This is a genomic window from Deinococcus sp. Leaf326, assembly GCF_001424185.1.
GTDB lineage: Bacteria > Deinococcota > Deinococci > Deinococcales > Deinococcaceae > Deinococcus.
This window is the reverse complement of the sequence record NZ_LMOM01000015.1, coordinates 1-51,238: the sequence shown is the minus strand read 5'-3', so window position 1 is coordinate 51,238 and position 51,238 is coordinate 1. Positions and strand designations below refer to the sequence as shown.

The following is a 51,238-nucleotide window of genomic DNA, read 5'->3' as shown; positions in this document are numbered from 1 at the left end:
CACTTTGCTGCCTGTGATTGAGCAGGCCATCCAGTGGACCTATAGTCAACAAAACTCATTAGCAGACCAAAGTTGACGCTCCACTAGAACATGCAGGGGGAAGTGGAGGGGAAAGGGATGGGGGGAGGTCCGGCGTGGCGCAGGGCGGCGGCCACGCCGCCGGGCTTGATGGGTCTCCGGGGTCCAGAGCTTGAGGAGCAGGGGCCAGAGCGGGTCCGCATGACCGGCAGTGAGGAGTGGAGCCGCCGTGTCCAGGGCGAAGGCGGACGCGAGGACGGCCGGCAGCAGGACGGCTCGATGCTCGGGGTGGGCCTCCTGTAACACGGCCAGGGGTTGCATCAGATTGGCGAGTTCCAACATGCTTCAATGATCCCCTCGGTTCTGGTTGGCCGAGGCGGCCCCTGCGGCCCTGATGGCTTCAAGGGTGAGCGCTTCCCGAAAGTGATCCACAGAGACCATGGGTCTTGAAGGGACCGGACCTGAAGGGTTCTTCGTGCGTTCGGTGATCCAGGCCCGCGCCTGGTCGTAGACGATCTGGGGCTGCCCACTGAAGCCTGAGAAGCGGGCCACACTCTTGCCACGCTTGACCCCCTGGCCCGTCTTGGGGAGCCACTGGAAGACGCCAACGCTGAAGAGGGCCGTGCCCGCAGGACGGGGGTGGGCCGGGTCATAGGCACCGTACCAATCCCAGGTGCCTGCAGGCTTGGGTTGCCCGTTGCCCAGGATGACGGAAGGTGCTGCAGTTTCAGGACTGTGCGTCATCGTGCCCCTCAAGGTGAGTTGGGCCTCGAGCTCGGTGATTCGGGCTTGTGCCTGCGCGAGCTCGGCGCGCAGGAGACCGATGGGGCTGTCGTCGAACCAGACCAGTCCCTGTTCGTCGACCGCCCTGTACTCGCCTGCTCCCGAGGTCTCACCGACGGTGGAGGTGCACTGCCAGCACAGCACCCTACCCCCTTGATCCTGGTGGATCGCGTCCTCGATCGCCTGCGTCACCCCCTCCGGGGCGAGCTGGTCTGGCAAAGACAGGACGGTGACTGGGCGACTGAGACTGTCGACGGCCGTCAGGGTGAGCTTCATGACGACTTCCGTGGGCGGTGTGCCCGGTCTCGGCTGAGCTCCTGGAGGTAGCTCAGGTGGGCCGCCAGTGCCGGGTTCAGGACAGCAGAACTGGGGGCAGGCGGCGGGGTGATGTCGAGAAGCAGGTCCAGGTGTTTCACGGCTTCCTCCGCCTGATGCTGTGGGGGCAGGGTTGCGATTAAAGCGACCGATTCTGGCCAGTCCCGCTGCACGGCACTCAGGGCGCGGTACTGCGGCTCGCCCAGACCGGAGGTGCCCACTTGTTCCTGGGCTTCTTCTGCCCGGGTTTGGAGTTGGGCAATTTTCGGGAGCAACTCCAGACGCTCTTCCGTCGTCAGACTCAGTGGGTACAGGGCGGAAGATTCTGGCGTGACCATTGGAAGAAGCTGAAGGTCCTCGGCGAGGCCTCGACCCTGCTGCTCGGCCTGCAGGTGGAAGAAGCGGATGAGCAGCCAGGCCACGAAGAGGCTGAGGGCCTGCACGAGACTCCCCGCAAGCAGGTGGTGTGAGCCCGAGAGGATCAGAGCAAGGAACACGAGCCCCCCCAGGAGTTGCCGGTTCACGAGGGCAGGCAGAGTCGGCGTGGGCTGTCCCTGGAATCGTCTCAAGAGGGTGCGGCTGAAGCCCTCGAGCTGCTGGCGCTGGGGCCGAAAGCCCCACCCCAGCATCAGAGGCGGCACGATGACCCCCAGGAACGTGGTGCACACGAGGAGAACGTGCTGTGCCAGGACTGTCCCAGAAAAGGTCAGGGCATTGTTCATGGCAAGCAGCGCGACGAGCAGCGCAGGGGCCAGCCATACCTGCCGGCTCTGAAGTGCGCGCGCGACCCGATCGCTGAGCCCGAACCGCGGGCCGTACACGAGTTGCGTCTGGGCGACCCCTTTGAGGTGGAAGCCCTGCTTGTCCTTGAGGGCGTGCAGACTCAGGGCCTCCGGTTCGCTGAGATAGAGCTCCTCGCGCGTGACCGGGTCGAGGAAGGTCAGCGATCGCGGGTCTCCATCGGGGACTTCGGCGATGAGCTGGAGCCCGGTGGCATCCTCGATCAGGACCTCCCAGCGGGGGGACAGGAGGCGGCGCGGCGTCTCGTCACTGTACCGGCGGTACTGCACGGCCTGTCCCGTGGCGCCGGCGCGGCCCGTCTGCTGCTCGTAGTTCAGCAGCGCCTGGGTGGTCAGCGTGATCAGTCGCTGGCGCAGCTGCGCCTGGCGTTCGGTCTGGATCTTCGACCCCTGGCACTGCAGCGTCGGCAGATCGGTGGTGGGTGTGGGAACCATGGTTGGACCTCGGGGCAAGGCGACCCCCTAGGTAGAACAGAGCGCCCAGTTCTATCTAGGGGGGGTAGGGGGTCGTTCGCGGGTCAGCTGCCCGCCTTGATGACGATGTTCAGCAGGATGAGCAGCCCCAGCAGCACGCCCCAGATCAGGAAGGTGTGCTTCATGGCCGCGAGCATGTCCGTCCCATTGGCCAGACTCAGGGCGTAGATGAAGACCACCGTGCTCAGCAGGCCGCCCAGCAGCGTGATGGGCCCGAAGCCGCTCACGGCCGCGAGCAGCGTCGTGATGAGCGTGGGGATCATGGCCAGCGCCGTGACGCTGCGGATCTGGGGCACGTCGCTCTCCTCGCCGACCCCGCCGAGCTTGCGGCTCAGGAAGGTGAACACCAGGGGATAGAGACCCAGCACCAGCGCCCCCGCGAGCAGACCGGAGAGCGTCGAGAGGGTAAGCAGGCCGAGGCGGAGGTTCGGGGCCAACCCCCCGGACTGCACGAGGGCAGTGATCAGGGCCGTGAGGCCGTAGGCGGCGAAGACGCCCCAGAGGAGCCGGCGGGGCGTGCGCCGAATGAGGTCGAGGTGGGCGGAGGAATCGATGAGGGTGGCCGTGAGGGTCATGATTCAATTCCCTTTCTCCTGAAGACTGTCGGGAGGCAGGTGGAAGTGCTGCTCGAGGGCGTGACGCTCGTCCTTCGTCCGGGGGATCAGACAGAGGCGCAGCTGCGCGAATCTTTCCGGGGTCAAGCCGAGGCGGGTCTGGTCATGGGGCAGGAGCCGAGAGCCGAGGAAGGGGTACTGGGTGGTGCGTTCGGCGAGGCGGGTCCAGAAGTCGGTGGGATCGGCACTGTCCAGAGGCATCTGGGGGGGAGGGGGAAGGAAGAGGGTCATGGGGTGGGTCCAGTCCCGCGTGAGCGGGGAGGGTGATGACGTGGGGGGTCATGTCCTCAGCGTGCGGCCGGTTCTGGTTGTCCACCCGGCAGGGCGGACCTCGCACTGTTCCGGGCGGCGCTGTTTCCAGGGGCCCTCGAGCGCTGACTTCTTCCGGAAAGGTGTGGCCGTGCGAGAACGAGCAGGAGGATGGACAGGACGACCGGCCAGGCGGGGGCGGTCCAGGCATAGAGGGTGGGACGGCCAGGGGAGATTGGCGCGCGGATGACTTGCGGCTGTCCCCAGGCGGCCCGGCTCAGGACGTGGCCGTGCGGGTCGACGATGACGCTGCCCCCGGCTTCAGAGGCGAGCACGAGCGGCAGTCCGGCACTGCTGGCGGCCGCACGTGCCGCGATGTCCTGAAAGCGCGCGGCGTGGAAGGCCTTGGTGGAGGCGGGAACGACGAGGATCTCCGCGCCTTGCCGGGCGAGTTGAGCGGCAGCAGGGGCGAATAGGCCTTCGACACAGATCAGGACACCCAACTGGTGCCCGGCGAGCTGTACAGGACGAAGTGGGTTCTGGTCGGCGGTCAACCAGGGGCGTTCGGTGAGGGGGACCAGCTCCCGTTTGCTGCGCAGGACTCGGCCACCCGCGAGGACACTGTTGTAAGCGGCGAGTGCGGTGTAGGAGACGCCCCCGTAAAGGACGTTCGGTGGAAAGGGTCGGTGCACCTGAGCGAGGGTTTGCCGGACGGCCGTCGCGTTTTCCGGGAGGATGACGAGGGCCGCGTCAACGTCCTGGATCAGGGGGAGCCACTGGGCTTCCTCGGACCGCGCGAGTGTTGGCAGCATGTCGCTGATCTCCCGGACTCGTGTATCGCCCCGTTGGGCAGCGGCCACCAGAATCGGAGAGGTGGGCGAGTTGGGTCTCCATGCCCAGGCCAGCCCCAAAACGGCCAGGGGCAGGAGGGCCCAGCGTGGGGCGGCCACGAGTGCTGCACCGGTCAGGAGGAGGAGCATCGTTCCGGTTCCCGGCCCGAGGAGCCACATGGGGGCCGTCATGAAGACGCTCGGTGTGGCTGGGTCCCCCAGGAGCCCCAGCATGGGCAGCATGAGCAGCTGGTCGAGGGCAATCGCGGCGAGCGCCCACCGCCAGGGATTCCGGCTGCCCTGCAAGAGCCACGCGATCGGGAAGGCGAACAGGAGGTGCAGCACCACCGGGGCGATGATCACGAGTCCGATCCCCAGCAGGCCTGCGGGGAGCAGGGGAAGGGCGGTCGCGTACACCCCGACCATCAGGGGCGCGTGCAGGCCCGTCAACGCCAGAGTGCTCTGGAGGGGTGAAAGGCCCCGGAGCAACCCTGGGGCGGCGAGCAGGGGCAGCACGCACAAGAGAGGCCAGGGGCTGAAGGCCAGCAGGGCGATGACCACCCCCAGGCCCCAGACCCCGAGGGTGCGCCGGTCAGCGGAGGCGTTCACCGGCCTGGCTGTAGACAATGACCTGAGACGCTTCCTCGCTCGGTACGCTCATTGCGCTGACCGTCTCGACGGGCATCGTGCTCGGCCCGCCTGCAGGCGTGTAGGTACGGCGGATATAGGGCAGCTTGCCGTCCTCGCCGACATACCGGTAAGCCGGAGGGAAGTACCCGCCACCGAGGTTGGTGTTCAGGCGGATGTTCTCGATCTGCTGGCCGGTCACGTCCACGGTGACGGTCGCCACCCAGGCGGTCTTCTGCGGGTCGTCCTGCGCGACCGTGGCGATGACGAACAGGCCGTCGAGGTTGCTCGTCACGCTGCCCGCTTCATTCAAGCCGATGAGCTGGCTACTCTCGGCGAGCCAGGCCGGCTGGTCGATGAGGTTGGGGAAGCGCTCGAGGGCCTGCTGACGGAGACTTTCGAGCTTGGCGCGGTTGCTGCTGCTGAGGTCGAGGGCCTTGAGGCTCTGGCTGGTGGTGCCGGGCTGAAGGGCGGCCTGCACGCCGGCGACGAGGGCCGCGGAGGTGTCGGCGTAGGCCTGGAGCTGCTGGGCGATCTCAGCGGGGGTGGCTGCGCGGGAGGTGCGGGCGGGGGACTGCTGCTGCTGGCTGCAGGCGCTGAGGAGGAGGGTGGTGATCAGGCAGAGGGACAGGGACTGGCGCATGGTGGACTCCTGAGAGAAAAGAAGGGTGGAAGGGGGGCGGCTCAGGGTGTTCAGTTCAGTTGCCAGGGCTGTTGAGGGGGAAGAGCCCGGTCTGCTGTTGGGTGTCCGTCCACGGCACAAAGCAATAGGCTTTTTCCCAGGCGCTGGTCGGCAGGGAGGGGTCGAAGGTACCGACGACGCTGATGTGCCCGAGGACCTCGTTGCGTTCGTTCAGGAGAATGCCGCCGCTATCCCCACCCTGGGGCTGGCGGTTGACCTGATTCGGGCTGCCCGCCTGGGCGTAGGAGGCCACGATGCAATATTCGGTCGCGTCGACCGTGAAGCCGGAGGGGGTCTCGACCACCTGGCGCTGGACGGCGATGCGGTTGAAGTGCGAGAACCACTGCCATTCCCGGCGGTAACTCGTGGCGCCGGCGAGCGTGATCTTCTGGGCACCCGTGAAACTGTTGGCCGGGCCGTTCTGGGGGAGACGCTTGAGGATGTGCCCGTTCCAGTCATCCGCGTACAGGACGTTGGGGTTGTAGTTGAGGTTGTTCAAGCGGATGGCGATGGCGTCGATGCCCCGACGGTGCGTGGTGCTCGTGGTCCCGATGAAGTCCTGGGTCTGGAAGAACTGGGTGGTCTTGCGGGGGTCGACGCAGTGGGCGGCCGTGACGAGCATGATCTCGCCCTGTGGAGTGCGGCCGAACCAGCCCGCAGAACACTCGAGGCTGCCGGAGATGATGCGGGCGCCGGCGCCGTAAGGACGGTTGCGGTCCTGGATGTACTGGCTGGTGGTGGCGCTGCCGTCTCCGGAGACGGGCCGGAGCTGGGGGGCCTGGCCGAGTCGGAGGGCGGCTTCAGGGATGCGGTCGCCGAGCAGGGCGCGCAGGGCAGCGTGGTGGGTCTTGTCGAGGTTGACGACGACCTGAGCACGCTGGAAGTCCGCGTGGATGGTGTAGGTCCAGCGCTGATCGTCGAGAAGGTCGACGGCCCGGCCGGCGTAGGTGGCGATCTGCTGGGCGGTGTAGGGCACGGTGATGACGTTCAGGCTCTGGAGGCTGGCGGTGTTGGGAAACCCGGTGGTCTTCAACTGCTGTTGCACGCGTTGGAGGGTGAGCGGGGCAGTGGCCTGAGCAGCAACGCCCGTACGGGTGCCGGTGAGGGCGGTGCCGTTGGGGGTGAGCGAGTTCAGGCCGAGCGTGCGGGCGAGCTGGACTTCGGGGGTGTCCAGGACCTGGCGGGCGAAGTCGGTCCCAGAACTGGCGCTGGCCGTGCCGAGGGTGAGGAGGAGACAGAAGGGCCGGAGGAGGGAAGGGGTCATACCTCTTCCATGGTGTGGGCGGTTCTGGTTGTCCGGGGCAGTGAGAGCCTCGCACCGACCCCGGCCCCACTCCCTCCGGGGCCACTCGAATCCTGACTCCTTCCGGATTCTTTTTGCCGTGCAGGCGGTCGCGCTGACCCCCCGATCGGTCAGCGTCCCGTCCAGCCGCGTTACCTGGCGATCACCACTCAGCAGGACTTTTGATCTCGAGGTGAGTGGTGATCGCCCATAGCGTCATCAACTCCTCCCATCCGCACAGGAACTCCTGTCGGAGAGAGCACGTAAGGTGAAAGCATGACGGCAAAAGCAAAACCCGCAGTGTCCCCATTGCGGGCCAACATCAGCTGCGGAGTAGCTTTCGCCCTGATCGCCTTTGGTGCTGCGGTCTACTTGTCGCCGCGTGGGATTCCTGAGAGCCAAGTGCGAGATCTCTGCCAAGGCCGTGCTGAACGACTGGTTCAGCAGGTGGAACTGATCGAAGTGCGAGGCTTTGAGCAGTCCGGCTCTACGGTGAAATTTAAGGTGGTCTCGCTTCCTGGGGCTGAACAGGTCAACAGAGCCCTTGTCTGCACCGTGACTGGGGATGCCCGTAGGCCGCGAGTACGCATAAACGACGAGAAATAGAAGAGTTCGCGCTGTGGGGGCTTTTGCCTGCCCTATGGAAAGCCCCAGTAGCGTAACCGCTCAGCACTGGCCGTGCCTAGGGTGAGGCGCAGACAGAAGGGCCGGAAGAAGGAGGGGTCATACGTCTTCCATGGTGTGGGCGGTTCTGGTTGTCTGGGGCAGTGAGGGCCTCGCACCGACCCCGGCCCCACTCCCTCCGGGGCCACTCGAATCCTGACTCCTTCCGGATTCTTTTTGCCGTGCAGCAGGTCGCGCTGACCCCCCGATCGGTCAGTGTCCCGTCCAGCCGCGTTGCCTGGCGTAGCCTTGAATCGCGGCCAGGACGTGTTCGCCGTGGCAGGGGTCGGGGGAGCACCAGCAGCAGATGACGAGCCGGTCCCCCTCTGCGAGGCGCCGGGCGAGATCGAGGATGGTCGCCCGTTCCGGCCCGTGGGCTCTGACCTGGCGGCGCAGGTGGTCCAGATAAGCGGCCGCCGCCTCGCCCTGGGCGTACCCGTCGCTCACCCGGAAGGGGTTGCCCAGGTGCGCGTGCTCCATGTCATTCGGCGCCCGGCCCCGGCCGATGTAGATGGCCTGCTCGCCGGCCTCCAGATGGAGGGTCTTGACATTCGCCAAACGAATCCGGCCGATCCGGGGGGTCACGGCGCCACCAGAGCGGCTGGGGGGCCGCCGATCTGCGGGCAGTTCGTGGGTGTAGGTGATGCGGCCGAGCACGGGGAAGTTGGGGCGCGGGTCGAGGGGCAGCATGCTTTGGGGACTGTCCGGTGCCGTTCCGGGCGAGGGGACTGGGAGCCAGCGATGAGGCCAGCCTCCCCGTTCAGGGACCTCAAGGGGTACGACTGAGCTTCCCGCGCTCGTAGTGATACCGCAGGGTCAGCGGCTCCCCCTCCTCAACAGGAGGCACAAGGCACAGACTGAGGTCATGAAGGACGAGGCCTTGCGCCGTGCGTTGCAGCAGATGCCACGCCGTACGCCCCACAAGGACGCCGGAATACTGTTGGCCCTCCCGCGCATCTGCGGTGGGCAAGCGAGGGGTGCCGGCAAGCTCCTGAAGCGTTCGTCGCGAGGCCTGCCGGGCAGCCCAGGGCTGATCCAGTCGCTGCGTGACCCAGGCGGGGATGGGCGCAAGAAGTTCAAGCTGCTCGTCGAACTTCTGAGCCACCCGCTGTGGTTCCGTCCCAGAGTTGTCGATGACGACGGCCTGGTCGGCATGTTCGACGGCGGCGGCGAGCAGCGTCATCGCGCCTTCGTACCGTCGCCGAATTGTGTCCGGTTCGACATCGTGCCCCCCAAGGATGACCCGTTGCTGGACGCGGCGGACGTTGAAGGCCGCATCGGAGGTGGTGACGAAAATCAACGTGGTCTGATAGCCAAGGGCCTTGGCCTGGGTGAGCAGGGCGACTTTTTCCGGCGTACTCATGACGGTTTCGAAGACCAGGGATCGACCCTCGCGTAAGGCGAGCTGCCGTTGCCGATCGGCCAGACGCGCGGCCTGACGATTGCGCTCCAGGGGATCTGGAATCTCGTCTCTCCAGGCGCGGGCGATGTCGTCGGCGTTGATGTACTCCCCAGGGAGATCGGCCAGCATGGGGGTCGTGATGGTGGATTTCCCTGACCCGTTGGGGCCAGCGAACATAAAAAGCTGGGGCTGTTCAGCCCCAGTGGTGTTCGTGCTCGTCATGCGCTTTTTTGTGGTTTGGACGGCTGTTCAGGGGGAACGGCCTGCTGGGTGGGATGAGCGTGCCCCGTGTTGGTATAGCCGTCGACAGGAAGGCCGTGCTGTTCAGCGTGGGTGGTCGCCTGTCTGACGCCTTGCCGGGCCTTCTGATCGAAGGTGCCCTGCTGCACGTAGGCTTTGAAATCGAATGGGCTCATACATCCTCCTCGTCGTGTCCGAAGTGTAGGGGAAGGGGGGCGGCAGGTGCTGATAGGAGTCTGAAGGTCAGGCAGCGGGCCGCTTGCGGACCGCGGGGGACCGCCCCACTGGCGCACGGTGCGGGTCTGGCGTGGAGAGGGTGCGGCCCGCAGGGGGGCCGCGCCCGCGCCCGCAGGGCGCGAGGCACCGGAGGCCAGCTCTCGCCGCCCCCGGTCCCGCCCCACGCCTGCCGGCTTCAACGCCGGGTGCCGAGCCGGGCGAGCAGCGTGGTGAGCCGCTCGGGCGTCACTTCGTCCGGATAGGGCAGGGGGTCGGTCGTCTCACCTGCGCCGGGCCACCCCAAGACGTCGAGGCGTTGGCCGTAGCGCTCCAGGTAGAGCAGGGCATAGGTGTCCGCAAAGCCTTCCGCCGACTCGCACGCGTAGGGCCGGATGACGCAACCCGCCTCGCCGAACGCCTGACTGCGGCCGCCGTCCAGGCAGTGCCCAACCTCGTGCGCGATCGTCAAGGCGTTCTCGCTGCCTGCCTGGATCTGCACGAAGCACACGCCGCCGAACGTCCGACTCGCTCCAGTCATCCCTGGCGGCAGGGTCTCCTGGGGCACGACGGCGTACACGATCCTGGGGGAGGTCGAGGTACTCCGGGCCGTGACGAACACAGGGAGCGCTGGGGCGCAGCTGGTCAGGAGGGCCAGCAGGGTCAACAACAGACGGGTCATGCCTCGGGGGCTGCCCGGTGCCCTGCCGGGCGAGGGCAGGCAAACAGGCCCACCCCGGGTGGGATGGGCCTGGACGGGTGAGATTCAGGGGGTGCGGTCGAGGGCGTCCGCGACGGTCTGCAGCTCAGCCGCCATGTCACGTAACCACTGGATGGTGTTCGCCCGAGCGGCTTCCGGGGTCTTCTGGTCGCGGTAGGAGGTCTCGATGACCTCGCCGATGAGGTTCTGAACGATCCCGTGCCCCTGCCGGCGATATTCCCCGGTCTCGGCGTCGTAGTGCTCTTCGAGAGGCTCAGCAGTGGCCGTGTTGCGCAGGGCCTCGTCGGCGAGTTGCATCGTATGGAGTTGAGTGGGCATGACAAGGCCTCCGAGGAAGGGCTGGGGCTGAACGGTGGCTCGGGGCATGGTGCACTCTACCCACGCCCGAGGCAGGGCGGGGGCAGAGATGCAGCCAGGCTGGGCTTTAGTTCAAGGGAGAACGGGAGCAGGGCGTGCGCGTGCGCTGATGACTGTGGCCCTGGGTGACGATGGTCACGTCGAAGGCCTCGGCCACCGCTTGAGCCGCAGCGCGCTGGGCGGCCACCATCTCCAGACCCTGCTGGAGGAACGCGGACGTCCGGACCCGAAACCACACCTGCATGAGCAGGAACTCGGTGAGGCCGCTGTCCTCGATCAGGGCACAGACGTCCCGCTTCCCCAGACCCGCCAGGAAGACCCGCCACCGCCGGGTGAGTCCCACCGTGGGCGCGTCTACTTCCTGGAGGAGCAGGTTCCGGATGAGATGATCCAGGGGCGTGGTCGCGTGCACTCCCGGTGCGGATTTGCCCGCCAGGAGTTCAGGCAGAGCGCCCGGCCGGTCCACGAGCGTGATGGGCGTGCCCGACCGGTGCTGCACGGTCTCGCACAGCACGGCGAGGCGCAGCAACAGGTCTGCTCCGTAAGCGCAGGCCGTCTCGGGTGGCAGGGGTTGGCCCGTAGCTTCGCGGTGGACCTGGATGAGGTAGGCCGCCACCTGGGGCAGATGGGGGTCAGGGGCGCAGGAGGTCATCTTCGGTGATCTCGCCGGTTTCCAGGCAGAACTCACGCCAGTTGGCGCGGAAGAGTTCGCCTTCACTGCCGTACTCGTTGCCGCAGGAGCACGCCGTACCCTGCCAGTTCTGCGTGAGTTCGACCTTGTGCCCGCAGCTGCACTTGATGGCGCCAGGATCGTGCTCGGTGCGGCCCTGCACGATCTTGCGATTGGGCGGGCGAATCCAGGTGGGCATGTTCAGCCTCCTCTGGGCGTGAGCGGGGAAGGTGACGGGCGGAGCAGGGCGTCCAGGTGCGCTTCGAGGTCGGTGAAGTCGGCGGTTTCGAGGCAGTCGCCGCACTCGCCTGTGTCGTCGAGAGCGGCGTTGCACGTGACGCACGTATCGAGAGGTGGACTCATGCCTCGGGACTGCCCGGTGTTCTGCCGGGCGAGGGGGCCTCACTCCAGGGGTTGGAGGGCGCCGAGGGGCACGCGCAGTTCGATGGCTTCGCGCTGGCCGTTACTGCCCCAGATCGGGTCACCGCGCAGGAGGGGGCGGTAGATGGTGTAGCTCTCGACGTGGAACTGCCAGTAGCCGAGCGTGGGGCCGCCGGCGGCCTGTTTCCAGTGGACGGGGCCGAGCGTGAGAATGCGGGGGAGGTGGGTCCCGCGTCCCTGGTCGGCGCAGACCAGGACGCCATTGCCGGAGCCGCCGTTGGTCAAGGTCTGGTAGGTGACGGGCCACGCCTGCCCGCTGGCGTCGATGGCGGTGGCGAAGGTGCCGGAGAGGAGGGTAGGCGTGTCGAGGTCCTGCATGTTCACTCTCCCCCGAAGTAGGCTTCGAGCGACCGGCCCAGGCCGGCCAGGAACGGGGCGATGGCGTCCTGGTAGGTGCCCTCCTCATCCGCCAGCCGCAGCTGTGCACTGAGACGCTCGGAGTCGTCTTCAAACACAATGGGCTCGACGCTGCGGACCAGGTAGTCCCGATGCTCGCCCACGTGCAGGCGAATGATGTGCAGGGACCAGCCGGTCCGGAGGGCACAGTGGGCGTCCTCCAGGGCGAGTATCCGGCTCCCTCGGACCGCCTGGCGCTTGCCTTTCTTCAGCAGGGCCAGGTGGAGGTGGCCGTCGGCATCCACGCGGCTGAGGCGGCACTCCTTCTTGAAGAACTCGGTGGGAGTGAAGGGGCAGACCTCGATGTCGTCGGGGAGAGTCACGCTGTAGGGCATACGTTCAGCGTGGGGGGGATTCTGGTTGGCCGGCCCGTTCTGGAGCGCGTTCATGCTTCCGGGGGTGCCCGGCGCCGTTCCGGGCGAGGGTTGCCCAGCGGGCCTGCCGCACGAATCAAGGAGCAGCCCCGAGGTCGGGTGCTGCTCCGTGCAGAGACGAGGTCAGGCTTCCGTGGGAAGAAGCGCGCGGGCCTGTTGCACGATCTCAGGCAGGATGGCCTCGGGCGGGGTGGGGAGGTGTTCAGTGAAGAACACGGTGTTCGCGCGCGCGGCATCGAAGGCGCTGGGGTAACGGATGCCCTGGAGCCCCAGTTCGAAGGCGGCCGCCCCGATCTCGTGCGTTTCCACGCGCTCCTGGGGAACCCGGCTGTTGAGGAGCGTGGCGCCACGCCAGTCGCCGGTCAAGGTCATGAGACTCACGCCGAGCAGCGCCCGAATGCCAGGGTCGGTGAGATCCAGGACGCGGGTCGCTCGAATGTGGACGGGGTAGACCGCGTGGGCCGGCATTTCCGGCTGATGGAATTCGGCCTGGAAGCTCTGGGTGGCCTCACGGAGGGCAAGATCCATACCATCGGCTGTGTAGAGCGCCCGGGAGAGCCCCGCCGGCGTGAACCGGTTATCGGCGCCCCAAGCGCCTACGGTACTTTCCAGGGTGCGGAAGTAGGCCAGGGCAGTCGCGCGGTACTGAGCCACATGGTTGCCAATAAAAGGGGCGGCCTCGATGGCCGCCCGGAGTGCTTGACCTGCCAGAGACATCAGAAGGCCTGGAGAATGCCGACCGCTCTCTGCCCTTGACCGGCACGCACGGCTTCCCGGGGGGTCTGTCCACGAAGCGTCACGTTCGGCCGGTCCATCCAGGCGTGGGCGCTCTGGGCACTGCCAGTCAGGGTCAGGGCCAGCTGCTCCACTTCGGCTTCCGTGACGGGGGTCGTGCGTTCTTCCTGCGGGTAGATCGGGACGCCGTTGACCAGCATGATGGGTTTACTGCCAGGAATAGTCGTCATCATCGCCTCCTTACCATCTCCAGCATAGAGGGACTGGGATGGACGCATTGTGGGCTGCCCGGCGCCGTTCCGGGCGAGGGTTGCCCTGAACCGTCCCCCGACAAAAAAAGGGGGGATGACCCGAGTGGTGGGCATCCCCTGGCAGAGTGAGCGGCGAAGTGGGCGGGTCAGAGGCCGGGTCAGAGGCCGGTGAGCGCGTGAACCTGCCGGCGGGCGACGGGGCCCCAGGGCAGGGCATCGAAGACGGCCTGCCAGGCGACCTCGTGCTCCCCGGAGTAGCCGATGATGCTGCGGGGTTGGTCAGGGGCACGCTGGTCGTCCAGGCGGGTGAAGTCGGCGAGGAAGGCCTGCATCGTGGAATAGCAGTGCAGGTTCAGTGCCCTCTCGCCGTAAGAGGTGTTCATGAGCAGCACGGCAGAGTTGTTGGCGAGAAACTGCCCACCGCGGCCGGCCTTGGCGGCCTGCCAGGCCGCTTCGCCCGCGCCCATTCGCCGGAAGAGGTCGAGGGCTTCTCTGAGGTGCCGGGGGGTCTCGTAGTTATCGGTGTCGACGAAGGGGCCGCCCTCGTCCTGGACCCAGTGGGTGGCGTACACCGAGAAGCCGTCCGCGGGCGTGAAGGTGAGGTGCAGGGTGCGTCGGTCTTCGCCCGTGAGCAGCTGCTCGACGTGGAAGGCGGGGGTGCAGAAGAGGGAGAGGACCTGGTGGAGGCGCTGGAGGAGGGAGAGGATGCGGTGGAGGTTGGTCATAGGTCGGGGGGTGCCCGGTGCTGTGACCGGGCGAGGGTCTCCTTTCCGGGACTGTGCGCAGTACCCGTCCTTCCAGGGTGGGGGGGATTCTGGTTGTCTCAGTTCCCCTGGGCGCGCCGGTTGAGCAGGGGCAGGGCCTGGATGATGGCCGGCCCCCAGTACAGGTGCTCGAAGGCGCGCTCCCAGGGGACGGTGTGCTCGCCGGACTTCCCGAGCAAGAGGAAGCGGAACCCTGGGGGGCACTGCTGTTTGAGTCGGGCGACGTCCTGGAGGAAGGCGCCCGCGTTCGGGTAGTGGTCGGGGGTGAGGGTCACGATGCCGGTGCACGTGCCGAGTTGGAACTGCGGGGGGAGCACGGTGAGGATCTGGGCGGTGCGACCGAGCCGGGCGGCGGTGATGGCCACTGGGGTGGCGCCGAGCTCGGCGAAGACCACGAACGCCGCGTCCGCTGCTAGACCAGTGTGGCGGGGCAAAGGCTCGCCGGTACTGCGCTTGGCACGCTGCGGCCAGCGGGTGAGGTGGACGGCGTATCCGGTGGTGGGGTGGAAGGTGAGCACGGCGCTCGGACGATCCTCGCCGGGAAGCAGTTGCTCTATCTGGAAGGGCGCGAAGGGTCGAGGCGTGGACGGGCGGCCGAACAGCCGGTCGAGGAAGGACCGCATCAGGCGAACACCGAGACGGTGCGGGCTTCGAGCTCGGTGAAGTAGCGCCGTTCGCCCGTGTCGTCGTTCGTGTTGGTCTTGATGAGGACTTCGCAGATGACGCGCTTGCCGGTCGGTGCGTCCTCGAAGGGGAAGCCGAGCTCGCGCCAGGCGTTGACCTTGAAGTAGTGCACCCGCTTGGTGTCATCGTCCGGCTCACTGCTGTTGCGCAAGTTGGCCGCGAGCGTGACCTCGGTGACCCGACCCGCACGGGTCTCCCGGCTGAGGGGCAACTTGGCGATGCGCACGTTCAGGGTGAAGGCGTTCGCAGCGTATTCCATGATGAGGTCGTTGCCCTGCAGGCGGGTGCGGTTGTTCTTGATACGGGTGAACGCGCTCGCACGCACGATGAGCTTGGCCCGGGGTGCTTGGGTGTGCGGGTCATTCCAGATGAGTTGCTCGATTGAGGCTTGATCGAAGAGCACGCACTCGCCCCGCTGAAGGGTCAGGGCGTTCTCGGCGACTTTGCCCTGAAGGCGGACCTGCTCGAAGAAGATCAGAGGCGTGCCGTTGCGCAACGTTTCGCCGGCGATGGTGACGATGACCTGGAGTCTGCCGGCCACCTTCGCCTGGGGTCTGGTGTGGTCTTCGACCCGGATCACGCAGCCGCTGATCATGCCATTGGTGCTCGTGCCGTCCACGGTGAGCTTCGCGTTCATGCTTCCGGGGGTGCCGCGCAGCGGCGAGGGATTCTCCGGGGGCACTCGGGGTGGAGGGGAGAAAAAAAAGGGGAGGAGGTCCGTACGCTTGCGCGCCGGTTCCTCCTCCCCGATCCCGCCGGAAAGGTTCGTTGCTCTACTTCATGGTCGCACCTCTGTCTCTCGGAGATGCGCTCTGGGTTGCCCGGTGTCCTGACCGGGCGAGGGCATCACTGCACGACCAGGCCGCCCCGGAGGTCGACCGCGCTGTAGGTGATGGAGCGGGTCATGGCTGCCTGCACCTGCGCGCGGTAGGCGGGCCGCACCGACTTGACCAGTGCGGTGCCGTCCCCGATGGTCGCAGGGGAAACGATGCAGCGTCCTACGGTCAGGCGGTTGAGGCGCTGGACCTCGGCGGCAGGGCACAGGCTGAGGGTGAGTTCGCCGGACGGAAGCGCGACGAGCGTGCGCTTCGGCACCAGGGCGTCGTAGGCGTACACCTCGCCGGCAACCTTCACGTCGCTCGGGCTCAGGGCCCAGGCGGCGGTGCCAGCAAGCAGAAGCAGGAGGACGAACGCGGTCAGGGTGGGAAGGATCTTCATGCCTCCGGGGGTGCCCGGGGCCTTCCCGGGCGAGGGTTGTGCCGAGCCCCGTCCTATGAAGAAAGGGGAGCGCAGCCGGTGTGGCCACGCTCCCCTCGAGATGTCGGGAAGGCTTAGAAAGGCAGGTCGGCTTCTTCGGGCGGGAGGTCCGCGCCGCCCACCTGGGGCGTCGGGGCACGCTCGTGGGTCGCAGCCCGCGGCGCGCGACTCGGGGCCGGGCGGGGGGTGGTGCTCGCCGGTTGCCCCTGCGTTCTCGCCGGTTGACCCTGCGTTCTGGCCGCACCGCTGAAGGGCGCGATGGCGTACACGACCTGAGCTTCGATGGTCTTGCCCTTGCGCTCGTGGCCCTCCCGATCCGTCCACTTCTCGTCGCTCAGCGCCCCTTCGACGTAGATGGCCGTGCCCTTCGTCAGCCCGCGCATGGCTTCGGCCTGCTCGCGCCACACCGAGACCCGGAACCAGTGGGTCTTCTCTTTGGACTGACCGTCGCGGGTGGTGTAGCGCTCGTTGACGGCCAGGCGGAGGGTGGCCGCGGGACCACTCGTCGTGTCGTTGACCTCCACGTCGGCGACCAGGTTGCCCAGAAGCTGCAGCTGGTTGGTGCCGCCCATCAGTCGGGTGAAGCCGCCGCCATCCTGCGTGAACTGGAAGTCGCCGTCGAGTTTGCGCACGTACCCGGTGGGCTTGAGACGTACGGTGGTGTCCTTCGCGCCTTCGACGGTCCGGCTGTTCCACTCGTCGTACTCAGCCGAGCCCTCGATCAAGAGCACGTCACCCTGCTTGTACTGACGGGAATCCAACTGCTTGGCGGTGTCGCCCAGGGCTTCGCTGCGGATGTAGAAGGGGAGGGTGCGGGGGGTGCCGTCATGGCCGACGATGTGACGCTCGCCGGCGAGGAGGATCTCGAGGACCGCCATGCCGGTGGGGGTGTGGCGGAGTTCGGGGGTGGTGCCGAGGGCTGCAATGACGAGGAACTTGTTCATGGTGACTCCTGGGGATCGTCAGGCCGGTCTGGTCCTGAGCGTTTGAGATGCTGTGGGGTTGCCCGGCGCTGTTCCGGGCGAGGGATGCCTGCGGTGGGCGGAGGTGAAGAGGTCAACTGCTGAGACTGTGAGTGGGGTACGTCGCCAGGCGGCTGATGCCGTGGCGGAGTTCGCGGGTCAGGGCGGTCAGAGGTGCGCTGACAATGTCGTGCGCCTCCTGGAGGAGTTGCAGGCCCAGATCCATGACGTCATCGGTCGTGACGGGACCCAGGAGGATGAGGTCGACCATGAAGTGGCGCAGGAGATTCGGGCGGTGCTGGTCGAGGAGATCGGAGACCATAAGCAGGTGTTTTAGGACGGCGCCGCCGACGACCGGAGCGTCGAGGACGACGGGGGTCAGGTCCGGGTCGAGGTTCATAGGCGGCTCCAGGTGCGGTACTTGCGGGCGTGCTTTTCGGCACGGGTGGGTGGACGGGGGGGGGTCTTGGGCTTGTCGCTGTGTTGGATGCGCTTGCCGGTGATGACGTTGTTGGACTTCATACGCTCAGGCCTCCCCACGCGAAGTTGAGTGGGGGAGGGAGTGCCGCAGGCTGGAGAACGTGCTGGAGTTCAGCGATCGCCGGGACGGGCCCGCTGGTCTTGTGGTGGGGCGTGTACGTGATGAGATGCGGGATGCGTGGGAGCAGTGGCCGGACCAGGTGCCGTCGCCGCAGACCTGAACGCGAGAAAAAAAAGGGGGTGCGCGTCAGGAGAAATCCTGAAGGGCACCCGAGGAAGGAAGATGAATGAGGGGGTCGTACGCGGGCGTCTCGATCTGGGAATCTTCCGGCTCAGGGGGGCAGGGCCGTGTCCTTCCGGGCACTTTGGCGGCGGGCGACGTGCACCCACCGCTGGGCGCCCGTGTTAGCAGCTGGGGAAGTTCATGGCGCGCGGCCCGTGCTCCGTGAGCACGACTTCTGCACTGACTCCTGGGGTGAGGTGCACGCCGGCCGTGCCGCTGATGCGGATGCAGGTCGCGGTCTTGAGGGGGAAGCGCAGCTCCTCGCCGGCGCGTAAGGACAAGCTGGCTGCCATGAGCTCGGTCGTCTCCTCGATCTCGACCTGGAGGCTGATACCGGACGCATTGCGTAGGTGAAGTTCAGCCGGGGCCGGGGTCGCCGTGGTGACGCGGGCTCCACAGGCGGAGAGGAGAGTCACCAGGGAGAGGAGCAGGAAGCGTTGCATGTCCCCGGGTCTGCCCCGGTGCTTTTCCCGGGGCGAGGGGGCAGGCAGCGCGCGTCGGCTTACCGGAGGGGCATCTCGAAGCTGCCCCAGAGTGCCGCGCCCGACCAGATGAGCAGGAGGATCAGACTCCAGGTGACGAAGCGCCACACCCGCAGGCCGTCGATCGGGTCACGCTGTGGAAGACGCAGCAGGACTTTCGCATGGCGCTGGACGAGGACGTTGACGGCGATGACGATGGCGAAGACCAGAGTCCACATGGGCCGGGTGTCGAAGTGGAAGTTGTCGTGCGAGAGGTGTCCGGTCTCGCGGCTGAGGTGCACGAAGAGCAGCGCGAAGAGTGCAGCGAGGACCCAGCTCAGGGGACGGCGGGCGATCCAGAGAAGGTAAAGGGGGGAGAGAGGGAGGAGGATCATGCGCTTCTGTACCGCCTGGTCTTGGGCCTTGGCGCGTGCGCGGCGCTCCTGCACTTCGAGGCAGCGTTCGCAGAGATCGGGGTAGCTGGTGCGGGTTCCGCAGGACTTGCAGCGATCGTCGTTCATGCGTCCGGGGCTGCCCGGTGCTCTGCCGGGCGAGGGCTGTTGTTCTTCCCGGCCATGGGAAAAGGGGCGAGAGACGACCGCACGCGCGGTCGCTCTCGCCCCTGAGGGTTACCAATATTTCTGATCGTTCCCTCGCTCCAACTCGCCGTCCTCCAACAGGCGTTCCCGCAACCCTTCCGGAAGCGTGATCTGTTGCTCGGCCAAGCACATCTCCAACTCTTCGAACGTTGCTCCCCCGAACGCCGCGCCCGTCCGGCTGCGGTCCAGGAAGCGGGGATCGTAGGACGAGAAGTACACCAGCTGATCGTCCTCCGGCAGCGTCGGGTCCGTGACCTGCAGGAAGAAGTGCCCGCACATCCGGTCGTACCCAGCGGCCACGTTGCGAGTCTCGCCGGACGGGGTGGTCATCGTGAACATGTGTCTCGTCATACGACCGTGGGTTGCCCGGTGCCGTTCCGGGCGAGGGTGCGCCTGGGCCACCAGAACAAAAGGGGAGACCCGGAGGCCTCCCGCACGTCAGCTCTGCAAGTACGCGACGTCCCTCTGGTGGAAGAGTTCGTCGACCTGCACCTGGGTCAAGCCGACGAACTCCCCCGCGCTGAAGTGCAACTCGTCGTCGTAGTAACTCAGCACCTTGACCTCCTCGCCGGTGGTGAAGGTGGCGTGCACCTCCGCCTGGTATTGGCCGGCGGCGAGATTGCTGGGAACGATCCGGGCGGACGTGATGGTGGTCATGCGTCCGGGGGTGCCCGGTGCGTTGCCGGGCGAGGGCTTGAGGGGGAGTGACCCGAGGGAGGAGCATCCCTGGGTGCAGGGGCCCCTCGGACCGGACGCGATAAAAAAAAGGGGAGACCCAGGTGGGGCCTCCGTGCGTTCACTCTTCTTCAGGGGTGTAGGGACTGCGGCGCTCGTGGCGGTTGGCGACGAGGAAGATGACGAGGCACCAGGGGAAGGTGAGGGCGGCGATGAGGCCGCGGTGCTGCTCGATGTCCTGGGAGAGAGTCTGCAGGATCAGGCTGAAGACGTCGGTCATGCTTCCGGGGTTGCCCGGTGCCGTTCCGGGCGAGGGTGCCTCCCGGCCATGCGGTACTGCTGGACTTCCTGAAAGCGGCGGGCGCAGTGACGGATGAGTTGAGACCGGACCAGGCGTTCGCAGGGGAGCGTGGGTTCGTAAGCTGCGAGGAGGCAGAAGGCGGTGGGCAACCAGGCGAGGTCGGCGGGGCATTCGATGAGGAAGTCGCGCGCCTGGAGTTGCACGTAGCCGTCCTCGTGTCGGAGGTAAAGGGGCCCTCGCTGCCTCGTGTGGAGGGTGAGGGCGTCGCCGGGTTGGAGTTGGGCGAACAGGGCATTGAGGGTGTCGAGTTCGGGGAAGGTGAGCTCGATCGTCTCGTAGCGGTTGTGGAGTTGCAGGCCGCCGAGGGTGGGGGTAACTCCCAGGGAGGGGGTGACGATGTGGGTGAAGGGGTCAGTCGGCATCTGGGGTCCGCTCGTGGGCAGAGGCGCGGGCTTCGTCGGCGGCTTCGGTGCAGTGGTCACAGCCGTGCTCTTCTTCTGGGGCACAGGGGAGGCCGCAGGTGAGGCAATGACCAGCGAGTAGAGGGGTGGGCGCACACAGGAGCAGGGGCATGAGAAGGGGGCTGCCCGGTGGGGTGACCGGGCGAGGGCCGCGTCGGGAAAGCGCTGGCGGGGGCGGTGGGTTCAGCGCAAACGCTCGAAGCCGATCATGGCCACGCCGTACACTTCGCCCTCGCAGATCAGGACATCGCCGGCCATCGTGCTTCGGGGATCGGGGGTGTAGAGCAGGGTGACGGCTGGGTCCTGATCCCAGAGTTGCGTGATGTGCTGGGTATGGGCGAAGGTCTGACGCAGGGCGCCGAGCATGCTGTCGGCCGTGACCTGGAGGTCGGCGACGTGGACGAAGTGGGCGCTGGGGAAGCCTTGGAATTGTCGACCGAGGAAGTCGGGGTGGTTGGCGTGCCAGACCTGGAAGTGGTAGGTGCGAGTGGCCTGGAGGACGGTGGCGGGGGTCATGCTTCGGGGGTTCCCCGCTTGCGGGGGAGGGTGCGTCCGGGCCATTCGGGGAAGTGGAATCGGGCCTCGAGAGGGCGGGTCACGGGGGGGAGGGTGCGGGATCTTCTTGCGGGGCCTCTGTGAGGTGGTGAGGCGCTTGGGCAGGCAAGGAGGGATGCGGGTGCCAAGGCCTTGAAAAGCCGTGAGTATCTGATGAGTGTTTCTGGTTTACATTCCAGAGTGATTGAAGTTCTGAGGTTGCTTTTGGGGTGGAGTCCCGGGGTTTTGGTGCGCTGGGCCGAGGCGGAAGGGCATCGAAAAGTGGACGGGACTCCTGGGTGATGTCGCGTAAAGGCAAATGGAGTCCCGCCCTTTTCCCGGTCCTGGCCATCCAAAGTGGGAAAATATGAGAGCCAGCATGAGATAGCAGTGTGTAAAGGTCTCTCTTTCTAAAGCTCGCCGCATCAACGAGGTGTCATGTTGCTCGCTGTGGCCGCGCTGGCGAACCGCTATCGCCTCGCTGTGTCGCTCGCTATCGGTTCGTTGTATCGCTCGTTATGCGTTCGTTGATACGCGCTATGGCCTCGCTGTTACCGCGTTGATACCTCGCGGTAGCGCTATGGTGAGCGTATGACGCTTTTCCCTACTCAAAACACCTGGTCGGAACTCCAAGACCTCCTCCAAGAGCTGGGTCCACGCGACCTGTACACCATCGGTGATCTGGAAAACGCGGGGCAGTTTTTGTTTCAGCACACCTACTCTCGCCGCTACCTGCAGGAGACGGCGCGGTTGTACGCCCTGGTGTTGGGACAGACCTTGGAGTCCCGGGCCCGCCGAAATTTCAACGAGCTCTTGCTCACGCCCGCGCAGTTCACGGGTCTCTTGAGCCTCTTTCGTGAGGCCCGCGCCACGTCGTTCAGCATCACCGATCTCCTGACGCAGTGGCGCCAGCAGGAGGTCCGCTCCCCTCGAGATGAGCCGTCCGCAGAGGGCGCCGGGATGACCATGGCGGAGCTGGGAGACAACGTGAACCGGTTGATCATCGAAACGATGGAGTGCAAAGAGCGCGCCTCCGGAGCAGAAGACACGGCCATGATCCTGCGCAAGGAGTTGACCCAGGTGCGCACGGAACTGGCTCAGGTCAACGCGAAGTTCGACGAGTTGCTCTCCCTCTTGCGCCGCTGAGGGGCACGCGTCTTGCGTTCATCCGCCAGACTCTGCGTCTCGTGATGCTCGCCCCTCCCCTCCGTTTCTCGTCCTCACTTCGGGAGTGCCGCTGATGTTCATTGACCTGAATGTGCTGTTCCGTCGCCACTACCGGACGGCCTTCGTCCTGGGCATGGCCTGGGATGGAGAGGCGTTGCAGTTCGTCACGCGCCCGGCCCGTCGCGTGCTGGTGATCGCTTCGCCGGGCAGTGGAGTCGAGGCGTTGGTCGGGGCGAACCTGCGGGTCCTAGGGTCTCGTGGGGCGCTGCTGGGGCCGGATGAATCGCCGGACGCGGAGGTGCAGCAGCTGTTTGTGAATGACGTCCAACCCTGGACGGCCGCTGCACTGACGACCCTGCTGGTGGAGGAACCGTGTGCGGTCTGGCTTCAGTGCGCGAGTCTGGAGGAGCTGTCCTCTCGGACGGAATCCCCCCTGACGCCGGCGGCTTTGGTGAAGTGGGCACGGGTGCACTTCGACGTGTGCGTGATCTTCGAGACGCCGGAGGAGGAGCAGCAGCAGCCACTGGTGTCGTTCTGTCCGGAGGTGCAGCGTGCGCCGGACTGGTGGCGGGATGACCAGACTCAGGGCGTGCGTGGGGTGATGATCAGTGATGAAGCACCGACCTTTCTGCTGGGACTTCCGCCGACTCATCAGGTCCTTGTGCAAGGTCGGCGGGTGAAAGCGCCAGGTCTTCAGCCGCGGCGTTGAGGTGATCTCCTTCGATACATGCACCGTGTCCGAGCTGATCGCGCGACTGCGGGTGCACTATCAGATGTGGGGTGAGCAGCGGGTGACGTTGGAGGAGGATGTCGCCCGTGGGCACCTCGCGGACTACCTCGGGTGTCATCCGGACGTGGCGTCCGAGGTGTGGGCGGTCTGAGAAACGGAGCTGGCGTTGACGGGGGAGGATGTGGATGCCGCTGGCGCATGGTTGCACTTTTTCTTCTGGGACCCTCGTCCGGAAGACCACTGACCACCCTCAATCTTCTGCTGCTGTTGCCCGGACTTCTTCACCCAGGCACCCGCCTGCTCTTGGTGGAGCACTCGTTCGCTCGGGTGCTGTCAGGCCAATCAGCGTGGGTGCGTGGGCGTGGTGCTTGCCTGGAGCTGGAGCCCCGAGACTCCTGATCTCAGAAGCTGGTGGTCGTCGCGTGACCTCGTTGGAAGCGGAGGTGATTGAGCTCCTCCAACCCGATGCCGGGGTACTTCAGGTGCGCCCGCTCAAGCGACTGGCGGATGGTGAGGTCGTTGGCGAAGACGGTGTGGTTCCGGGTGCCCTGCCATTTTGGGGAGGCGAGCTTGCGTTCCTCTGCACCCATCCAGCGGTCGAGCGCGGCCGGCTCCTGCAACTCCAGGCGGAGCAAATCATGGGCCGATGCGAACGGGCATGAGCGACTTATATGTACTACTTGATTGGAGTCAAACGCTCTACTGCTTCGTCATGAATAGGGCTGACACATCAGCGCCAAAGTCCAGATTATTCCCCCTTGTCGATCTGCGCGAGGCGCGCCTATCGTCGGCGAACTCCATATAGGGTCAAGTCCTGCGGCCTGTAGACCGATAGGAGCAGAATCACCAGCACGACCAAGTCCGCAGCGGGATGCAGTCGCCTGTGCAGATCTGCGGACCTGGTCGGCAACCGCCCACTGTGCCTATGCCCGTATCTCCGGCACGGTCAAGAGCAGTCCGGCAGTCACCATGGCTATGCGTCAGAGCTGCACGCCCACCCAGTCGTGCCGGACCAATGACACGCCAGGCGTGGAGTGACCCTGAGCCTATGAACCGTATCTCAAGCCACTCCTACGACTGAATACCTGAACATATGAATGTCCACTCAGGTATACTGGAGGTATGACCTCCCGCCCTCAGGCTGACCTGCCCGACATCCCCCAGCCACTCACGTACTTCGTGGACGGCATGGACTGCGCCAGTTGCGTCGTCAAAGTCGAGCGCATGGTCGACACGCTTCCCGGCACCGAGGGCGTGAAAACCAGTTTCACCAAGCAAACCTTGACCCTGCACCTCGACGAGCACCAGACCTCCCGAGCCACCCTGGAAAAAAATCTGAAAGCCCTCGGCTATACGCCCTCGCTGCTGCGCCAATCCCCTCCAGCAGTCACCACTCCCCCCGAAGCACACGATCACGCGGGACATGACCACACGGGACATGACCACGCCGAGCACGAGCACGCTGGTCACACCCATGAGGTCGCCCCTGCCGGTACTCCCTGGTACCGGACCGGACAAGGGCGTCTGGTCGTCACCTCCGGCATTCTCCTCCTGGCCGCCTGGCTGTTCGGTTTTATCGAACCCCGCTTCGCCACCGCTGGCTATATTGCCGCGACCCTGCTCGGCGTCTGGCCACTCGCCAAGAAAGCCGTCGCCAGTGCCCGCCTCGGTGATCCCTTCAGTATCAACATGCTCGTCAGTCTCGCGGCCATCGGCGCCGTCGCCATCGGTGAAGCGCCCGAAGGCGCCGTCGTGGTGTTCTTCTTCGCCATCGGCGAACTCCTTGAAGGCGTCGCTGCTGGCCGAGCCCGCGCAGGCATCCAGGCCCTCGCCGCCCTGGCGCCCAAAACGGCACTCCTCGTCGAAGGCACCGGCACCCGGGAAGTACCCGCCGACCAACTCCAGGTAGGTCAGACCGTACAGGTCAACCCCGGCGCTCGTGTACCCGCAGACGGTACGATCTTGCGCGGGACCTCCAGCCTCGACGACAGCCCCGTGACCGGGGAGAGCGTCCCCGTGACGAAAAGTGCCGGCGACATGGTCTTCGCCGGGAGCATCAACACCGACGGCACACTGACCATTCAGGTGGAGAAAGCGGCGAACGACAACACCATCGCGCGCATCATCCATCTGGTCGAGGAGGCCGAGAGCAACAAAGCGCCGACCGCCCGCTTCATCGACCGCTTCAGCCGCTGGTACACCCCAGGCGTGGTCCTGGTGTCCGCACTGGTCATCCTGGTCCCGCCCCTCGCGTTCGGTGGCGCATGGCATGACTGGCTGTACAAGGGCATCAGCCTTCTGCTGATCGGTTGCCCTTGCGCACTGGTGCTCAGCGTTCCCGCGTCCATCACCAGCGCCATCAGTGCCGGTACCCGCCGGGGCCTCCTCATCAAAGGCGGCGGCGCCCTGGAAACCATCGGAAGCGTCAAGACCATCGCCTTCGACAAGACCGGTACCCTCACCGCCGGGAAGCCCAAAGTCACCGACGTTCTCGGACAGGGCCTGGACCGTGCCGAAGTGCTGCGCCTCGCGGCGGCCGTCGAGTCCGGCAGCAGTCATCCCCTCGCCAAGGCCATCACCCAGGCCGCGCAGGAAAGCCAGATCACCGTGCCACCCGCGACGGACGCCCAGGCCCTTCCGGGGAGAGGCGCGACCGCTACGGTGGAAGGCCGGGCCCTCAGTGTGACCTCGCCTCGCCACGCGGCGACCCTGGCCCCCTTGAGTGCGGCGCTCAGCGGCGCTGTCACCTCCTTCGAGGAACAGGGCCGGACCGCTGTCGTGCTCCTGGAGGGCCAGACGCCGCTCGGCGTCATCGCCATCCGTGACGAGCCCCGACCGGACGCGCGCGCCGCCCTGGCTCAGTTGCACGGCCTGGGCGTGAAGACGGTCATGTTGACCGGAGACAATGCTCGTACCGGTCAGGCCATCGCCCGCGACCTGGGCCTGGACGTGCAGGCCGAACTGCTTCCCGAAGATAAACTGCGTCTCATCGGTGAACTGAAGGCCCAGGGTGGCGTGGCCATGGTCGGGGACGGCATCAACGACGCGCCGGCGCTGGCGCAGAGTGACGTGGGCATCGCCATGGGTGGCGGCACCGATGTCGCCCTGGAAACTGCAGATGCCGCGCTGCTTCAGGAACGCGTCACCGGCGTGGCTGATCTGGTGGCCCTCTCCCGCGCCACGATGGGAAACATCAAGGTCAACATCGCCTTCGCCCTGGGCCTCAAGGCCATCTTCCTCGTCACCACCCTGCTGGGCTACACCAATCTCTGGATGGCCATCCTGGCGGACACCGGAGCTACCGCACTGGTTACCGCAAACGCCCTGCGACTGCTGCGCTGGAAGAGTCAAGCGACGACCAAGACCCCGCCCATCGCCCCTGCGCCCCACACCGCATAAGGTCCAGCATGCCGGATATCACGCTCTACACGGTTCCGCAGTGCGCAGATTGCGAGGCGATCAAACGCCTTCTCCAGCATGAGGATGCTCCGTTCACGGAGAAGAATGTGCGCGGTGACCCGCAGGCCCTGGCCGAGATGCAACGCCGCGCGGACGTGCGGATTGCGCCGGTGACGATCATCGATGACCAGGTCTTCTACGGCCCCTTCAGCGACCAGCGCCACCGGATTCTGGCGGCATTAGGGAAGCGCACGTGAGTGTTCCCATCTCTCAGATCTTGACCCTGACGATGATTCCGGTGGCGGCCACGGTCGTGGGAGGGGTGGCGGCCGCATTCCGCGCCCCTGCAGAACGGACGCGCAGTTTTGTGCAACATTTCGCGGCAGGGGTCGTGTTCGCGGTGGTGGCTGGAGAACTCCTGCCGGAAATCACGGCGGGGCACCAACCTCTAGGTGTCGTGATCGGCTTCGCCCTGGGCGTGGCCGTCATGTTGCTGGTGCGGCAGTGGGCCGAGCGCCTGGAGAACACGAACACCGCGCAGGGGCGCTCCGCCTCCACCGGGAACCTGGGCTTGCTCGTCGCGGTCGGCATCGATGTGCTGCTCGACGGGCTTCTGATCGGGGTGGGCTTTGCTGCTGGCGCACGGGTCGGTACCCTCTTGATCGTGGCACTGACGCTGGAACTCTTGTTCCTGGGTGTCTCTGTCGCGTCCAGTCTCGTTCAGGATGGGGCGTCCCGGGGGCGCGTGATCGGTACGGTCAGTGGCCTCAGTCTTCTGGTGGTCGTGGGCGCCCTCCTGGGGGGCACCCTCCTGCAGGGCCTCACCGGTCTGGCGCTGGAGATCGTCCTGTCATTCGGCGCGGCAGCCCTCTTGTTTCTCGTGACTGAGGAACTGCTCACTGAGGCGCACGAGGTGAAGGAAACGCCGCTGATCACGTCTGCCTTCTTCGCCGGGTTCGTGGCGCTCTACCTGCTGGAGTTGCTGACCTGAGCGTCTGGCTCCACCGACAGGGGGGGCTGTTCTGGTTGGTCTGTGGGGTTGCGCTCGGGGCGCTCTCTCCACCGTCCGCCCTGGGATGGCTGGCGCCCCTGCCGTTAGGCCTACTCTTCCGGGCAGTGGCCCATGCCTCACCTCGCCAGGCATTCTGGATGACCTGGATCGTCACCACCGCCATGTTTGGGGTCATGTTGATCTGGCTCCCTCAAAGTCTTGGAGAAACATTGGGGTGGGGGCTCAGTCTCCTCTTCCCCGTGCTCGTGGGCCTGCTGGGTTTAACCTGCGCGGCCACGGTTGCCCTGACGCGTTGGGCAGCGGGTTCATGGACGTTAGGAGCTTTGCCACTGGCCTGGGTGTTGTTAGACGCGGTGCGGGAGATGGGTCCCTTAGCCTTTCCCTGGGGGGGATTGGGGTATTTCCTGAGTGAGACATCGCTGGTGCAGGTGGCAGAGTGGGGTGGCGTTGAGCTGCTTGGACTGTTGGTCGGCGGAGCGGCGAGCGCTTTGGCGGCGTGGTCTTGGCGTGGCGTGTGGGTCGCGCTGCTGTGGGCAGGCGCCTTGACGTACGGGGTGACACGGCCGCCCGAGGTGCCAGGAACTCGCCCGGCGCTACTGGTGCAGGGCGCGGTCGATCCACGGGCAAAGGTGCAGGCCGATGCCGTACGGGAGTGGCAGCGGTACTGGTCATTGACGAAAGAGGCACAGGTGGGCGCACAGACGTTGGTGGTCTGGCCAGAAGCGGCTGTGTCCTGGCCGCCCCCAGCAGGCCTCCAGATGCCGGTGAAGGGCGCAGTGCTGCTTGGGGCTTCAGCGGGCGGAACAACGCCCAGGAACTCCGTCTTTCTGATGCAAGGGAATGCAGTGGCAGGGCGGCAGGACAAGGTTCACCTGGTCCCGTTTGGAGAGTTCTTCCCCGGTCAGGCGAGCTGGCCAGGGGCGTACCGCACGGTCTTCCGCTGGCTGGGTTTGCCTGACCTGCTGGGTCGAGTCCCGGGTCACGCAGCTCGCCCGTTACAGCTGGGTGATCTCCGGGCTGGAGTGTTGATCTGCTATGAGTCGGTATTTGCTTCGCAAGCGCGTGAACTGGTCGCACAGGGCGCGAATGTGCTGGTGACACCGTCGAATGATGCCTGGTTCGGATCGTCACGAGGCGCAGAACAGCACTTCCGGATGGGGCGGGTGCGGGCGGTGGAGACGCGCCGGTGGTGGTTGCGCGTAGGGAACGATGGCATTACGGCCGTGGTAGATCCGCAGGGGCAGGTCAGAAGGCGACTGGTCCGGTTCACACCAGGGACCTTACCCGTGATGTTCGATGTGCGCGAGGACCGCACGCTGAGTGTGCAGTGGCCGGGGTGGGTCGTGTGGGGCGCCGCGCTGGGATGGGTCCTGATCTGCCTGCATATGAGAACAGTTGCTCACATATGCAGGCAAAGTCGCTGCTAGGGTGGGCCCCCGATGAACGTAGGTTTTATCCGAGCGACGTTGCTTGTCGTCTTCTTCTGCACCTCGGTCCTGGCAGCCACCGTACAGGTCAAGCGGGGTGACACAGTGTCAGGGATAGCCAAACAGCACAGGACCACAGTCCAGGCCATCCTAAACGCCAATCCTGGTCTCACACCTCAACGCCTGATCGTCGGCCGGACGATCACCATCCCGCCCGCCCGCACTCAAGCCCTGCTACGGCCCACAGGCATCCGGGTGACGGCGGTCCTCCCCGTACAGGGGCGGATCACCACCCCCCCGAGCACGGCACATATGGGACTGGACTTGGCGGCTCGCCAAGGCACCGTGATCCGGGCAGCGCTGAGTGGCACAGTGCGGACGTCCACGTTCGATGTCCGCGGCGGCTGGGGCTGGACGGTGGTGGTGGACCATGGCAATGGTGACATGACGCGCTACAGTCACAACCGCATAAATTTGGTGCGGGTGGGGCAGCGGGTCACGACAGGTCAGCCCATCGCGCAGGTCGGGAGCTCGGGCAACAGCACGGGACCACACCTGGACTTCCGGATGTACCAGGCAGGGGTCATGGTCAACCCGTATCTGCTTTTCAACTGAATCACAACGTCCACGGACTTTGGAAGGATCAGCGGCAGGGCAAACGCCCTGCATATCTGCTTAGTTACTCAGATATAGTCATGAAATGCTGCGGGTTTCCCGTTCAATCTGGCTGCTCATCTTGACTGGCGCCCTCCTCAGTGCGGACCTCCTCGTCAAGAGCTGGGCGACGCAGACCTTGCCGGGCCAAACCCCGCAGCCCATCGTGCCCGGTCTGCTGAGCCTGACATACACCCTGAACCAGGGGATGGCATGGGGGCTGTTTGACCAGCTCACCCTCCCCCTGGCGCTCTTACGCCTTCTTGTGGGCATCGCGTTGGTGGTCAGTCTCCTATGGGGCATCCATCCACTCCCGCGCGCGCTTGCCCTGAGTTGTATTGCCGCAGGCGCGCTCAGCAACGCCACGGATGGCCTCACCCAGGGCGCTGTCGTGGACTATCTCCGTTCTCCCTTGCTCGACACGTTCCACCGCGGCCTGAATGGCCAGAACTTTCCCATTTTCAATGGCGCAGACGTGCTGGTCCTGACCGGCATCGTCCTCTTGTTGCTCACCCTTCCCCGCACGCGTCCCCGTGGGACGCCTCAGGAGACCCTATGAAACGATGGTTGCTAATTCCCCTGTTCCTCACCGCCTGCGGCGCCACCCCCAATACGATCGACGGCGTCAAGACCTACGCCTACGAGGGCGGTGATCATCAGGAGGGCCGGATCGCGTACAAGGAGGCTCATCCCGTCGGTGGCGCCCACAACGCCCAGTGGCAGAACTGTGGCACGTATACCCAGGATCTGTATCCGGAATATGCCGTGCATAGTCTGGAACACGGCGCGGTCTGGGTGACCTACCGTCCCGACCTTCCGCAGTCTGAAGTGCTGGCGCTTCAAGACGCCCTGGACGGGCGCACGCATACCCTGCTCTCGCCTCGTCGGGAACAGACCGCCCCGATCGTCATGACCGCCTGGAATGCCCAGCTCGAACTGGAGCGCACGAGCGATCCCCGCGTGACCGCCTTCATTCAGAAGTACGAGCAGGCCGGCACGGCGCCTGAGGCGGGCGCGTCCTGTAGTGGGGCGTACCGCGAAACACAATGAGAGGCGCGGGCCTCCTCGGGGCGGCAGTGCTCGGGAGTGCCGTCACGGCAGGCATCTTTCTCCTCAGCACCCCCAGGCCTCCCACGGAAGACAGCGCCGACGTCCGGTTCCTCCGGAACATGCGCGCACACCACGACCAGGCCGTCGAGATGAGTGTCACGCTGCTCAAGCGCGCCACGGACGCGGACGTGCGGTTGCTCGCGCAGGACATCACCCTCACCCAGCAAGCCCAGATCGGACAGATGAGTGGCTGGCTGAGTGCCTGGGGCCACCCGGTGGCGGGCGCACGACCGCCCATGCAGGGCATGAACCGCGCAGCGATGGGTCTGGCCAGCGCCCGTGAGCTGCGTGGCCTGGAAGAGCGCCCCATCACGGAGGCGACGCGGCAGTATCTCCTGCTGATGCGCGCCCATCATGTCGGGGGCGTGGCCATGGCGAACACCGCCCTCAACGAGGCACAAAACCCGCTCGTGCGGACGTTCGCCCGCAATGTGGTCACCTCTCAGACCGCCGAAGTGCGCGCGATCGACATGCTCCTGACGGCCCGGAACGTCGTCCCACCCGCCACCCCAGCCGAGCCGGCCGACATGGGAGAGATGAACCATGGCTGACGGGTCGGGCGGCGTGGTCGTCACCGGCATAAATCGCCCATCCCGGCGGCGCTGGACACGCGGGGTGGCTTTGGCGGCGAGCGTCGTCAGTGTGGGGCTCGCTGGACTGCTGCTGTACCACCAACTGAACCCTCCCGTCTCGCTGTATGGCAGTACGTACCCCGCTGGGACAGCGGCACTCGACCTGCGGGGGACAGGGGAGGACGGACAGCCCCTTGCGTTGGCGGATCTGAAAGGCAAGACGGTCGCCGTGTTCTTCGGGTTTCTACATTGCCCCAACTACTGTCCAGCGACCCTGGCAGCGCTGGAACGGGTGCGCCAGGCGCTGCCGGAGCAACAACGGGAACAGTTCGTAACGTTGCTGGTTTCTGTGGATCCAAGAAGGGATACGCCAGCGCTGATGAAGAAGTACGTGAAGTACTTCAACGCGAGCGCTCGGGGATTGATCATCCCGGAGGCCCAGTTGCGCGAGGCGGCCGCCGGGTGGGGCGTGGGCTATGAGTATGTGGACGAGAAGGATGGGGAGTATCAGGTGAATCACACGACGGGCACGTATCTCGTGGATCGTGCTGGGAACCGGCGTGTGGTGTGGGATTACCTGCAGTTGACGACGAATCCGCAGCGGGTCGCGCAGGACGTTCAGGGGGTGCTGGAGTGACGGTAGGGATCACTCGATACAATGCGGGGATGGCCGCCGTTTGCGCTGAGGATACCTGTGAGACGAGGTGCGTCCATCCGCAGGCGGTCGCTGCAGCACGGGCGGCCCTGCCGGACGAGACCTCCGTTGCGCGCGCGACGATCCTACTGAAACTCATGGGGGATGCCCATCGGCTGAAGATCCTGAGCGCTCTGACCCAAGGTGAACTCTGCGTGTGCGACCTGGCGGCCGTGATTCGGCTGAGCGAGAGCGCCACCAGTCACCAGTTGCGCTTGCTGCGAACAGGCCGGGTCGTCACCTCACGGAAGGAGGGCCGGGCCGTGTATTACCGGTTGCTGGATCAGCATGTGACGACGTTGATCGCCAATGCCCTTGACCATGCTCGGGAGTAAGTGGCGGGTCTGGAGTGTGGTCGCTTTGGTGCTGGGGTTGGGCATAGCCGCCTTGACCTGGCGGCCTATGCCGGACGTGCTGTATTGCATCCGGCAGCCGGGCACGCTCTGGAATGGGCTCATGCCCTTGCCGGAAGGGTTGGAGCCGCGCTGCCCCACATCTAGGACATACCGGCAGGAAGTGCAGGATGGGCTGTCTCGCGTAGAGCAGTATGTGGCCCTGGGGTGGCAACCTCAGGTATTGATGGGGCCGCTCAAGCGCGCCGGGTACGTCCTGCTGGAAGATGAAACCAGTGGACCACAGCATTACTCGGTCTTCATGGGCCGCGTAGCGCCGGCAGAACTGTATTACACCGCAGTGCCGGATGGCCCGAATACCCTCATTACAGTCAGTGGGAATTAGGGTCGTGGACCCAGTTGAGATTGCCAGGAGCTCGTGTGTGGAGCCGTATCAGCGAAAGAGTTCCTCATGATGCGGTCCTTCTGAATGGAGATCAGCAAACTAAAAAATTGATCCGTGTCCGAGCTCATCGGGCGCACAGTCAGGCGCACAGATAGAAGGTAACGACTAGACTAGATGGGTGATCACGCTGACCGCGCCCTCCGTCCTCGACCAGCTCAAGGCGCTCGCGCAAGACACGCGCTACGACCTCGTCCGCCATCTCGCTCAGGGCGAGCACTGCGTCTGCGACCTAGAAGCCCTCCTAAATCTGCCCCAGTCAAAGGTTTCCTACCACCTCAATATCCTTAAAGAAGCGGGTCTGGTGACGTCCGAGCAGCGCGGCAAGAACATGTATTACGCCCTGAGCCGGGAGCCCTTCTTCCGCCTCGGGGGTCAATTGCTACTTGATCTTTTCCCCGAGCTCCCACCCCTGACACATCAATCTAAATCGGTGTGTTAGCTTGCGCGCATGCCGCGCGTCCTGATTCTCTGTACCCACAACTCCGCCCGCTCCCAGATGGCCGAAGCCCTCACGCGTGACGCCGCCCGTCGCCTGGGCATCGACCTGGACGTTCACTCCGCCGGCACAGAAGCTACCCGGGTCAAGCCCGATGCCATCACCGTCATGAATGAACTGGGGTTGGATCTCTCCGCCCACACCAGCAAAACCCTCCACGATGTCCCCGATGCGCAGAACTTCGACTACGTCATCACAGTCTGCGACAGCGCCGCCGAAGCCTGCCCCATCTACCCCAGCCACACCCTCCGGCGGCACTATCCCTTCGTCGATCCGAGTGGCGGCAGCCTCGACCGCTGGCGGACCGTCCGCGACCAACTCAAGATCCAGTTCGATGCTTTTGTCCAGGCCCTCAAAGAAGACCGTGACGTCCCGCCCACCTACGAGGAGAGTCCCGCGGTCGAGACTAAGTAAGTCACGCTGCTCGCTGCACTGATCTTCCTCCTGACCCTCGTGCTCATCATCTGGCAGCCCAGGCTGAAATGGCAGCCGGAAGATCTAGACATCAATTACTTTTTATTGCTGATACTTTACTTTTTTTCTTCTAATCTATTCTCTTCAAAGAATTTTACGCGTTTCTCTTTGCTTGGAATATAATCAGCCGTATGGCCGTAAAATAAAGTATGTTCGATACTATAAATCTCCTTGGTTGGATCAAGAATCTTACCGTTTGGAGTAGACTCTATGTAGAGTATAGGGAGAGGATGTCCAATATCCCCCTCCTCATCTATTCCCAACACGCGGCTAAGTGGAACAATATTGAATGCAATGAGATCTGCCCTTCGCTCTGCTGGAACAAGCTGCTGCCACTCTGCGTAATAGCCTGCGTAGGCCGAATCAGAGGGTTGCTGTCGACCGTACAAGTCATGTGATGCCCGTTGCCAGAAATGAGTAAGGGCATCCCACTCCCCTGTTTCCGGATCAAGATAGGCAAGGTGGCGCCGCAGCTCCAGAACTAGATTATTCCGCATACTCAAGCAATCCACTCGGTAAATAGCCCACCGGGGATTGGTATCAAAGTCAGGAATGGAAGCAATATCTGGATAGCGCTCGTCGCCCGCAATTCGGAAGAGCACATCCTTATCTGCGGAGTTGGTGGTGCCACCGAGAATGCGTCCCACGCGTTTACGCAGCGCCAACGTAGCTCTCAATTCACTCTGTACAGAGCGCTTCCTGGTCTGCAGGCTGATTCCAAAATAGGCGAAGAGCAGATGATCATTCTTCGGCTGGAAAAGCATATCTTCTAACTCAGCTTATATGTACTATCCAATCAGAGTCAAGCGTTTTGCTGCTTCGACATGATCAACGCTGACGCATCAGTGTCAGATCATGGGTTATTCCTCTCGTCGACCCGGGCGAGGCGCACCTCTCGTCGTCGCCCCCCATATGGCGTCAAGCCCCGCGGCTTGTACACCGATAGCGCCAGAATCACCAGCAGCACCACCAGGCCAGCAACGGGATGCACTATCTGCCCGTGCAGATCCGGGGGGACTTGGTCACCGGCCGCCCACTGCGCCCAGGCCCGCACCTCCGGCAGGGTCAAGAGCAGCACGGTGGTCGCCATGGCCGTGAGCACGAGCTTGACCATCACCCAGTAGTGCCAGACCAACCCCCATGGCGTGATGAGTCCCTGTACCACCCCACTCACCAGCGCGGCCACACTCAACGGCGCCAGCACCCGCGTCAGCTGATCCAACCCCCACCACGCCGAGCGCACCGCCTGCGGGTCACTGCTGTCCAACCCCGCCCACACCAAACCCAGATACGCGACCACCGCACCCAGCCACCCCACCGAGGCCGCCACATGCACAGTCAATCCCAGCTTCCTCCACCCTGGACCCCCCATCATCTATCCCGCAGAAGTAATCCAGACACCACGGTCCCCGCCGGCAGGTGCCGACCCGGCCCATGCTGTCCACCCCCGAACACCTTCAGCACCAGGACCAGGAGCAACAGCGCCACCCCCACCCAGAGGAACCCCTTCACCCAGCCGGGCATCCCAGTCGGGGGAGGTGAGGTGTGGTCCGCGTCAGTGGCGGTATGGTCCGTCCTTCTCTTGTTCGTCACCTTGATCTCCCGGAACTTACGTCAGCCCTGTAAAGCTCGTGTAAAGCCGAAACCCGGAACGTTGGCTTTACACGAGCTTTACAGGGCACACCTACCTTGGGCCGACGCCAACGTCCACCCCTTCTGCCCGGAGGTCCCTATGCTTCACATCCGCTCTGCCCTGCTGCTGGCCCTGCTCGGCCCGATGACCGCCGCCCAGGGCACCGATCATCCCCTGTCCATCGAGCGCATGCGCGCCCGAACGTACCCCGGCAGCACCCTCACCACCCAGCAGACCCTGAGTCCCGGCGTGAACTACACCCGGCGCGTCGTGTCCTACCAGTCCGACGGCCTGCGCATCCACGCCCTCCTTACCGTCCCGAACGGTATACCCCCCAAAGGTGGCTGGCCCGCCATCGTGTTCAATCACGGCTATATCCCCCCCAACCTGTACCGCACCACCGAGCGCTACGTCGCGTACGTGGACGCCTTCGCCCGTGCGGGCTTCGTGGTCCTCAAGCCCGACTACCGTGGACACGGCCGCTCCCAGGGCCGACCGACCGGCACCTCCTACTGGTCACCCGAATACACCACCGATGTCCTGAATGCCGTGTCCTCCCTCCACACCCTTCCCAGCGTCAACCGGGCGCGCCTAGGCATGTGGGGCCACTCCATGGGCGGCCACATTACCCTGCGGGCCATGGTGGTGAGCCCCGACATCAAGGCCGGCGTGATCTGGGCCGGCGTGGTCGGCCCCTACGAACTGCTCTTCAACGCGCTCCCTCAATGGGGCCGCAGCGACCCGAACGATTCGCGCGCCCAACTGCTCGCCGACCTCGGCCGCCCCGAGCGCAACCCGGCTGCATACCAGGCTATCTCCCCGAACGCCTCCCTGGCCGACCTCAGAGGCCGCCCCCTTCAGCTGCACCACGCCACCGGGGACACGCACGTGCCCTATAGCCTCTCGCAGGCACTCGCCAATGGGCTCAAGGCCGCTGGGCAACCCGTGACCTTCTACACGTACACCAATGACAACCACGATCTCAGCCGCAACCTGAAGACCGCCCTCGAGCGTTCCGTGGCGTTCTTCAAAAAGAATCTGTAATGCCCGATGAGGCCCCTATGACCCTAACGCCGCTGCACCGCACCTTGCTCCTCACCGCCGCCCTGCTCACCAACGTGGCTGGCGCGTACACCGTGAAAACGGGCGACACCCTCTTCAGCCTCGCGCGGACCTCCGGCACGACCGTGGCAGAACTCATGCGGCTCAACAGCCTGACCACCACCACCCTAGAGGTCGGACAGACCCTGCGTCTTCCAGGGGAGCCGGGGGCGTCCGCTGCTGCGCCCACTTCGCCTGCGCCGCTTCCCTCCATACCGGCCCTCCCAGGCGTCAACGTCACCGCACCGCCCACCCTGCGCATGGGAGAAGCGTTCGCACTGCGCTTTACAGGTCCACGTGCCGCAGAGGTCCGCGTGCGCTTTCCCAGTGAAGTGGGCGAGAACGTCCGCATGCCCGCCGAAGCCCTTACGCCCGTCCCTGCGGGGAACGGAACCCTCCTGGTGCTGGGACGGGTCCTCCTGGGAAAAACCACGCCCCTGGTCTACGAGATCGAGCTGGACGGACAGGTGCTGCGCCGTACCCTCCCCGTGACCCGCCTGTCCCAGCCTGTCCAACGCTTGAACCTCCCGCCCAGCATCAGCAGCAAACTCCAGGATCCTGCGCGCGCTGCGGAGGACGCGGCCGTGGAACGCGCGTACGCCCTGCGGTCCCCACCCATCTGGACCCGGCCCTTTCAGGACGCAGTCAAGGTTCGCGCCCAGAGCAGCGCCTTCGGGCAGCCGCGCACGTACACAGCCGGCGGGCCCGTGCAGTACCACTACGGCACCGACTACCGCGCCCCAGCCGGCACCACGGTCAGTGCCGTCAATGACGGCACGGTGGTGATGGCCGGCATGTACACGGTGCGCGGCGGCCTGGTCATCATTGACCATGGCGCAGGCCTGACCAGCCTGTACTTTCACCAACGCCAGATCATGGTGAAGGTCGGCCAACAGGTGAAACGCGGCGACAAGATCGGGGAGGTGGGGAGCACCGGACTGAGCACCGGCCCACACCTGCATCTGGAAATGCGGGTGCGCGGTGAGGGTACGGACCCCGCTGGGTGGATCAACCGTCTCTGGCCAAAATAGACGGGCCAGGCACCAGCAGCGCCGCACAAGCATGTGCGGCGCTGCTGGCCCACCGACTCATGGACAGGTCTGCACCCTGCCGAGCGGGGTTCATCCCTCAAGACCCTGAAGACGAACCTGGGCCCGTCCCGCACGGAGCGTGACGGACATGGTCCGGGCCAGTGAGAAGAGGGACAGGGAAGCTGGGGATCGGGGCGGGTTTCTCCCCATCGCTGCGCGGCCCTGTGCCTTAGGGCGACCCGCCCGCACCCCACATCAATGCCGGTCTAGGGGGAGCGAGCCGCACCACTTATCCCAGGGGCATTGAAGGGAGCCCCCCTTCTCGGCGAGACTCCCCCTGCTCAGACGTACTTGAAGACGTCCATCAACTCTTCCACCAGGTCCTGCCCGTCGCCCCGGGTGGCGGCGGTCGCCACATGCGCCTCGAGGTGTCCCCGAAGGACCACACTGGCTGCTCCGTCCAGGGCACCCTGCACCGCTTTGATCTGGCGCAGCACATCTACGCAGTAGACATCGGGATCGTCGAGCGAGCGGCGGATGCTCTCCAGATGCCCTCGGGCGATGGCCAGACGCCGCGCGGCACGCTTCCGGCTGTCTTCGGGCATGCAGAGGTGCTGGCCCGTATGACAGTGCTCACCCTCGAGGGGGGGAGACGCTGGCGAGGCGACGGTCGTCTTCGACATTACAGCTGAGCTACCGCTGCGCCGTACCCTTCGTCCTGGACTGCAGAGATCAGGTGCTGTGCATCGGCGCTGCCCTGCACGACAGCCTTGCCCGTCTTGAGGTCTACCTGGGCATCGGTGACGCCAGGCACGCTTTTCAGGGCATTCGTGACGCCGCTCTGGCAGTGGCTACAGGTCATACCGCTAATGGTCAGTTCAATCTGGTTCATGGTCTTCCTCCTGTCCTCAGGCTATACCCTCCCCCCTGGGGTGTCAAGGATGACGAGGAAGCTAACGCCAGTATGACGACCCTTTTCATCCCGCATCTTGCGTTTCCTCTCCCCCGGGGTCTATGCTGACGTATATCGGACCCCCTAGGGGGGGATAGGAGAACTTATGACGAACACCATCGAACTTGGCATTCAAGGCATGACCTGCGCCAGCTGTGTGGGCCGCGTCGAGCGTGGCCTCAAGAAAGTCGAGGGCGTCGAGGAGGCCACGGTGAATCTGGCCACTGAGCGCGCCACCGTCACCTACGACCCCACCCTCACCGGTCCTGGGGCCCTGCTGGACAAGATCAAGGCCGTGGGCTATGAGCCCCTCGTCAGCTCCACTGAACTTGGGATCCAGGGCATGACCTGCGCCAACTGCGTCGGCCGCGTCGAGCGCGCGTTGAAGAAGGTCGACGGCGTTCTCAGCGCCAGCGTGAACCTCGCGACTGAGCGCGCCAGCGTCACCTACCTGCCCGCCAGCGTCAGTCCCGGGCAGCTCAAAGCCACGGTCCGGCAAGCCGGCTATGACGTCTTGGAAGAGCAGGCCGGCCTGAGCCGCGAAGATCAGGAACGGCAGGCGCGCGCCCAGGAAGTCGAGCACCTGCGGCGCCAGGTCATCTTCAGCACCATTTTCGCGCTGCCCCTGCTCCTGATCGCCATGGTCCCTATGGTGGTTCCGGCGGTGAACGACTGGATGATGACGACCCTCGGGCACGGGGGGATGAGCCTTCTGAATTGGGTCATGCTTGCCCTGGCCCTGCCCATTCAGTTCGGCCCTGGCCGCCGCTTCTACCGGCTGGGCTGGAAGAGCCTGAAGAACCGGTCTCCCGACATGAACGCCCTCGTGATGATCGGGACGACCGCCGCCTTCCTCTATTCACTGGTCGCGACGATCGCGCCCCAGATCTTCCCGGAAGGCACCGCGCACGTGTATTACGAAGCCTCCGGCGTCGTGATCACCCTGATTCTGCTGGGTAAGTTCTTTGAAGCCGTCGCCAAGGGCCGCTCCAGCGAAGCCATGAAGAAGCTGCTGAGCCTCCAGGCGAAAACCGCCCGCGTCATGCGCAATGGCCAGGAGCTCGAACTGCCCTCGGACGAGGTGCTGGTGGGTGACCTGATCTCCGTGCGCCCCGGCGAGAAGATCCCCGTGGACGGCGACGTCGTCAGCGGCAACTCCTTCGTGGACGAAAGCATGATCACCGGCGAATCCATCCCGGTCAGCAAGCAGCTGGGTTCAGGTGTGGTGGGCGGCACCATCAACCAGAACGGCGCCCTGACGTTCCGGGCCACCCGCATCGGCGCCGACACGGCTCTGGCACAGATCATCAAACTTGTGGAAACTGCGCAGGGCAGCAAACCTCCGATCCAGGGTCTCGCCGACAAGGTGGTGGCCGTCTTCGTGCCCGCCGTGCTGGGCATTGCCACGCTGACCTTCCTCCTCTGGCTGATCTTTGGTGGACAGGCCGCCCTCTCCTTTGCGCTCATTACCACTGTGGCGGTCCTGATCATCGCCTGCCCCTGCGCCATGGGACTCGCCACCCCCACCAGCATCATGGTCGGCACCGGGAAAGCTGCCGAACTCGGCGTCCTCTTCAAAGGCGGCGGCGCCCTGGAAGGCCTGCAGGACGTGCAGGTTGTCGCGGTCGACAAGACCGGCACACTGACCAAGGGCAAGCCCGAACTGACTGATCTGGTCACCGCGCAGGGCTTCCGACGCGAGGACGTCCTGGGCCTGGTGGCTGCTGCGGAAGCGCAGAGTGAACACCCCATCGCCCGCGCCATCGTGGACGCCGCGAAGACCGAGGGCATCGCCCTGACGCAGCCCGAGCACTTCGAAGCTGTGCCTGGGTTCGGTCTGGAAGCCCGGGTGGGTGGACACCTCGTCCAGGTGGGGGCAGACCGCTATATGACCCGCCTGGGGATGGACGTGACGCCCTTTACCTCGCAGGCCGAACGTCTGGGTGACGAAGGCAAGAGCCCCTTGTACGCCGCGCTGAACGGCCAGCTTGCTGCGGTGATTGCTGTGGCCGATCCGATCAAGGACGGTTCCAAAGTGGCCGTGAGCGCCCTGCACCGCATGGGCCTGAAAGTGGCCATGATCACGGGGGACAACCAGCGCACCGCGAACGCGATCGCCCGTCAGCTGGGCATCGATGAGGTGCTGGCCGAGGTGTTGCCCAGCGGCAAGAGTGACGCGGTCAAGGCTCTCCAGGACAAAGGCCAGAAGGTGGCTTTCGTGGGGGACGGCATCAACGACGCCCCCGCGCTCGCCCAGGCGGATGTGGGCCTGGCCATTGGCACCGGCACCGACGTGGCCGTCGAGACGGCCGACGTGATCCTGATGTCGGGCGACCTGCGCGGCGTGCCCAATGCCTTCGCCCTGAGCCGCGCGACCCTGCGCAACATCAAGCTCAACCTGTTCTGGGCCTTCGCCTACAACATCATCCTGATTCCCGTCGCGGCGGGCGTGTTGTACCCCGCCTTCGGTCTCCTGCTCAGCCCGGTCCTGGCGGCCGCCGCCATGGGCTTTTCCAGTGTCTTCGTGCTCAGCAACGCCCTGAGGCTGCGCGGCTTCCGCCCCCCAGTGCGTCCTGAGCCCGGACCTGCGCCCCGCCCATCCGGTTTCCCCGCTCAGGCTTGACCCCCCCGTCCCCCTTCTTCAAATAGGAGAGTACACATGCCTAAATTGACTGTTGGTCCCTGGATCGCCGCGCAGAAGCTCCCCAGCCGTGATGTTGCCCTTGACCGCCTCGCGTTCCTGGAGCGCACCCGCCTGCGAGAGGAAACCCCTACCGTGGCTGGTCTCCCCCTGGTCGGGATGGGGGGGTCGTGCGGCAAGCCTTGCTTCGCCCTGCCGTTCGTACTGACCTGGACCGACGAGAATACCCGCGCCCTGGAAGCCGTCGCCGATCAGTACCACTGCTACGTCGAGTACGGGTTGTACCCGCACCTGAAGCTACGTGAGAACGATCAGGAGGTTGCGGCCGTACAGGACTGGACGACATTCGGCATGGTTTACCTTCGCCCAGGCTACGAGAAAGCCGAGGAAGTGCTGACTGACATCGTGCATGCCCTGAGTCCTGCATAACCCCCTAAATACGATGCCGCCAGCCGACTGCGTGCTGGCGGCATCGTGTTGCGCATAGATATGATCCCCACCGTCTTCAGGCGTCGGGACGGCGTGAAGGGCGCTCCACCCTGGTCTGTCACGGCACCACACCCTAAAGGCGTTCCTGCACGCAGCACTGCCCGTGGTAGGGGAAGGTCTGACGGGACAATGGACGTGAACCGCAGGGCGGGGCCTTGGCGACCTTCTTGTGCTTGCTCTCCCCATCTACGCGAGCACTGGAGATTTACAGAAACTTTATAAACCGTTGCTACGGTGCGGCTGATGTGGCGTTTTTTGCTTCTCAGTCTGGGCCTCGCTGCCCTAAGCCTCTCCAGTGCTGCGACGGTGACCGTCAAGCCGGGCGATACGCTGTACGGCCTTGCCCGCAAACAGGGCGTGAGCCTGGAGACCTTCCTGGCGGCGAATAAGGGGGTCAATCCGCAGTTGGCTCTGAAAGTGGGACAGGTGCTGCAACTGCCTGCGCGGTCGGGGACGAGCCGTCCGGCGACCACTGCCGGTGGAGCCACGATCCGTCCTGCTGGGATTCGCGTGACGGCCGTGCTGCCCGTGCAGGGCCGATTGACCAGTCCATACTCTCCCGCGCACCTGGGCCTGGACCTGGCGGCCCCGACGGGTACGGTGATCCTGGCAGCCCGGGCAGGGCGTGTGACGGAATCACGGTATGACGCGCGGACCGGATGGGGCTGGACGATCTTGCTGGACCACGGAGACGGGATGGAAACACGCTACAGCCACAACAGCGCCAACCTCTTACAGGTGGGTCAAGTCGTAGAAACGGGTCAGGTGATCGGCCGGGTGGGCAGCACAGGCAACAGCACGGGGCCGCATCTGGACTTCCGCGTAATGGTGGAGGGCAAGGTCGTCAACCCGATGGGGGTTGTACTGAGGTGTCCGGAGGAGGAAGATGCCTGGCCTTCTCCTCTTCAGCCTTTCTTGAGATGCTGACCAGCTTTACAGAAGCTGAACATGCGGAGTCCAGGGTGAGGGCGCTCCTCCTCTGGGAGGGCCGACGTGACTACGGTGGTCACGCGTCATTCCACGCCCTGGAGGCCTCCGATGGACACCCTGACCCGCATGCTCCGCACCCACCCGAAGGCCAGTTCCTTCGACGCCACCCTCCTGGGCACCTGCCTGCAGGCCTGCCTGGAGTGCACCGCGGTCTGCGCCTTGTGTGCCGACGCATGCCTGAACGAAGGGGAGCACCTGCATCACCTTACGCACTGCATCACGCTCAATACGCAGTGTGCGGCTGTGTGTCACGCCACGGCTCAGGTGCTGGCGGCACCCGGCCAGGGCGACGCGCAACTCCTGCGCGCGCAGCTCGAGGTCTGTTTACGCGCCTGTCGGACCTGCGCCGAAGAGTGTGAGCAGCATGCCCAGCAGATGAATATGGAGCACTGCGCCGTCTGCGCCGAGAGCTGCCGCCGCTGCGAGCAAGCTTGTCAGGCCCTCCTGGGGAGAATGAGCGCATGAAGCGCGCACTGTTGACCGCCGCCCTGCTAACCCTGAGCGCGGCCCAGGCTGGCGGCATGCAGGGGATGGCGATGCCCGGCATGACCCACATGACCATGCCGATGACGCCGTCCGCAACCGTGCTGGGCCTATCGCAGATGGGCCTGCAGATGCAACTGGACATGCGCAACATGATGATGCCCATGATGAATGAGCTCGCCCGGCTGAGTGGGCGCTCGTTCGAGCGGGCCTTCATGTCGATGATGATTCCCCACCACCAGAGCGCCGTGGACAGCAGCCGCGCGGTCCTGGAACGCGCCAAAGATGAACAGGTCCGCGCCTGGGCCACCCAGATCATCGCGGATCAAACGCGGGAGATCGCCGAGATGCAAGACCGCCTGCGCGCGTACGGCGGGCCGAACCAGCAGATGATGCAGATGAACCGCATGATGGACATGCCAGCCATGATCCGTGCGTCGCGCATGCCGGAACGCACCTTCCTCGAAGGCATGATTCCGCACCATGCAGCCGCAAACGACAACGCGAACCTGGCTTTGCAGCGGACTCAGGACGCTTTTGTCCAGGACCTGGCCGGCAAGATCATCACGGCGCAGGCTGGGGAAATGCAGGCCTTCCAAGGTTGGCTGAAGTCCCACTAAACCGCACCCAGGGGACATCCGGCCTCAATGATGGGTTGCCTCTTCTTACGGTATAGCGGGGACGCAGCCCCGCGGAACCACCTCAAGTGACTAAATTTCATTTCAGTGACTTGAGGTGGTTCCGAGCTACGCGTCTGGCTTGACGTACCGCAATGGAGTGGTCAGGGCCTACAAGCGCCCTTCTCTTCCTTAGGGTCTGTGCACCTGAGATGTCCATCGTCTCGGATCTTCTCGTGACGGAACTCATGGATGTCCAGTGGCCTGCCCATCAGCGCCCCTTCCCCAGTTCTCCAAAGCAGGTGAGCCATCTTTGGGTCATCGCGGCGTCAGAACGTCCAGTGGCCTCCGCGTATGAGGGGCTGACGTGAGCCATCCTCGACAATACCGTCGACCTCGATATGCGCGCGGCCAATCATGACGTCGACATGCGTGAGACTGTCGTTGCCGCCCAGTACAGCAATTTCATCCGAGTTCAACTCAGAGCCGCGCTCGAAGTTTTCTCTGAAAGAAAATCCAAACGCCAAGTGACAGGCGGCATTCTCGTCATACAAGCTGTCCAGAAAAAGCGTGCCCGTCGCGGCAACTGGCGACTGGGTGGAGACGAGTGCCACCTCACCCAGGTACGGGCCCCCTCATCCGTCTCCAGCGCCCGCTGCAGCGCCGCCTCGCCCTCAGACGCCTGAGCATGAACAATGCGCCCATCTTCGAAGCGCAGTTCAATGTCCCGCACCACTGTTCCCGATAAGCTCAGCGGCTTGCTGGCCCGGACCGTACCACTCACCCGCATGCGGTGAGGCGCGGTGAACAGTTCCTCTGTCGGAAGGTTACCGGCGAAGAAAATACCCGCCGGGGTCGGAGACGCGCCGCCGACCCAGAGGTGCGTCTCGGCCAGACCAACGTTTAAGTCTGTGCCTGGGCCACGGAAGTGCAGTGTTCGGTACCGGCGTTCGTTCAGGACCTCGGCGCGGCGTGCCAGGGACTGTAGGTGGTCACGCCAGGCCCGGACCGGATCAGGTTCATCGACTCGGTTGGCCGTGAAGATGTGGTCCCATAGGCGCGTGACCGCCTCGTCTACAGGCAGCTCTGGAAAAACCCGGCTGGCCCAGGCCACACTTGGTGCCGCGCCGCGGCACCAAGCGAATGCATTCCTGCGCATCAACTCGGTAAAGGGGCGGAGCGGACCCTGACGGCCTAGACGTTCCCGATCAATCAGATCCACATCGATGTCGGCCAGCAAGGTGGGATCGTCGGATGTCACGTGTAAGAAGGCGTCGCCACGCTCAGCTGTTTCACGCCAGAGGTCTGCGCGCCACTGAGGGAAGGTGGACAGGGTGTCCGGATCAGCGTGCTGGAAGCGGACGCGGGCCGTGAGCGCGTCATTCCAGATCACATTGACCAGGGGTGCGCCAGCCTGATACGCGTGTTTGGTGATCAGACGCGCCAACGGTGCACACTCCAGGTCGGTGCTAATCAGCAGACGTTGCCCAGCTTGAAGATTGACCCCGATGCGCACGAGCAGAGCAGCGTAGCGGTCCAGACGTTCTTCGAAGGTCAACGGCATAAGCCCACACCATACGTCCTGACTAGTTGAGCGTGTTCATGGGTATGGCCTACCGCATCCTCTCCGAAATGGCCTATGGCAGCGCCACTTAACGCTGCGGGGCACAAGCACAAACAGGCATCCCGTACGTTCGACCTCTTCGCGTGAAAGAAGTGTCGCTCCACCGCTCTAGCAGTGGTGGCCTTCAGCCGCACAGACCTAGAGGTGAGGTCGGGTATCCCGCTTCAGAGATAAGGCCCCCGAAGTCAGATCACCGGGTCACAACGATCAAGAGGGTGCGATGCTCAAGTCACCTGATCTGATATCGGTTCAGGCTGAGCACGTCGCTTCTAGCTGCGCGTCTCCACATCAGCGGAGGCGGCTCAAGACGCTCAGCACGGCCTCTTGACCGATCCACTTGTCTTGACCGGGCAAAGATCCAAGGCGGTGCCACCCACCGCCAAGACCGCTGAAATCGCCAGGACCACATGAACACCGAGGTCACAACAAGCCCTGAGTTCAGCCTGTACCGCTATGCCCCAAACGTCCGCGATTCAGGAGCAGGGCATTTCCTGTGACGATCAAGGTGCTGACGCTCATCAGCAGCGCCGCCCACTCTGGGCGCAGCAGTATCCCGTACGCCGGGTAGAGCGCCCCAGCCGCGAACGGAATAGCGAGGACGTTATAAATCGCCGCCCAGAACAGGTTCTGCCGGATCTTGCGCTGCACACGCCGCGCCAGACGGATGCTGGCCGCCACAGCCGCCGGGTCACTGTTCACCAGGACCACGTCCGCGGTCTCGACCGCCACGTCGGTGCCCGCCCCAATCGCGATGCCCACCTCAGCCTGCGCGAGGGCCGGCGCATCATTGACCCCATCGCCCACCATGGCCACACGTTGACCCTGACCCTGAAGGGCCTGGACCTGGGCCGCCTTCTGCTCCGGCAGAACGTCCGCGATCACCGTATCCAGCCCCAGCTGCCGCGCCACCGCCTGCGCCGTGCGCTCGTTGTCGCCCGTCAGCATGGCGGTCTTCACCCCCAGGGCCTGGAGTTCCGCCACTGCCGTACGGGCCGATTCCCGCACGCGGTCGGCGACCGCCACAAGCCCCAGGAACTGCCCATCCGCAGCCACGAACATGGCAGTCTTCCCATCGGACGCCAGCTGAACGGCCTGGGCCTCAGCGGCTGTGACGCTGACCCCCGCCTGCAGCATCAGCGCCCGGTTGCCGATCAACACCTGCTGCCCACCCACTGTGGCCTGTACGCCACGCCCCGGCACAGCTTCGAACGTGTCTGGCGGCGTCACCGTCAGCCCCTGGACCTGCGTGCCGCGCACGATCGCTTCTGCCAGCGGATGCTGGGAAGGCTGATCGGCCGACGCGGCCAGACGCAGCACCTCACGTTCCGACACGCCCGCCGCAGGGACCACATCTGTCAGGGCAGGCTTGCCCTCGGTGAGCGTACCCGTCTTGTCGAAGACCACGGTGGTTACGCTCGCCGCTGCCTCCAGAGCCGAGGCGTTCTTGAACAGGACCCCCGCCTGCGCCCCCCGTCCGACCCCGACCGTAATGGCGGTCGGTGTGGCCAGAGCAAGCGCATCAGGACAAGCAATCACGATGGCGGAGACGGCGGCTGTCAGGGCGAACACTAGATTCTCCCCCAGCAGAGTCCACACGAGGAACGCCAGAAGGCCACTGCCCAATGCCACAAAGACCAGGTACTTCCCTGCCGTGTCCGCCAGGCGCTGCGCGGGCGCTTTGCTGGCCTGTGCGTTTTGCACGAGCTTCACGATCCGGGCCAGGGCAGTATCTGCCCCAACTGCTGTGGCCCGGAACTGGAACGCCCCGTTCTGGTTGACGGTGCCCGTGGTCACCCTCGCTCCAGGCGTTTTTTCCACGGGTACGGGCTCTCCGGTCAACATGCTCTCGTCCACGAAGGACGTGCCACTCACCACTTCCCCGTCTACCGGCACGCGGTCGCCTGGTCGCATGGCGAGGGTATCGCCTGTCACGACGTCCTCGACAGGAAGCTCCACTTCGGCCCCATTCCGGATCACCCGGGCGGTGGCGGGGGCCAGTCGCAGCAAGGCTTCTACCGCCCGGCCCGTAGCAAACCGTGAGCGCATCTCCAACCAGTGCCCCAACAGGGAAAAGGTGGTCAGCATCGCGGCCGCCTCGAAAAACACGTCCTGCGAGTCCAGCGCCAGCGTGGCCCACACGGAGTACGCGTACGACACCAGGATGCCCAGGGCGATCAGGGTCATCATGTTCGCTTCGCCCCGCCTCAGGGCGCGCCAAGCGGCGGAAATGAATGGCCACCCGCCCCACCAGACGACGGGTGTGGCCAACAGGAGCCCGAAGACGTTCATGCCCAGGCCGAACGGGGGCATCGCGGTAAAACCGATGGCTTCCCCAATGGGGGAATACAACACTGCGGGGATGGTGAGCAGCAACGACGCGACAAAGCGGCGCAGCATGTCGGCCACCATCGCTTCCCCGTGGCCCGCATGTTCACCCTGTCCGCCGGCTGAATCCGCGTGGGAGCCGTGCGCGTGCACGTGACTGCCCGCCTGCACGGAGGTTGAGCTCCCGTGTTGGTGCTCATGTCCGGTATGCCCCTGGGCGGGGACTGACATTGCGGTGGGCTGACACGTGCAGGTGTATCCGGCTGCATCCAGCTGGGCTCGCAGGCGTCTCTCGTCGGTGAGGGCCGGATCGAGTTGCACGTGCGCGACACTCCGGGTGCGGTCCAGGTGGACCTGTATCACCCCTGGCAACTGATGGAGGAACGTGTCCACGTCCTGAAGGTCAGTCCCGCTGGAGCAGTTGCGGAGCGCGACCTCCAGCACCGTGGCCGTCTCAGATGCGTGATGCGCGTGAGTCATGAGAACCTCCTGAGGGCCACAGTAGTCAGGAGGTGTTCAGTTTCTGTAAAGCCCGAGGGGAATCCCGCCTCCCGTTCTCTTCATTGATCGAGGAGCGAAGTCCCGGGAGGCGGGCATTGGCAGGGGCGTGTCCTTACAGGCCGCGCTTCTTCAACCAGGTGCGGTAGTCGAGCATTTCTGTGGCCTGTGCGGTGATGATGGCTTTCGAGAGGCTGAGGACGCGGGCGTCCTGGCCCTGCTGAAGGGCGAGGTTGGCCATGTCGATGGCGGACGCATGGTGGGGCAGCATGCCTTGCACGAAGGCCACGTCTGGGGTCTTGGATTTCTTGATCATGTCGCCCATTCCACTCATGCTGCTTTTCATGGTGTTGGCCATGGCGTTGTTCACGCCACCCATGCCTTTGAGGATCGTGTTCATCTGCGTGATCTCCTGCGTCTGGTCCTTGATCACGGCATTCGCCCAGGCCTTCACCGTGGCGTCCTTGCTGACGGGCAGTACCGCCTTGGCCATGTCGACGGCCATCTGATGGTGCGGCGCCATCATGCTGAGGAAGGCGCGGTCAAACGCTTTGCCCTGCAGCTTCGCCAGCGCACTCAGGTCCATCTTTTCCATCTTCATGCTGCTCGTGCTGCTGCCCATGCCCGGCATGTTGCTGTGGTCCATGCCCGCCATCCCCTGGGCCAGCGCTGCTCCTGTCAGCAGGACCGTCGTGGTCAGGACGAGGAGCACGCCCGCAGGCTTGGAGATCTGTCGCAGGTTCGTCATGTCTCTACCCTAGAGACCCCTTGTAAAGTTCCTGTAAAGCCTGATCTGGCGCGGCACATTTCAGGTCCAGAGGCGCGGTAGGGTGAAAAGCCGTATGCGCCTCTTTCCCCGACTGCTGCTCAACCACCTGGCGGTAATGGCGGTCCTCAGCCTGGTCATGCTGGTGGCCGCGGAACTGGCGGCCCATCCCTTCATTCAGCACCACGTCAACCAGATGGTGCAGCTGCTCGGGGACGCCGGGACGACCATGCGCGATGACCTGAATGCAGGCATGCGCGCCACCCTGACCCGCGCCCTGCTCAGCGCCCTGCCGCCCGCGCTGCTGGTCGCGGCCGTGACCGCCTGGGTGGCCGCACGCCGGGTGACGGCGTCCGTGCGCACCCTGCAGGCGGGCAGCGCCGCCCTGGCTCGGGGCGAATACCGTCGCCGCCTCCCTGAAGGGGGGCAAGACGAACTCGCGGATCTCGCGCACAGCTTCAACACCATGGCGAGCACCCTGGCGAGCGTCGAACAGTCACGGATCGAGCTGATCGGCAATGTCGCGCATGAATTGCGTGCGCCTGTAGCGGCTGTACGCGGGTACGTGGAAGCCGCCCAGGACGGTGTCATGGCGCATGATCAGGCCCTGGGTGCCATTCAGCGGGAGCTGGCGGGCCTGGAGCGCCTGGCGGGGGACCTGAGCCTGGTCAGCCGTGTGGAGGCCGGCCAGGTGGAGTTGACCCTACAGACCGTGCCCGTGGCGGCGCTGCTCACACAGGTGCAGGACCGGTACGCACTGGCGTTCGAGGAAAAGGGCGTCGCGCTTCGGGTGGACGCGGCAGCGGAACTGCACGTCCAGGCGGACCCGGCGCGCGCCGCGCAGATCCTGGCCAACCTGCTGAGCAATGCACTCCGGCACACCGCACCGGGCGGCGAAGTGCAGGTGGACGCACAGGAGGAAAGCAAGAGCGTGCGCCTCATGGTGCACGACACCGGGACGGGAATCGCGCCGGAACACCTGCACCGGGTGTTCGAGCGATTCTTCCGGGCGGATACGGCCCGCACACGTGGGGAGGGGAGTGGGGTGGGCCTCACGGTCGCGCGCGGCCTCGCTCGGGCCATGGGGGGCGAATTGACCGTGACCTCCACCCCTGGCGTGGGAAGCGTGTTTCAGGTGCGCCTGCCGGCTGGGGGCGAAAGCCTGCCAGGCGCCTTTACAGAAGCGTAATGTCTGCCCCGTACGGTGGCGGGAATGAGACGGACGGCAGGTTGGATGTTGGGGGCGGCTCTGGTGCTGGTCGGGTGTGGGCAGGCGCCGCAGGCACAGACCCTGAGTGGGGACTTCCACGCGCTGCGCGTACTGGACAGCGGTACGGTCCTGTACGGGGAGCACGCGGGCGTGCGCCGGAGCGTGGATGGCGGCCGGACGTGGGACACGCCGGACGGCGTGGGTGACGCCATGGCTCTCGGGCAGGGCCGGGAAGTGACCGTGCTGGCGGGGCACGAGGTGTTGAAAGTCAGCCGGGATGAGGGCCGGACCTGGGCGGACCAGGGGTTCGGGAACCTCCCGGGCCGGGATCTGCACGGCTTCGCGGTGGATCCTGGCCAGCCCCAGGTGTGGTACGCGAATGTCATGGGTCAGGGCCTGTTCCGCACAGCGGACGGGCAACAGTGGACGCGGCTATCGGACGCCACGGCGGGCGCGTCGGTCCTCGCGGCAGGCCCGCAAGGCATGTTGTACGCGCTGGACGCTCAGGGCCTACTGGTGTCGCCAGACGGCGGAACCTGGACTCGGCGCCTAGGCGCGCCACGTGGGCTGAATCTGGATGTACAACCGGACACTGGAGTGCTGTTCCTGGCCGGTCCCAACGGCGCGTTCCGTTCTGCGGATCAGGGGGTGACGTGGACGCCCCTGTCACTACCAGAAGGGTCCTACCTGATCGCGGTACATCCTCAGGACGGCGGTCGGTTGGTCGCGGTAGGTTTCAGTGGCACGGTGTACCGCTCATCGAACGGTGGCGAGACCTGGCAGTAAAGAAAGAGACCCTGGATAGGGCGACCGTTGTGTCCAAGCTATCCTCCTGATGCGGTACGGGCGGCGTCCTCATCCCGGAAGCGGTATCCAACGCCCCGCACGGTCTCCAGAAAACGTGGGGCTTCCGGAGGGTCACTGAGCTTGCGTCGTAGCGCGGTCATGTGCACGTCCACCACGCGCTCTGTACCCGGGAAATCAGGGCCCCAAACACGTTCGAGGAGCCGTTCACGGGACCAGGCCATGCCAGGATGCTGCGCCATGGTGCTGAGAAGGTCGAACTCCAGTTTGGAGAGCTCGATCCGCACACCGGCCAGGTGAACCTCCCGAGCACGGACATCAATGGAAAGATCGCCTTGTGTAACGGTGTGATGCACGCCGACGCGGCGCAACAGGGCGCGGATGCGGGCGGTGACTTCACGAGGACTGAACGGCTTGACCACGTAATCGTCTACACCGCCGTCCAAGCCCAGCAGTTTATCGTCCTCTTCGCCTCGTCCTGTGAGCATCAGGAGGGGCAGGCTCATCCCGGCGGCGCGGGCACCGCGGGCAAGTTGAACGCCTGTCATGCCGGGCAGCATCCAGTCGAGCACCGCAAGGTCTGCGCGGGGCAGGAGCGCCCAGGCTTCCGGACCGGTCTGCGCTTCGAGGACGGTGTGCCCTTCGGCGCGGAGATACACGCGCAGAACCTCCAAGATAGCGGGGTCATCATCGACGATCAGAACGGTGGGCATAGCCAGCCTTCAGGGTGGCAGGATGGCAGGGCAACGTGGTGAGGAAAAACTTATTCCGCTGCTGAGCCCTGAGGTGTGGGAAGAAGTGGTTTAAGGATGTGCGCGCCGACAGGAGCAAATGATCACTGTAGTCCTCAGTAGAGGACAACTTCAGTTTTCCCTGTTCTGAACAGCCTCAACAGGTTTGGGGATCGCCAAAAATGACGAAAGGCGGTCTTCTGGAGGTGTGA

Annotated in this window: 66 protein-coding genes and 1 pseudogene (1 of these 67 cut by a window edge); 25 read left to right on the top strand and 42 right to left on the bottom strand. The window is 65.1% G+C overall.

The genetic code is table 11. The features are described from left to right. Positions 1-76: the 3' portion of a hypothetical protein gene (locus ASF71_RS23495; protein ID WP_056296459.1), read on the top strand. The gene continues 257 nt to the left of window position 1, outside the view; the window shows 76 of its 333 coding nt (coding positions 258-333); its start codon lies off the left edge, out of view; the stop codon is at positions 74-76. 287 nt (positions 77-363) lie between these two features. Here ASF71_RS23495 and ASF71_RS05770 read toward each other — a convergent pair whose 3' ends face one another. From ASF71_RS05770 to ASF71_RS05625, 33 genes are all read right to left on the bottom strand, one after another. Further along, entirely contained in the window at positions 364-1,077 is a 714-nt protein-coding gene (locus ASF71_RS05770; RefSeq protein WP_056296452.1) for a hypothetical protein, read from the bottom strand. Next, complete coding sequence (locus tag ASF71_RS05765; protein WP_056296449.1) at positions 1,074-2,351, bottom strand: hypothetical protein; 1,278 nt, start codon at positions 2,349-2,351, stop codon at positions 1,074-1,076. Before ASF71_RS05765 ends, ASF71_RS05770 begins: the two co-directional genes overlap by 4 nt. 83 nt (positions 2,352-2,434) lie before the next feature. Then, a complete protein-coding gene (locus ASF71_RS05760; RefSeq protein ID WP_056296446.1) occupies positions 2,435-2,965 on the bottom strand; it encodes a YIP1 family protein in 531 nt (176 codons plus the stop codon). A 3-nt stretch (positions 2,966-2,968) separates the two neighbouring features. Then, positions 2,969-3,235, bottom strand: a complete 267-nt coding sequence (locus ASF71_RS05755) for a hypothetical protein (protein ID WP_056296443.1) — start codon at positions 3,233-3,235, stop codon at positions 2,969-2,971. Positions 3,236-3,291: 56 nt separating this feature from the next. Continuing rightward, the gene (locus ASF71_RS05750) at positions 3,292-4,692 is read right to left on the bottom strand and encodes a nitrilase-related carbon-nitrogen hydrolase (RefSeq protein WP_056296441.1); all 1,401 of its coding nucleotides are present in this window, start codon (positions 4,690-4,692) and stop codon (positions 3,292-3,294) included. Next, a complete protein-coding gene (locus tag ASF71_RS05745; protein WP_056296437.1) occupies positions 4,676-5,353 on the bottom strand; it encodes a hypothetical protein in 678 nt (225 codons plus the stop codon). Before ASF71_RS05745 ends, ASF71_RS05750 begins: the two co-directional genes overlap by 17 nt. Positions 5,354-5,408: 55 nt before the next feature. After that, entirely contained in the window at positions 5,409-6,656 is a 1,248-nt protein-coding gene (locus tag ASF71_RS05740) for a hypothetical protein (RefSeq protein ID WP_056296434.1), read from the bottom strand. Between the two features lie 894 nt (positions 6,657-7,550). Then, complete coding sequence (locus ASF71_RS05735; RefSeq protein WP_056296431.1) at positions 7,551-8,027, bottom strand: DUF4326 domain-containing protein; 477 nt, start codon at positions 8,025-8,027, stop codon at positions 7,551-7,553. 79 nt (positions 8,028-8,106) lie between these two features. Next, positions 8,107-8,961 carry an AAA family ATPase gene (locus tag ASF71_RS05730; protein ID WP_056296429.1) on the bottom strand — a complete coding sequence of 285 codons (855 nt, stop codon included), beginning with the start codon at positions 8,959-8,961 and terminating at the stop codon, positions 8,107-8,109. Next, the gene (locus tag ASF71_RS05725) at positions 8,958-9,155 is read right to left on the bottom strand and encodes a hypothetical protein (protein WP_056296426.1); all 198 of its coding nucleotides are present in this window, start codon (positions 9,153-9,155) and stop codon (positions 8,958-8,960) included. The genes ASF71_RS05730 and ASF71_RS05725 overlap by 4 nt, the downstream gene beginning before the upstream one ends. Before the next feature lie 236 nt (positions 9,156-9,391). Further along, positions 9,392-9,874 (bottom strand): hypothetical protein, encoded by a 483-nt coding sequence (locus tag ASF71_RS05720; protein WP_056296423.1) that lies wholly within the window; start codon positions 9,872-9,874, stop codon positions 9,392-9,394. An 84-nt stretch (positions 9,875-9,958) separates the two neighbouring features. Then, positions 9,959-10,231: a hypothetical protein gene (locus tag ASF71_RS05715; protein ID WP_082505608.1), complete on the bottom strand. Its 273-nt coding sequence runs from the start codon at positions 10,229-10,231 to the stop codon at positions 9,959-9,961. A gap of 106 nt (positions 10,232-10,337) precedes the next feature. Further along, positions 10,338-10,922 (bottom strand): hypothetical protein, encoded by a 585-nt coding sequence (locus tag ASF71_RS05710; RefSeq protein ID WP_056296417.1) that lies wholly within the window; start codon positions 10,920-10,922, stop codon positions 10,338-10,340. Continuing rightward, a complete protein-coding gene (locus tag ASF71_RS05705; protein WP_056296414.1) occupies positions 10,903-11,139 on the bottom strand; it encodes a hypothetical protein in 237 nt (78 codons plus the stop codon). Before ASF71_RS05705 ends, ASF71_RS05710 begins: the two co-directional genes overlap by 20 nt. Before the next feature lie 2 nt (positions 11,140-11,141). Next, the gene (locus ASF71_RS23490) at positions 11,142-11,303 is read right to left on the bottom strand and encodes a hypothetical protein (protein ID WP_156372629.1); all 162 of its coding nucleotides are present in this window, start codon (positions 11,301-11,303) and stop codon (positions 11,142-11,144) included. Positions 11,304-11,342: 39 nt separating this feature from the next. Further along, the gene (locus ASF71_RS05700; RefSeq protein WP_056296410.1) at positions 11,343-11,699 is read right to left on the bottom strand and encodes a hypothetical protein; all 357 of its coding nucleotides are present in this window, start codon (positions 11,697-11,699) and stop codon (positions 11,343-11,345) included. Between the two features lie 2 nt (positions 11,700-11,701). Then, a complete protein-coding gene (locus ASF71_RS05695; protein WP_056296407.1) occupies positions 11,702-12,166 on the bottom strand; it encodes a hypothetical protein in 465 nt (154 codons plus the stop codon). Positions 12,167-12,274: 108 nt separating this feature from the next. Further along, positions 12,275-12,868, bottom strand: a complete 594-nt coding sequence (locus ASF71_RS05690) for an RES family NAD+ phosphorylase (RefSeq protein ID WP_056296404.1) — start codon at positions 12,866-12,868, stop codon at positions 12,275-12,277. After that, positions 12,868-13,116, bottom strand: a complete 249-nt coding sequence (locus ASF71_RS24490; RefSeq protein ID WP_162243084.1) for an MbcA/ParS/Xre antitoxin family protein — start codon at positions 13,114-13,116, stop codon at positions 12,868-12,870. The genes ASF71_RS05690 and ASF71_RS24490 overlap by 1 nt, the downstream gene beginning before the upstream one ends. Before the next feature lie 179 nt (positions 13,117-13,295). Next, the gene (locus tag ASF71_RS05680) at positions 13,296-13,862 is read right to left on the bottom strand and encodes a hypothetical protein (protein ID WP_056296398.1); all 567 of its coding nucleotides are present in this window, start codon (positions 13,860-13,862) and stop codon (positions 13,296-13,298) included. Between the two features lie 98 nt (positions 13,863-13,960). Beyond that, on the bottom strand, positions 13,961-14,524 hold the full coding sequence (locus ASF71_RS05675) for a hypothetical protein (protein WP_056296395.1): 564 nt from the start codon (positions 14,522-14,524) through the stop codon (positions 13,961-13,963). Beyond that, positions 14,524-15,222 (bottom strand): single-stranded DNA-binding protein, encoded by a 699-nt coding sequence (locus ASF71_RS05670; RefSeq protein ID WP_056296392.1) that lies wholly within the window; start codon positions 15,220-15,222, stop codon positions 14,524-14,526. Before ASF71_RS05670 ends, ASF71_RS05675 begins: the two co-directional genes overlap by 1 nt. A gap of 209 nt (positions 15,223-15,431) precedes the next feature. Beyond that, complete coding sequence (locus ASF71_RS05665) at positions 15,432-15,803, bottom strand: hypothetical protein (protein ID WP_056296389.1); 372 nt, start codon at positions 15,801-15,803, stop codon at positions 15,432-15,434. Between the two features lie 113 nt (positions 15,804-15,916). Then, positions 15,917-16,786, bottom strand: coding sequence for a single-stranded DNA-binding protein (gene ssb, locus ASF71_RS05660; RefSeq protein ID WP_056296386.1), 870 nt, complete (start codon positions 16,784-16,786; stop codon positions 15,917-15,919). Between the two features lie 112 nt (positions 16,787-16,898). Beyond that, positions 16,899-17,204, bottom strand: coding sequence for a hypothetical protein (locus ASF71_RS05655; protein ID WP_056296383.1), 306 nt, complete (start codon positions 17,202-17,204; stop codon positions 16,899-16,901). After that, positions 17,201-17,326, bottom strand: coding sequence for a hypothetical protein (locus tag ASF71_RS25525; protein WP_255354712.1), 126 nt, complete (start codon positions 17,324-17,326; stop codon positions 17,201-17,203). The genes ASF71_RS05655 and ASF71_RS25525 overlap by 4 nt, the downstream gene beginning before the upstream one ends. A 363-nt stretch (positions 17,327-17,689) precedes the next feature. Next, positions 17,690-18,010 carry a hypothetical protein gene (locus ASF71_RS05650; RefSeq protein ID WP_056296379.1) on the bottom strand — a complete coding sequence of 107 codons (321 nt, stop codon included), beginning with the start codon at positions 18,008-18,010 and terminating at the stop codon, positions 17,690-17,692. Between the two features lie 59 nt (positions 18,011-18,069). After that, a complete protein-coding gene (locus ASF71_RS05645) occupies positions 18,070-18,549 on the bottom strand; it encodes a hypothetical protein (RefSeq protein ID WP_056296376.1) in 480 nt (159 codons plus the stop codon). A 108-nt stretch (positions 18,550-18,657) separates the two neighbouring features. Next, a complete protein-coding gene (locus ASF71_RS05640) occupies positions 18,658-18,957 on the bottom strand; it encodes a hypothetical protein (protein ID WP_235514153.1) in 300 nt (99 codons plus the stop codon). A 108-nt stretch (positions 18,958-19,065) separates the two neighbouring features. Then, entirely contained in the window at positions 19,066-19,284 is a 219-nt protein-coding gene (locus ASF71_RS05635; protein WP_056296370.1) for a hypothetical protein, read from the bottom strand. A gap of 139 nt (positions 19,285-19,423) precedes the next feature. Beyond that, positions 19,424-19,582: a hypothetical protein gene (locus ASF71_RS24665; RefSeq protein ID WP_200939665.1), complete on the bottom strand. Its 159-nt coding sequence runs from the start codon at positions 19,580-19,582 to the stop codon at positions 19,424-19,426. Next, a complete protein-coding gene (locus tag ASF71_RS05630; protein ID WP_056296368.1) occupies positions 19,579-20,025 on the bottom strand; it encodes a hypothetical protein in 447 nt (148 codons plus the stop codon). Before ASF71_RS05630 ends, ASF71_RS24665 begins: the two co-directional genes overlap by 4 nt. Before the next feature lie 222 nt (positions 20,026-20,247). Further along, the gene (locus ASF71_RS05625) at positions 20,248-20,580 is read right to left on the bottom strand and encodes a hypothetical protein (RefSeq protein ID WP_056296363.1); all 333 of its coding nucleotides are present in this window, start codon (positions 20,578-20,580) and stop codon (positions 20,248-20,250) included. Positions 20,581-21,189: 609 nt separating this feature from the next. Here ASF71_RS05625 and ASF71_RS05620 point away from each other — a divergent pair. Together ASF71_RS05620 and ASF71_RS05615 are read left to right on the top strand one after the other, a co-directional pair. Then, complete coding sequence (locus tag ASF71_RS05620; RefSeq protein ID WP_056296359.1) at positions 21,190-21,744, top strand: hypothetical protein; 555 nt, start codon at positions 21,190-21,192, stop codon at positions 21,742-21,744. A 94-nt stretch (positions 21,745-21,838) separates the two neighbouring features. Then, positions 21,839-22,474, top strand: coding sequence for a hypothetical protein (locus ASF71_RS05615; RefSeq protein ID WP_056296356.1), 636 nt, complete (start codon positions 21,839-21,841; stop codon positions 22,472-22,474). A 422-nt stretch (positions 22,475-22,896) separates the two neighbouring features. Here ASF71_RS05615 and ASF71_RS05610 read toward each other — a convergent pair whose 3' ends face one another. Beyond that, complete coding sequence (locus ASF71_RS05610) at positions 22,897-23,130, bottom strand: hypothetical protein (protein WP_056296354.1); 234 nt, start codon at positions 23,128-23,130, stop codon at positions 22,897-22,899. Between the two features lie 487 nt (positions 23,131-23,617). On the opposite strand from ASF71_RS05610, the gene ASF71_RS05605 reads away from it, so the two are divergent. From ASF71_RS05605 to ASF71_RS05545, 13 genes are all read left to right on the top strand, one after another. Further along, positions 23,618-25,894, top strand: a complete 2,277-nt coding sequence (locus tag ASF71_RS05605; protein ID WP_056296351.1) for a heavy metal translocating P-type ATPase — start codon at positions 23,618-23,620, stop codon at positions 25,892-25,894. A gap of 8 nt (positions 25,895-25,902) precedes the next feature. Then, positions 25,903-26,151, top strand: a complete 249-nt coding sequence (locus tag ASF71_RS05600) for a glutaredoxin family protein (RefSeq protein WP_056296349.1) — start codon at positions 25,903-25,905, stop codon at positions 26,149-26,151. After that, a complete protein-coding gene (locus tag ASF71_RS05595) occupies positions 26,148-26,885 on the top strand; it encodes a ZIP family metal transporter (RefSeq protein ID WP_082505587.1) in 738 nt (245 codons plus the stop codon). Before ASF71_RS05600 ends, ASF71_RS05595 begins: the two co-directional genes overlap by 4 nt. Before the next feature lie 35 nt (positions 26,886-26,920). Beyond that, entirely contained in the window at positions 26,921-28,333 is a 1,413-nt protein-coding gene (gene lnt / locus ASF71_RS05590; RefSeq protein ID WP_235514151.1) for an apolipoprotein N-acyltransferase, read from the top strand. 12 nt (positions 28,334-28,345) lie between these two features. Continuing rightward, entirely contained in the window at positions 28,346-28,948 is a 603-nt protein-coding gene (locus tag ASF71_RS05585; protein WP_056296341.1) for a peptidoglycan DD-metalloendopeptidase family protein, read from the top strand. 85 nt (positions 28,949-29,033) lie between these two features. Further along, positions 29,034-29,546: a signal peptidase II gene (locus ASF71_RS05580; RefSeq protein ID WP_056296338.1), complete on the top strand. Its 513-nt coding sequence runs from the start codon at positions 29,034-29,036 to the stop codon at positions 29,544-29,546. Next, the gene (locus ASF71_RS05575; RefSeq protein ID WP_056296335.1) at positions 29,543-30,037 is read left to right on the top strand and encodes a DUF3105 domain-containing protein; all 495 of its coding nucleotides are present in this window, start codon (positions 29,543-29,545) and stop codon (positions 30,035-30,037) included. The genes ASF71_RS05580 and ASF71_RS05575 overlap by 4 nt, the downstream gene beginning before the upstream one ends. Further along, positions 30,034-30,648: a DUF305 domain-containing protein gene (locus tag ASF71_RS05570; protein ID WP_056296333.1), complete on the top strand. Its 615-nt coding sequence runs from the start codon at positions 30,034-30,036 to the stop codon at positions 30,646-30,648. Before ASF71_RS05575 ends, ASF71_RS05570 begins: the two co-directional genes overlap by 4 nt. After that, the gene (locus ASF71_RS05565) at positions 30,641-31,306 is read left to right on the top strand and encodes an SCO family protein (RefSeq protein WP_056296330.1); all 666 of its coding nucleotides are present in this window, start codon (positions 30,641-30,643) and stop codon (positions 31,304-31,306) included. Before ASF71_RS05570 ends, ASF71_RS05565 begins: the two co-directional genes overlap by 8 nt. Before the next feature lie 29 nt (positions 31,307-31,335). Continuing rightward, positions 31,336-31,698: a helix-turn-helix transcriptional regulator gene (locus tag ASF71_RS05560; protein ID WP_056296326.1), complete on the top strand. Its 363-nt coding sequence runs from the start codon at positions 31,336-31,338 to the stop codon at positions 31,696-31,698. A gap of 67 nt (positions 31,699-31,765) precedes the next feature. Further along, positions 31,766-32,101: a hypothetical protein gene (locus ASF71_RS05555; protein WP_235514148.1), complete on the top strand. Its 336-nt coding sequence runs from the start codon at positions 31,766-31,768 to the stop codon at positions 32,099-32,101. A gap of 178 nt (positions 32,102-32,279) precedes the next feature. Further along, positions 32,280-32,600 (top strand): helix-turn-helix transcriptional regulator, encoded by a 321-nt coding sequence (locus tag ASF71_RS05550; protein WP_056296320.1) that lies wholly within the window; start codon positions 32,280-32,282, stop codon positions 32,598-32,600. Positions 32,601-32,609: 9 nt separating this feature from the next. Then, positions 32,610-33,071 (top strand): arsenate reductase ArsC, encoded by a 462-nt coding sequence (locus ASF71_RS05545; RefSeq protein ID WP_056296317.1) that lies wholly within the window; start codon positions 32,610-32,612, stop codon positions 33,069-33,071. Positions 33,072-33,187: 116 nt separating this feature from the next. Here the strand turns inward: ASF71_RS05545 and ASF71_RS23485 are convergent, their stop codons facing one another. Next, a complete protein-coding gene (locus ASF71_RS23485) occupies positions 33,188-33,895 on the bottom strand; it encodes a hypothetical protein (protein WP_156372628.1) in 708 nt (235 codons plus the stop codon). Positions 33,896-33,984: 89 nt separating this feature from the next. Continuing rightward, positions 33,985-34,467 carry a hypothetical protein gene (locus ASF71_RS05540; protein ID WP_235514158.1) on the bottom strand — a complete coding sequence of 161 codons (483 nt, stop codon included), beginning with the start codon at positions 34,465-34,467 and terminating at the stop codon, positions 33,985-33,987. A gap of 396 nt (positions 34,468-34,863) precedes the next feature. Here ASF71_RS05540 and ASF71_RS05535 point away from each other — a divergent pair, with 396 nt between their 5' ends. Continuing rightward, on the top strand, positions 34,864-35,808 hold the full coding sequence (locus ASF71_RS05535) for a S9 family peptidase (RefSeq protein WP_056296314.1): 945 nt from the start codon (positions 34,864-34,866) through the stop codon (positions 35,806-35,808). A gap of 17 nt (positions 35,809-35,825) precedes the next feature. Continuing rightward, entirely contained in the window at positions 35,826-36,896 is a 1,071-nt protein-coding gene (locus tag ASF71_RS05530; protein WP_056296312.1) for a peptidoglycan DD-metalloendopeptidase family protein, read from the top strand. Between the two features lie 341 nt (positions 36,897-37,237). Here ASF71_RS05530 and ASF71_RS05525 read toward each other — a convergent pair whose 3' ends face one another. Next, a complete protein-coding gene (locus ASF71_RS05525; protein ID WP_369814963.1) occupies positions 37,238-37,579 on the bottom strand; it encodes a metal-sensitive transcriptional regulator in 342 nt (113 codons plus the stop codon). Continuing rightward, complete coding sequence (locus ASF71_RS05520; RefSeq protein ID WP_056296309.1) at positions 37,579-37,788, bottom strand: heavy-metal-associated domain-containing protein; 210 nt, start codon at positions 37,786-37,788, stop codon at positions 37,579-37,581. The genes ASF71_RS05525 and ASF71_RS05520 overlap by 1 nt, the downstream gene beginning before the upstream one ends. A gap of 166 nt (positions 37,789-37,954) precedes the next feature. On the opposite strand from ASF71_RS05520, the gene ASF71_RS05515 reads away from it, so the two are divergent. The 5 genes from ASF71_RS05515 to ASF71_RS05495 all read left to right on the top strand — a co-directional run bounded on the left by ASF71_RS05515 (position 37,955) and on the right by ASF71_RS05495 (position 43,071). Then, a complete protein-coding gene (locus ASF71_RS05515; protein ID WP_056296306.1) occupies positions 37,955-40,471 on the top strand; it encodes a heavy metal translocating P-type ATPase in 2,517 nt (838 codons plus the stop codon). 36 nt (positions 40,472-40,507) lie between these two features. Continuing rightward, the gene (locus ASF71_RS05510) at positions 40,508-40,918 is read left to right on the top strand and encodes a hypothetical protein (protein WP_056296303.1); all 411 of its coding nucleotides are present in this window, start codon (positions 40,508-40,510) and stop codon (positions 40,916-40,918) included. A 303-nt stretch (positions 40,919-41,221) separates the two neighbouring features. Continuing rightward, positions 41,222-41,905 carry a LysM peptidoglycan-binding domain-containing M23 family metallopeptidase gene (locus tag ASF71_RS05505; RefSeq protein WP_082505593.1) on the top strand — a complete coding sequence of 228 codons (684 nt, stop codon included), beginning with the start codon at positions 41,222-41,224 and terminating at the stop codon, positions 41,903-41,905. Positions 41,906-42,016: 111 nt separating this feature from the next. Next, positions 42,017-42,433 carry a four-helix bundle copper-binding protein gene (locus ASF71_RS05500; RefSeq protein ID WP_056296300.1) on the top strand — a complete coding sequence of 139 codons (417 nt, stop codon included), beginning with the start codon at positions 42,017-42,019 and terminating at the stop codon, positions 42,431-42,433. Further along, positions 42,430-43,071 (top strand): DUF305 domain-containing protein, encoded by a 642-nt coding sequence (locus ASF71_RS05495; RefSeq protein WP_056296298.1) that lies wholly within the window; start codon positions 42,430-42,432, stop codon positions 43,069-43,071. Before ASF71_RS05500 ends, ASF71_RS05495 begins: the two co-directional genes overlap by 4 nt. Before the next feature lie 326 nt (positions 43,072-43,397). Here ASF71_RS05495 and ASF71_RS05490 read toward each other — a convergent pair. The 3 genes and pseudogenes from ASF71_RS05490 to ASF71_RS05480 all read right to left on the bottom strand — a co-directional run bounded on the left by ASF71_RS05490 (position 43,398) and on the right by ASF71_RS05480 (position 48,263). Then, positions 43,398-44,632, bottom strand: a pseudogene (locus ASF71_RS05490) (aminopeptidase). A gap of 498 nt (positions 44,633-45,130) precedes the next feature. Beyond that, positions 45,131-47,089 carry a copper-translocating P-type ATPase gene (locus ASF71_RS05485; RefSeq protein ID WP_235514147.1) on the bottom strand — a complete coding sequence of 653 codons (1,959 nt, stop codon included), beginning with the start codon at positions 47,087-47,089 and terminating at the stop codon, positions 45,131-45,133. Between the two features lie 541 nt (positions 47,090-47,630). Beyond that, on the bottom strand, positions 47,631-48,263 hold the full coding sequence (locus ASF71_RS05480; RefSeq protein WP_056296289.1) for a DUF305 domain-containing protein: 633 nt from the start codon (positions 48,261-48,263) through the stop codon (positions 47,631-47,633). A 94-nt stretch (positions 48,264-48,357) separates the two neighbouring features. On the opposite strand from ASF71_RS05480, the gene ASF71_RS05475 reads away from it, so the two are divergent. After that, positions 48,358-49,470, top strand: coding sequence for a cell wall metabolism sensor histidine kinase WalK (locus tag ASF71_RS05475; protein WP_056296284.1), 1,113 nt, complete (start codon positions 48,358-48,360; stop codon positions 49,468-49,470). A 24-nt stretch (positions 49,471-49,494) separates the two neighbouring features. Further along, a complete protein-coding gene (locus ASF71_RS05470; protein ID WP_082505585.1) occupies positions 49,495-50,277 on the top strand; it encodes a hypothetical protein in 783 nt (260 codons plus the stop codon). Positions 50,278-50,315: 38 nt separating this feature from the next. On the opposite strand, the gene ASF71_RS22340 is transcribed toward ASF71_RS05470, so the two are convergent. Then, positions 50,316-51,008 (bottom strand): response regulator transcription factor, encoded by a 693-nt coding sequence (locus ASF71_RS22340; protein WP_082505583.1) that lies wholly within the window; start codon positions 51,006-51,008, stop codon positions 50,316-50,318. Positions 51,009-51,238 lie beyond the last annotated feature (230 nt).

Excerpts from the sequence above, each read along its gene's own strand:
- ASF71_RS05770 (WP_056296452.1), bottom strand. The coding sequence starts at position 1,077 with ATGAAGCTCACCCTGACGGCCGTCGACAGTCTCAGTCGCCCAGTCACC.
- ASF71_RS05765 (WP_056296449.1), bottom strand. The coding sequence starts at position 2,351 with ATGGTTCCCACACCCACCACCGATCTGCCGACGCTGCAGTGCCAGGGG.
- ASF71_RS05760 (WP_056296446.1), bottom strand. The coding sequence starts at position 2,965 with ATGACCCTCACGGCCACCCTCATCGATTCCTCCGCCCACCTCGACCTC.
- ASF71_RS05755 (WP_056296443.1), bottom strand. The coding sequence starts at position 3,235 with ATGACCCTCTTCCTTCCCCCTCCCCCCCAGATGCCTCTGGACAGTGCC.
- ASF71_RS05745 (WP_056296437.1), bottom strand. The coding sequence starts at position 5,353 with ATGCGCCAGTCCCTGTCCCTCTGCCTGATCACCACCCTCCTCCTCAGC.
- ASF71_RS05740 (WP_056296434.1), bottom strand. The coding sequence starts at position 6,656 with ATGACCCCTTCCCTCCTCCGGCCCTTCTGTCTCCTCCTCACCCTCGGC.
- ASF71_RS05735 (WP_056296431.1), bottom strand. The coding sequence starts at position 8,027 with ATGCTGCCCCTCGACCCGCGCCCCAACTTCCCCGTGCTCGGCCGCATC.
- ASF71_RS05730 (WP_056296429.1), bottom strand. The coding sequence starts at position 8,961 with ATGACGAGCACGAACACCACTGGGGCTGAACAGCCCCAGCTTTTTATG.
- ASF71_RS05725 (WP_056296426.1), bottom strand. The coding sequence starts at position 9,155 with ATGAGCCCATTCGATTTCAAAGCCTACGTGCAGCAGGGCACCTTCGAT.
- ASF71_RS05720 (WP_056296423.1), bottom strand. The coding sequence starts at position 9,874 with ATGACCCGTCTGTTGTTGACCCTGCTGGCCCTCCTGACCAGCTGCGCC.
- ASF71_RS05715 (WP_082505608.1), bottom strand. The coding sequence starts at position 10,231 with ATGCCCACTCAACTCCATACGATGCAACTCGCCGACGAGGCCCTGCGC.
- ASF71_RS05710 (WP_056296417.1), bottom strand. The coding sequence starts at position 10,922 with ATGACCTCCTGCGCCCCTGACCCCCATCTGCCCCAGGTGGCGGCCTAC.
- ASF71_RS05705 (WP_056296414.1), bottom strand. The coding sequence starts at position 11,139 with ATGCCCACCTGGATTCGCCCGCCCAATCGCAAGATCGTGCAGGGCCGC.
- ASF71_RS23490 (WP_156372629.1), bottom strand. The coding sequence starts at position 11,303 with ATGAGTCCACCTCTCGATACGTGCGTCACGTGCAACGCCGCTCTCGAC.
- ASF71_RS05700 (WP_056296410.1), bottom strand. The coding sequence starts at position 11,699 with ATGCAGGACCTCGACACGCCTACCCTCCTCTCCGGCACCTTCGCCACC.
- ASF71_RS05695 (WP_056296407.1), bottom strand. The coding sequence starts at position 12,166 with ATGAACGCGCTCCAGAACGGGCCGGCCAACCAGAATCCCCCCCACGCT.
- ASF71_RS05690 (WP_056296404.1), bottom strand. The coding sequence starts at position 12,868 with ATGTCTCTGGCAGGTCAAGCACTCCGGGCGGCCATCGAGGCCGCCCCT.
- ASF71_RS24490 (WP_162243084.1), bottom strand. The coding sequence starts at position 13,116 with ATGACGACTATTCCTGGCAGTAAACCCATCATGCTGGTCAACGGCGTC.
- ASF71_RS05680 (WP_056296398.1), bottom strand. The coding sequence starts at position 13,862 with ATGACCAACCTCCACCGCATCCTCTCCCTCCTCCAGCGCCTCCACCAG.
- ASF71_RS05675 (WP_056296395.1), bottom strand. The coding sequence starts at position 14,524 with ATGCGGTCCTTCCTCGACCGGCTGTTCGGCCGCCCGTCCACGCCTCGA.
- ASF71_RS05670 (WP_056296392.1), bottom strand. The coding sequence starts at position 15,222 with ATGAACGCGAAGCTCACCGTGGACGGCACGAGCACCAATGGCATGATC.
- ASF71_RS05665 (WP_056296389.1), bottom strand. The coding sequence starts at position 15,803 with ATGAAGATCCTTCCCACCCTGACCGCGTTCGTCCTCCTGCTTCTGCTT.
- ssb (WP_056296386.1), bottom strand. The coding sequence starts at position 16,786 with ATGAACAAGTTCCTCGTCATTGCAGCCCTCGGCACCACCCCCGAACTC.
- ASF71_RS05655 (WP_056296383.1), bottom strand. The coding sequence starts at position 17,204 with ATGAACCTCGACCCGGACCTGACCCCCGTCGTCCTCGACGCTCCGGTC.
- ASF71_RS25525 (WP_255354712.1), bottom strand. The coding sequence starts at position 17,326 with ATGAAGTCCAACAACGTCATCACCGGCAAGCGCATCCAACACAGCGAC.
- ASF71_RS05650 (WP_056296379.1), bottom strand. The coding sequence starts at position 18,010 with ATGCAACGCTTCCTGCTCCTCTCCCTGGTGACTCTCCTCTCCGCCTGT.
- ASF71_RS05645 (WP_056296376.1), bottom strand. The coding sequence starts at position 18,549 with ATGAACGACGATCGCTGCAAGTCCTGCGGAACCCGCACCAGCTACCCC.
- ASF71_RS05640 (WP_235514153.1), bottom strand. The coding sequence starts at position 18,957 with ATGACCACCCCGTCCGGCGAGACTCGCAACGTGGCCGCTGGGTACGAC.
- ASF71_RS05635 (WP_056296370.1), bottom strand. The coding sequence starts at position 19,284 with ATGACCACCATCACGTCCGCCCGGATCGTTCCCAGCAATCTCGCCGCC.
- ASF71_RS24665 (WP_200939665.1), bottom strand. The coding sequence starts at position 19,582 with ATGACCGACGTCTTCAGCCTGATCCTGCAGACTCTCTCCCAGGACATC.
- ASF71_RS05630 (WP_056296368.1), bottom strand. The coding sequence starts at position 20,025 with ATGCCGACTGACCCCTTCACCCACATCGTCACCCCCTCCCTGGGAGTT.
- ASF71_RS05625 (WP_056296363.1), bottom strand. The coding sequence starts at position 20,580 with ATGACCCCCGCCACCGTCCTCCAGGCCACTCGCACCTACCACTTCCAG.
- ASF71_RS05620 (WP_056296359.1), top strand. The coding sequence starts at position 21,190 with ATGACGCTTTTCCCTACTCAAAACACCTGGTCGGAACTCCAAGACCTC.
- ASF71_RS05615 (WP_056296356.1), top strand. The coding sequence starts at position 21,839 with ATGTTCATTGACCTGAATGTGCTGTTCCGTCGCCACTACCGGACGGCC.
- ASF71_RS05605 (WP_056296351.1), top strand. The coding sequence starts at position 23,618 with ATGACCTCCCGCCCTCAGGCTGACCTGCCCGACATCCCCCAGCCACTC.
- ASF71_RS05600 (WP_056296349.1), top strand. The coding sequence starts at position 25,903 with ATGCCGGATATCACGCTCTACACGGTTCCGCAGTGCGCAGATTGCGAG.
- ASF71_RS05585 (WP_056296341.1), top strand. The coding sequence starts at position 28,346 with ATGAACGTAGGTTTTATCCGAGCGACGTTGCTTGTCGTCTTCTTCTGC.
- ASF71_RS05580 (WP_056296338.1), top strand. The coding sequence starts at position 29,034 with ATGCTGCGGGTTTCCCGTTCAATCTGGCTGCTCATCTTGACTGGCGCC.
- ASF71_RS05575 (WP_056296335.1), top strand. The coding sequence starts at position 29,543 with ATGAAACGATGGTTGCTAATTCCCCTGTTCCTCACCGCCTGCGGCGCC.
- ASF71_RS05570 (WP_056296333.1), top strand. The coding sequence starts at position 30,034 with ATGAGAGGCGCGGGCCTCCTCGGGGCGGCAGTGCTCGGGAGTGCCGTC.
- ASF71_RS05565 (WP_056296330.1), top strand. The coding sequence starts at position 30,641 with ATGGCTGACGGGTCGGGCGGCGTGGTCGTCACCGGCATAAATCGCCCA.
- ASF71_RS05560 (WP_056296326.1), top strand. The coding sequence starts at position 31,336 with ATGGCCGCCGTTTGCGCTGAGGATACCTGTGAGACGAGGTGCGTCCAT.
- ASF71_RS05555 (WP_235514148.1), top strand. The coding sequence starts at position 31,766 with ATGCCGGACGTGCTGTATTGCATCCGGCAGCCGGGCACGCTCTGGAAT.
- ASF71_RS05545 (WP_056296317.1), top strand. The coding sequence starts at position 32,610 with ATGCCGCGCGTCCTGATTCTCTGTACCCACAACTCCGCCCGCTCCCAG.
- ASF71_RS23485 (WP_156372628.1), bottom strand. The coding sequence starts at position 33,895 with ATGCTTTTCCAGCCGAAGAATGATCATCTGCTCTTCGCCTATTTTGGA.
- ASF71_RS05535 (WP_056296314.1), top strand. The coding sequence starts at position 34,864 with ATGCTTCACATCCGCTCTGCCCTGCTGCTGGCCCTGCTCGGCCCGATG.
- ASF71_RS05530 (WP_056296312.1), top strand. The coding sequence starts at position 35,826 with ATGACCCTAACGCCGCTGCACCGCACCTTGCTCCTCACCGCCGCCCTG.
- ASF71_RS05525 (WP_369814963.1), bottom strand. The coding sequence starts at position 37,579 with ATGTCGAAGACGACCGTCGCCTCGCCAGCGTCTCCCCCCCTCGAGGGT.
- ASF71_RS05520 (WP_056296309.1), bottom strand. The coding sequence starts at position 37,788 with ATGAACCAGATTGAACTGACCATTAGCGGTATGACCTGTAGCCACTGC.
- ASF71_RS05515 (WP_056296306.1), top strand. The coding sequence starts at position 37,955 with ATGACGAACACCATCGAACTTGGCATTCAAGGCATGACCTGCGCCAGC.
- ASF71_RS05510 (WP_056296303.1), top strand. The coding sequence starts at position 40,508 with ATGCCTAAATTGACTGTTGGTCCCTGGATCGCCGCGCAGAAGCTCCCC.
- ASF71_RS05505 (WP_082505593.1), top strand. The coding sequence starts at position 41,222 with ATGTGGCGTTTTTTGCTTCTCAGTCTGGGCCTCGCTGCCCTAAGCCTC.
- ASF71_RS05500 (WP_056296300.1), top strand. The coding sequence starts at position 42,017 with ATGGACACCCTGACCCGCATGCTCCGCACCCACCCGAAGGCCAGTTCC.
- ASF71_RS05495 (WP_056296298.1), top strand. The coding sequence starts at position 42,430 with ATGAAGCGCGCACTGTTGACCGCCGCCCTGCTAACCCTGAGCGCGGCC.
- ASF71_RS05485 (WP_235514147.1), bottom strand. The coding sequence starts at position 47,089 with ATGCTGCGCCGCTTTGTCGCGTCGTTGCTGCTCACCATCCCCGCAGTG.
- ASF71_RS05480 (WP_056296289.1), bottom strand. The coding sequence starts at position 48,263 with ATGACGAACCTGCGACAGATCTCCAAGCCTGCGGGCGTGCTCCTCGTC.
- ASF71_RS05475 (WP_056296284.1), top strand. The coding sequence starts at position 48,358 with ATGCGCCTCTTTCCCCGACTGCTGCTCAACCACCTGGCGGTAATGGCG.
- ASF71_RS05470 (WP_082505585.1), top strand. The coding sequence starts at position 49,495 with ATGAGACGGACGGCAGGTTGGATGTTGGGGGCGGCTCTGGTGCTGGTC.
- ASF71_RS22340 (WP_082505583.1), bottom strand. The coding sequence starts at position 51,008 with ATGCCCACCGTTCTGATCGTCGATGATGACCCCGCTATCTTGGAGGTT.